We start from the raw sequence: 57,671 nt of genomic DNA on the forward strand, positions 1-57,671 counted from the left end.
TCTTTCGCTTCATGCTGATATTATCAGATGTAATCTAGTATCTGAAACAAACTTCTACGGAGGTTTCTTGTGTCGACAATGTCAATAACCTATATCAGGTGGTTATTGCAGTGGGGTCCCACCTCTTCCCATTCCGAACAGAGAAGTTAAGCCCACCTGCGCCGATGGTACTGCAATGCAATGCGGGAGAGTAGGAAGCCGCCGTCTTTTTATAGCGAGAGCCCTGGAGATACACATCTCTGGGGCTTTTTCATTTTCAGAATTCTAACAAATACAAAACACTAACAAACTCATGATGAGAATTAAAGCATTAACTGCCGTGCTCATGCTCGCTATGGCCAGCTACGCACAGAACTACAAAACCGAGAGTAATATCAGTTATACTACGAAAACTGATGCTTATTCCAAGGAAAGACTGAAATTAGACGTGTATTACCCCGAAAACATGAAGGATTGCCCTGTTGTGGTGTGGTTTCATGGCGGTGGACTGGAAGCCGGTCAGAAAGAGATTCCCCAGCGCCTGAAAAACAAAGGTTATGTGGTGATAGGCGCCAATTATCGCCTGTTGCCCAAGGTTACGGTCGATAAAACCATCGACGACGCTGCTGAAGCTGTGGCCTGGGCATTTAAGAATGTTAAGAAATATGGTGGCGATCCCCGTAAGATTGTGGTGAGTGGTCATTCGGCAGGCGGCTATCTCTCTATGATGCTCTGTTTGAACAAAGCCTGGTTGAAGCATTATCAGATTGATGCCGACAGCGTGTGGCAGTATATCCCCTTCAGTGGTCAGGCCATCACCCACTATAATGTGCGCAAGATGCAGGGCATCGACGCCCTTCAGCCCACTATCGACCAGTATGCGCCCCTCTACTGGGTGCGTAAGGACTGTCCGCCATTGGTGCTCATCTGTGGCGATCGCGAGCTGGAGCTCTATGGCCGTTTCGACGAGAATCAGTACCTCGCCCGCATGATGAAGCTCGTAGGCCACAAGCACACCTACCTGTACGAGATTGATGGTCACGGACATGGCGCCATGGTCGATCCAAGCTTCCACATCCTCGATACCCATATCCGCCAGGCACAGGGCCTACCCGTTAACCCCTAATCATTGGGGACGGTTGAACAAATAACCCTCAGGCTTCGCTTTTTGAAACCTGAGGGTGAATTTTTTTTACCAAGCGCCTACGCAGCTTGTGGCTCCCAGTGCCGTTACGATGGCCGTTGCGATGGATGCAATCAGCTGCACGATAAACTTAATGCTTTCTTTCTTACTCATAGCTTTGAACTTTTAATGGTTAATCTTCCGTGCTTCCGTCGGGGTTAGGCTCACCGCCGCCACCGCCGTTTCCACCAGTGTTACCGCCCTGGCCGCCGCCAGTGTTTCCACCACCGCTGTTGTCACCCTGGTTGGCAGAACCGCCACTGTTACTTGGCTCGTCCTCGGTCAGCTGTCCTGCGAGTGTCTCGGCATTCACAAACTGAGCCCTCTTGATAAACTCCCTGCTCGAGATGTTCGTCTCAGCCTCCTGGTCGGGTAGGAATCGGATGTGCAGGGCTTTCAGGTTTTTGGCTGGCGAGAAATCCTCTCTGTTCAGAGCGCCGCCCGGCTCGTTCTCGATGGTGGTGAAGAAGATGCCCAGCCCGTCGATTTTCACACGCTTCGACTCCAGTAGCATCTCCAGCAGACAGCTTCTGAATTTCTCCAGCACGCCGAATACCACGTCGGGGGTGTAGATGCTTCCGTGTTCCGCGATGTGGTTGGCCATCTTTCGGGTGTTGAGTGTTTCGATGGTTTTTCCGCGGGCGAACCACTTACCGTAAATCTTTGAGTTCTTGATGTTGTTCTGTTTCAGTAGATAGAAAATCTTTGCCATAATGTTTTGTGTTTTGATTTTAAAATGGTTATATAGGCGCCTTATTCCTCTTTCTTAATTCCTCTGCAAAGATACAAAAAAAATATCAAACTACCAAATATTTTTGCTACTTTTTTAATTAAAAAGCAAAAATATTTTGGTCATATGCTTTACGCCCTAAATAACGTAATTTTTCCGCCTCAAAATTTACGTTTTCTGCTCAAATAAGTACACCTTCATCTCATGAACCACCTTCTCACCGCACGCCGCACGCCGCAACTTTTCCGTATTCCACACTTACATATCCTTGCATTACCTTGTCTTTAGAATATTATATATTATATATATATTATAATATATATATAATATATAATATTTTATAATATCAAAACATCTACCTCCGACATCACACCCACACCACCGCAAAACCAAAAAGTTGCGGCGTGCGGCGTGCGCTGTGAATCCACCACCATTACATGCATCTTTATCGGAGCCATACTTGATACAAATGTTTGACTTTTTGGTAGTACCTATTGATTCCCCTCCTTAAAGAGTAAGTCTTGGCGTAAAATTAATGATGTTGGCATGCATTTTAATGGAGTTTGCAGGCCCGATAAATATTTTATTTTGATTTTTCTTTGCAAAATTTGGCAGAACCAAGGATTTATGTTATCTTTGCAGGGTAATTAATAATTAGACCACAATGACAATTTTATGCACTGCTTGTACAATTGAAATAAGGCAATGAAGGAAATCGAAGATAAAAAGCAAATAGTCTCATCACTGACGGGACAATCTCTGATACAGGATTTGCGTCAGATTATTGAGCAGGCGCGTGGACAGGTAGCTGCTACGGCCAACTATGCCCAGACCATGATGTACTGGCATATTGGCGAGCGCATTAATCGTGAGGTGCTTGGAAATCAGCGCGCTGAGTACGGAAAGCAAATTGTCGCGACAGTGGCGCGACAATTACAAGAAGAATTTGGCCAGAAAGGATTTGATGAGAAAAGTATTCGTAGGATGATGCAATTTGCTACGCTTTTTCCCGATTCTCAAATTGTCGCACCACTGGCGCGACAATTGTGGTGGTCTCATTTTGTGGAAGTTATGCCACTAAAGGATGAGATGCAACGTGAGTTCTATCTGACGATGGCAGCATCGGAAAGATGGAGTAAAAGAACCCTTCAGGCAAAGATAGACAGTATGCTCTTTGAACGTACAGCTATCAGCGGCAAACCTGACGAGTTTATCAAGAAAGAGCTTTCCGCATTGCGTGATGACAATGTGATGTCGCCCGACTTGGTTTTCAAAAGCCCTTATTTCCTGGAATTTACAGGCCTTAAAGGCTTTTATAGCGAAAAGAGTCTGGAGGATTGCTTGGTGGCTCATTTAGAGCAGTTCATCATCGAGTTGGGCAATGGCTTTAGTTTTGTAGCCCGTCAGAAGCGCATGATTATCGATGGCGAGGACTTTTATCTTGATCTGTTATTCTATCATCGTCGTTTGCATCGCCTGATTGCTATCGACCTGAAGAAGGGCCGATTCAAGGCTGAGTACAAAGGCCAGATGGAGCTCTATCTGCGCTGGCTTGAGGCTAACGAAATGGAACCGGGCGAGGAGCCACCACTTGGATTGCTGCTCTGCACAGAGGGTAGTGAGGAGCAAATTGAGTTGCTTCAACTCGACAAAGCTGGTATTAAAGTAGCGAAATATCTTACCGAACTGCCTCCACGTCATGTGCTGGTGCATCAGATTCAGAAATCGTTAGAGGTAGCGAAAGCGCGACTCGATATTTATGGCGAATTCGCCACAAATAAAGAAGAATAGGATTTATAAGTAATAACGAAAACATTATAATTAAGTAGTGCAAAATTTGCGGGATTCGCGATTTTGTACTATTTTTGTGGGCGTTTTTTTAATACTAACGAGATATGTATAACTTCAGCTATTTTAAATGCCGGTTCGCCAGATGCGAACTGGGCATTGGAGGGATGCCCTCATTACAAGGTAAGGGAGCACTGGTTGATATCCTCGACGCAGACTCCCGTGAAATTAAATTTTTTATTCTGGCACATATGCAAAAGCAACTGCTCTATTATCACGAGTATGCTATGCCGCCCCAAAACGATTTGTTTGTGGTGAGGGCTGCTAACAACAGGATAAGGGAGTATGTTGGCGACCACTTTGAGGTGATTACCAAGGCCGACCATCCGTATGTGTATGTGGTGATCGACATGGGGCCTGATGAGCCTCTTATCGCGATTGAAAACTGCCGGCTCTGCAAAAGGGCGAAGGACGAGGTGGCGCAGGTGCTTGAATACTCGCTTTGCAGAGACCTGGGGGCCGTGGGCTGGAAGGTGAAGCTGGTGCCCTATGCTCCAAGGCCTGAGGAGACGGGCAGGATAACGAAGGTGATGGCGGGGATTAACGACCCGCAGAATGCCGAACGTACACTTGAGAAGAGGTATGGCATCAAGAAAACCGACTTCGTGATGCGAAAATGCCTGCATCAAAAAGCCCAACAGATGGAGATGCGCAAATCGGATGAGTTGCGGGATTATGTATTGATAAACAATGCCGAGCTGGTGATCGAACTGCTGGATGGGGTACTTAGAAAACTAAAGGGCTCGAAGAATATCTCGCGCCCAATCAGATTCCTTCAAGATCATAATATCATAGCTCGACCAACCTATGATGCATTGATAAAGTGCTATCCATACCTGAAAGACAAAGTGTCGGAATCGCGATTCAACGATTATACCAACCCCTTTAAAGAACATTTTTCAAACGATAAACTATACGACAAATACCACGAAACATTTTCTACTATACTGAAAGATATAACTGAGTAAGAACTTATTTCAGATAACCGATTCTGGGTATTATTGGGTTGAACTGGTTTCGCTCATTAATACCCATTTTTTTATGTCCGCAAATTCACAGAAATACCTTATATTTGCCCCCGGATTTCCAACCATAATAAATAAATGTCTAACCTGAAACAAGTATGGGCCCATTCTGTTTAGCAGACGTGAAGCAAGAATGATACAGATTCTGATTGAGATTGAGAATGAGGCTTACGAGCCTTTTATGGGGATGATGCGCCTTTGCCCTGCAGTAAGGGTGGTGAGTAGCAGTATGGCGGTTGAAGCACGTAGTGTGGTGGACCGATGCGTGGCTATGGCTATCAGACAACTGCGAGATGATAAGGTGTTTAAGCGCCCTGGCGACTATACCTATATAATGAAGGGGGCTAACGAGGGGGTGATAAAGGATATGGGCTTTTTTTATTATCCATCGGAGTTCCTGGCCTATTTAAGAGAGATTGGTATAGATGAGCTGCCTGGGCGTAATACGCTGTACGATGGTATGACCCGCACTTTTGGCAAATACCCTGATTGGACGTTTAGCGATCATCCTACACCTGCTGAAGTGTTACGCCGGAAAAACGTGCTAAAACGATTTTTGAGTGCCTATACCAAGATGAAATTGAGCGTTTCGGACGCTTCGTCGGACTATTGAGGATGTTTCGGACTGTGTTTCGGACGCTACGTTTTGAAGCGCTGGCTACACCAGAAAGTATGCCTATCTTTGCAACGTCGAAAAGAAAAAAACGACAGTGATCTTTGACTTATTGATACAAAGAACCTTCAGGAAGGCCTGAAGAAAAATGGAGAAAAAGAAGCGTAACAAACAACCCAGTAAAAGGTCGCTTAAAGGAGGCGACGTTAAACCTAAAAAAATGAAACTAACAGTAACATGCGAAGATGATCTGCTGAATGCGGTAGAGCAGATTATTGCCAGTAAGATGGCCTTCGAGAACAGAATAACCGCAGGGTGTTGCACCATCTCCGAGATAGCAAAGGCACACCACATGACAGCCGCTGATATGAACTCGTTTCTCTGTGATGTACATATTCTACAGAAGAAGGGGCGGCGCTACCTGCTGGCACCCAAATACCGCAACGGGGGCTATGCCGTGGAGTATCGTAAACCCCACATCTCGTATCACGGACAGCTGAAGTACAAGGTGAAACTGCTATGGACGGAGAAGGGGAGAGAGATGATAGAGCAACTGATTAAACTTTGAACATTGAACATTGAACTTTGAACTTTGAAGATGAAAAGGAATGATAGAAGAACGATGCGGCATATTGCCGAGGGCGACCGCATCTACAAGGAGATGAAACAGGCGATGCTATCGGTGCGACCTACGATAGGTTGTGCGGTGGCGATGAACTATGCACTGAGCAAGCTGATAGCCAATTACAAACTGGCCATGCTTAAACTGGATATCGACATCGATACGTTTATGCGCGACATGGTGAAATTCTGGGAACAGCAGTTGGAGCGTGGCGATGACGACGACCAGCTTGACTTTGACGCCTTTGCCTATACCGTGGAGCGATTAACCGAAACCCAGGGGTGATGGTAAACATAAAAATGGAACTTAAAAAAGAAAACTGAATGAAAAAGAAATTTATTAACATCTTGAATATCATTGAAGTCATGAACCGCCTGGAGAAAGGGCTGACTATAGAGGGTGCGCTGTTTATCGACAGCGATACACACCAACTCTCGTTTAAACCTTACAAGATGGCCAAGTACCAGCCAGGCTATAACAAACGACCTAAACCTAAGCTGATTAAGAAACTGCCATGGGGATGGCTGAAACAGAGTGTTTGCAATAACATCCTTCGAGTGAGTGTACCCCAGGATATGGGAACAGCGCAAACCATAGCCATTTTTAACCAGCATGTGGCAGAGGCCAACAATGCGCTGATTGATATGGAACTGAAAGAGTTCTGTTAACATTGAACTTTGAGATTTGAACTTTAAACTTTAATTTATGGGATTTTGTTACCAGAAAAACTTTAGTAATCCTACATTGCCAGTTGACGAGGCCCGGTTTTGGGCGCTCGTCAGAGCAGGGAAGTGGAACGAGAACATTGATCAATATCGTAAAACGGGCGATGCGGCACTCAAGCGAAAATTGCCAGCCTTTATCTTCCAGGCCACGTTTGACGAGACGACATCGAAGGCCGGTAAAAAAGGCGCCTGGCGCAAACAGGCTGCCACCCGGCTAACAGGACTCGTGGTGATGGATGTGGATCACATCGAAGATCCTCGCGGGGTGTTTGTGAAGTGGAATGGAGAGTCCCTGCGGGATTGGGGCATTGTGCTTATCTACATCACCCCCAGCGGCAAGGGGCTGAAGATAGTCTTTAAAGCCCGGTTGGAGTGGGGTAACCTCATCGACAACCAGCACCAGATGGCGCAACTGTTGGGCGTCGAGGTCGACGAGAGCTGTAAGGACGCCAGTCGCATGAGTTTTGTATGTAAAGAATCTGACATTTTGTATCTGGATAAAGAACTGTTTACCTATGAGAACCAGGCATTTAGTGAGCGATATACAGCTCTATATCGCGACGGTCATAGCCAGGCTACGAGAGATCATTCAGCAACGGAAATCAGGACTGATTCTGCTACTGAAAAAGTCCTTAAGTCCTGTAGTCCGCTGCAAGAAGAATTCAACGGCATGCCTGTGAGCGAGATTATCGACAAGTGGATGCAAGGCGTAAACCTGGCAAACAACCGTCACAACACCTTGGTCGATCTGGCCAGTCATCTGCGCTACGTAATTGGTAAGAACCCTACCAGGATTACCGAGGCGGTGATGACACTACCATGGGTGCAGGACCTGGCGAATGAGGGCGAGGATGTGGTTGGCACGGTGCGCTCGGTGATGGACTTCAAGTACCATGAGCACATGCCCAAGAAACTGCGAGAGGCAGTGGCTACTACCTCGCAGCTGGAGAACGACAACATGGCCCAGCAGCTATGGACGTGGGGCGAGGAGATCGAGGCGCTGAGCGACGACTTCCCGATACTGCGCGATGTGTGCAAGGGGTTGAAACGCAACCAGTATGCCTCGGCCCTGTTTGTGAGTGGCGGGTTTATGATGACGCTGATGACGCGATGCCGCTACCGTTTCTATCATCGTCCGGAGGAATTGCGACGCCTGAACTGTGAGGTGATGGTGATTGGCGATCCTGCCAGTGGTAAGAGCTTTGCCACCCGATTGTACAAGCTGCTGATAGCTCCGATTATAGCCGCCGACCGCATTGGCAAGGATGCCATCAACGCCTATCGTGAGCAGATGAAGACCAAAGGCGCCAACAAGGAGAAACCAAAGAAACCTAAGGTCGTCGTACGTGTACACCCAGCCCGCACCAGTAACGCCCAGTTCATACAGGACATGGTGAATGCGGTAGAAGAGGTGGATGGCGAGCCCATGCAGTTGCATATGCTTACCTTCGACACCGAACTGGATAACACCCTCTCCATACAGAAAGGCGGCTCGTGGATCGACAAACAATCATTAGAGCTGAAGGCCTTCCATAACGAGGAGGATGGTCAGGCTTACTCGAACATGGACTCGGTAATCGAGAACTTCTGCGTAACCTGGAACTTTATCTATACCGGTACGCCATTAGCCTTAAAGGCTAAGATTAACGAGCGCAACTTCGGTAGTGGACTGGCCACCCGACTGACCTGCATCCCCCTGCCACCCACCAACTTTGAGATGATGAGTCGTGAGAGTGTGGTCGACTGTGAGAGCGATAAGCGTCTGAAGGAGTGGGGCGAGAAGCTTGACCGTATGAAGGGGGTGCTGAGTGTAGAGAAGATAGTGGATGAGCTGTACGACTGGACGGCACGTCGCATGGCCGATGCCAAGGAGAACAACAGCAAAGCCGAGGAGATGCTGCTGAAGCGTTGTGCCTACCACGGACTGAACTTTGCCGCGCCGTTTATTGTGATGCGTCACTGGGACCAGATGCATCACGATGGTGCCTACTACTGCGGCGAGTTTGAAACCGATGAGGTGGATTGGAAACTAGTCGAGCTAATCGTCAACATCCAGTACGCCTGTCAGCGCCATTACTTCTTAGCTATGGCTGAGAAGTACTTCGACGATCAGATGCGCGATTATGCAGCCAATGTGCGTCATAGCAGCAAGGTTGTGGAGTGTTTTAACCGTTTGCCTGATGAGTTCTCGGTTGAGGATATGATGCAGTGTTTTTCGATTGCCAAGGCTAATGTGGCAAGAGCGCGTATCAGCCGTCTGGTGAAGGATCACTATGCGGAGAAAGTGGGCGACTATGTCGAGAATGGTACTACCAAGGCGGTTTATCAGAAAACAGGTAAGGCCATGTGTTAGCACGCAGCACGCAGCAACTTTTTTTGAAAAGGTAAAAAAGTAAAAAGGTAAAAAAGTAAAAATGGAAAAAGTACAGTTATCGCCACACTTTATCATAGAAGAGATGTGTAAGACGAACGTAAAGTTAAACAACGTGCCCAACGAGGCACAAGTAGCTAACCTGAAGCGCCTCTGCGGGTGGTTGGAGATGCTTCGCAGTGAGTGGAACAGCCGTTATGGCGGGGGCAACGACCCCATCATCATCAACTCTGCCTTTCGCTCGCCCCAGGTCAACAAGGCCGTAGGCGGTGTCGCCACCAGCAATCACCTGTCAGGCTGTGCGGCTGATATCAAGGTGAAGGATATCCGTCAGCTCATCCGCTACGCCGTCATCCTGCTCGACATCAGCGAGGAGAGTGGCGAAGCCTTCGACGAGCTGCTGATAGAGCGCTCATCCAGCGGCGCCATCTGGCTCCACTTCGCCGTGCGTCCCACAGGCAATCGCCGCAAGATCAAGTTCATGCAAACGTAGTTAGTTTTCCGTACATGATAAAATTTAGTTGCATAAGTTGTAGAGAGGTGCCGCTGCGAAGCTCCACCTCTCTTTTTGTTTTTGAAAGAGAGGTATACGCTGTTATTGACACCAATCCTCATGGCTGCTGAAGACATAAAAAAGAGGAATGAGCATCGCTGCTGATTCCTCTATAATTTTTTGTCATAATTAGTAAACCTCCTCGCATCACTGCGAACAATGTCTGAATAAAAAATAATGTATAATTTTGCTATTCTGACGCTGCAAAGATAAAAAGAATTTGTAACACTACCAAAAGAAATGGTTATTATATTTTGTGGTGTGCGAAAAATTTTGTACTTTTGCACCATGGATATCAACCAGAATATATGATATAAGAGGATATATTAAAAGAGCCACTCATTAGAGTAGCTCTTTTTAAAATGGAGTAGTGTCGATCAAGTCTTGCTCCCTCGCGGGAAACTTACCCGGATAGTCAAAAGTAATCTTTTGACGCTGCAAAGATAAGAATTATTCTGATACGTTCCAAACAATTGAAAGAAAAACTTCATTTTTCAAACCTCATCAAGGCTAACTACCTCAAATTCTTTCAGATTGATATATGCCTCGATATCTTCGTTCTCATCATCCCATTCTTCGATAGCGGCGTAAACAGCCTCCTTGCTGGGCTCGATGCGGCGCCCGATATAATTGCCAACGAGTTCTGCCACCTCTTCGATGGTGTCATAATAGTCGTTTTCTGGAGGCATATCAAGTTCGAATTTGCTGGTAAAGAAGCGTCCTTCCGCATCGTTCGTTAGATAGAAGTCCCAACCTTCACCTTCTGCTGAGAAATATATCTCAAGTCCAGGATATACTTTCTTGATGAGACGTAATATCTCGAATGGCGCATTCCAAGCTGACTCTGTGAAGAAATATAGTCTTTTGCTATTGAGGCTGAGGTCGTCCCATGTCCCACGGCAATACACCTCTTTGTAGTCGCCTCCAAGTCGTGCCACCAAGTTGCCTAACCAGCGTTTAGGATAATAGAAACCATTCTCAATCAATGACTTCTTACGATTCTGTAGTCTGAGCATCTTTTGATACAGCGAGCTCATTTGTCGCCTATCACCCACGATGCATACAGACATAAAAGCAGGATTACTCATTTTTTGCCGCAAAGGTAGAAGATCCAGCTGACACAACGAAACAAATTAGATCTGTTTAGATCGAATTTTGATAGTTTAGATCAAATTTTTCTTTCTAAATTTGCAAAGATCAAATTAATGCGCTATCTTTGCACCAAGTAAAAACAAAATTATGAGACGGCTATTCCTTTATTTCTCATTTCTAATTACCATATCGATCCACGCTAAAGATGTGGTTAAACCGATTATGCTTGATAATCAAGAAGGGTGGGAGTGGATATATACCGAAGAACATATATCCCACAACGATTCTTATCCTATTAAGTTTTCGTATAGTACATTTACGAGCCATCCACAATACAAGGTGGTGATTAGCGATGATGGGGTGATTGATGGTTCCCAGCCCTATTATATGGTTTTTACACGCAGTGGTGAACTTGTCAGAGTTGGTATGCCAATTGGTAATGAAGCTAAAGACATGTATATGGTTACCCAAGATATAATAGCGAAACTAGAGAACCATGTCTACATTCAAGATTATCATGACAATAAATATGGTTTCAATAAAGAGGATGATGAGGCTCATAACTATGTTAAGAATGAGTTGAAACTACCACCATTCGATGTGGCTCGCCCCAAAATTAGCGCAGGATATAGCGAAATCGGCTACAGATATCTCGAGCAATTAAAAGAAGACCATAAGAATGATTTTATTATACCTCTCAAGTGCGAACGATTAAACGATAAGTCGTTCAAGTTGACCTTTGGTAACAATATTTTGGAGGCGATTCATACATATATTGTGACATATATTGGTAAGGGTACGTATAATTATGATGTTACTATTACTGACGTGCCTGTAGAAAATGTCGACAAGGTAGAACTAATAGCACTGGCGAAAAAAGATCAGGCAGCAAAGGTGTACGATGTAGTAGAAGAGATGCCCCAGTTCCCTGGTGGTTCTGCTGCTCTTTTCGAGTATTTGGATAAATCAAAGCAATACCCTGAAGCTGCTAGAACTAACGGAATTCAAGGGCGTGTAATATGCTCATTTATTGTAGAGCAAGATGGTTCTATTTCTGATGTTAAGGTGTTTAGGGGAGTTGATCCGTCATTAGATAGAGAGGCTCAGCGCGTTATCCTTTCTATGCCACGCTGGATTTCAGGCAAACAAAATGGAGAAGTTGTTAGAGTAAAGTATACACTCCCCGTAACGTTTAGATTGCAGTAATCAACCAGAATATATGATACAAGAGGATATTGCAGAATACGATAATTTTGAAGAGTTTTCCTCTTCAAAGTGGATCGCTTCCGAGCAGCCAACAAGGGATCTTAATACCTTGCTGGAGGACTTGCACACGTTGCGAGGTCCTGCATTTGTGGCCCAACTAAAGTATATCGCAACTCATAGAGCATTTACACCGATTAATGGCGAAATGGGCATATATAGCGTAGGAGGCGAACATGATGCTGATTTCGAAAACCTGCTTAATGCCGCCCGTAAAGCTGTAGAACATGGTTATCGTGTGTTCATACTTCCTAACCCCAAAGGCATCAGAACTGCCGATTTTATCTTCGAACGGAAGGGAGTTTTCAAGATGTTCGACCTGAAAACCATATTTGGAAAGAATTCGGTTGGAAATCGTCTTTTTGAATCGATCGGACAAACTAATCGCGTTCTTTTAAACATGGCAGTAGATTATAACCCTGTAGCTTTGGCGCGTAACATTAAGTTATATTTCGAAAAGAATCCAAATGCGATTGAAGTGTTAGTGTTTAAAGGACGTAAGTCTATTTCTGTTATACGGGAAGATGCAGAGAATAGAATATTCCACAAAATATTTATTGCTAAATACATAAAATAAAAAGAGCTACCGAAGTAACTCTTTTTAAAATGGGCAGTATCGATAAAGCCTTACCCTCACGCGGGAAACTTACCCGGATAGCCAAAAGTAACCTTTTGACGCTGCAAAGATAAGAATTATTCTGATACGTTCCAAACAATTGAAAGAAAAAACTTCATTTTTCTTTGATTTTAATAGGAATTTCCAATTTATTTTGTACTTTTGCGACTTCTAAATCTCAATATGGCTATTGGGGTTTATGAGATTTTGCAAGAACGAAAGAATGCACCCTTGACGAGGCTTTAAAGATTCTTGATGAAATATGGTAGAAATATATAATATTCTGTTTATATTAATTGCAGCCACTATTATTATCTTATTCATCCGTAGAGGGTGGATTAACACTGCCACATACAAAGGACATGTAGGGGAGGATAGGGTACACAATATCTTGATGCAGCTACCTGATGAGTATTATGTTTTTAAGGATGTGATGCTTAAAACTAAGAAAGGCACCACACAGATAGATCATATCGTTGTTTCCAGATATGGTGTGTTTGCTATCGAAACCAAAAACTATCGAGGCGAGATTTATGGTGACGATAATCGCAGGTATTGGACGCAGATGATTATTACGGATGTTACTTACGAAAAGAAATGGTGGAAAACATATACATACGTTAAGAAGAGCCGCTTTTATAATCCTGTTAAACAATCCCTCGCTCATTCTTATACGCTTAAAAACTATTTAAAAGATTGGAAGTATTTGCCCATTGTTCCCATAGTCGTATTTTGTGGCAATGCAGTTTTAGCTAATGTGGAATCAAGTATTCCTGTGGTTTACGATTATAACCTTTTGGATTTGATACGAAGTTATACCACAAGCTATCTAAGTGAAACTGAATTACATGATGTAGTCATCCGTTTGGATGTAGAAGACCTAAGAGAAATCGTTGATAATAAAACCCATGTGCGGAATCTGAGGGCAGCTATCAAGGAAGAAAATCATAAGATTGCTACAGGTGTCTGTCCCAGATGTGGAGGAACGTTAGTATTACGACATGGTAAGTACGGTAGTTTTTATGGGTGCTCCAACTATCCAAAATGTAAATATACGCTTAATTAGATAATCTTTTTGGTTCATTTTCTGTGTTTCCAGAAAAATGTTATTATCTTTGCAGACAATAAATATCATACGATATGATAGAACTTGGTTTATACGAGCAAATCATCAATAAGTTATTCGAGGTAAAACTCGATGGGGTAGATAAACATGAATTCTATATAGGTAAACAGCCAATGACTAAAGACAATGTGGCTAGTTATCTATCAAGATACCTTTATGGCTTGTTTGTCGATGTTTTTTCACAGTTCAATCAGGATGAAGAAAGTGTAAATAAGGCAGTAAACCTGGCTAATGATATTATAAAACATTTAGCTCAGAAATTCTATATAGAAGATACAAACCTTCTGTCTGCAAAGGCAGAGATTTTAACAGCAGTAGTAGATAGGACAAAATGCGAATTTCCAAATATTGCAGAGTATATTTGTGATATAACGCCAATAACATCGCTTGTTCGTAGTACATTATTTACAGGCTCTAGTAAACAAGTATCTTTAGAAAGCGAGTTGAAACGCGAGATACAATCTGCAGATGAAATATGTTTGTTAGTGTCGTTTATTAGGAGCACAGGATTAAATTTGATATTTAATCAGCTAAAAGATTATACACAGAGTGGAAAGAAACTGCGCGTTATAACTACGACCTATATAGGTGCTACAGATTATAATGCAATCAAGAAGTTAGCTACACTTCCTAATACAGAAATTAAAATCTCTTATAATTCTGCGATTGATAGGCTTCATGCGAAATCTTACCTTTTCCTTAGGAAAACAGGATTCCATACTGCTTATGTTGGTTCATCGAATTTGTCGGAGGCTGCTTTAACAGAAGGTCTCGAGTGGAATGTAAAGGTAACGCAACAAGAGCTTCCACACATCATTAAGGAGATTCGCCACACTTTTGACTCGTATTGGGGAAATTCCCTGTTTGAAACATATGTTTCAGGAAGAGATGATGAGCGATTGAAAGAGGCGCTTTCAGGAGTGAAGTCAGAAACGATAGATTACAGTGTGCTTGATTTGATAAAAGCACACGACTATCAAGGCGAAATCTTGGAGAAGCTAAAGCTGGAAAGAGAAATATTTGGTCATTATCGGAATTTGGTGGTAGCAGCAACTGGTACGGGTAAAACGGTTATTGCTGCATTCGATTATAAGAACTTTAGAGATAATAATCCACGTGCTAACTTCTTATTTATTGCACATCGTGAGGAGATTTTAAAACAGTCCTGTCGCACATTCAGAACGGTATTACAGGATGAGAATTTTGGCGATTTGTGGTATGGCGATGTAGTGCCTCAGGCTTACACACATTTGTTCGCATCGAAAGACATGTTGAATAATCATTTGGAGGAGTTGGATTTAGCTGACGATTTTTTTGATTATATCATTTTTGATGAGGTACACCATATAGCAGCCGATTCTTATAGAAAGATACTTAGTAGGTTTAAGTCAAAGATTTTGTTGGGTCTAACTGCAACACCAGAGCGTATGGACGGCGAAGATATTACTAAAGATTTTGATGGAAAGATATCTGCTGAAATACGACTTGATGACGCATTGAATAATCGACTACTAGCGCCATTCAATTATTATGGAATTACTGATGGGGTTGACTTAACAACAGTAACTTGGCGAGGTGGAAGATATGTGATATCTGAACTCTCGAAAGTTTATACGGAAAATGACCTGCGTACAGGATTGATTCTTAGAAAAATTGAAGAATATCTTCCTAATTTTCATGATGTACGTGCACTTTGTTTCTGTGTAGATGTTGAGCATGCAAAGAATATGGCTGCAAAGTTCCAGCTGGCAGGATTAAAATCTGCTTATCTTGTTAGTGACAATGGAGCTGAGCGTGTAAAGTGGAGCAGACAGCTAAAAGAAAAGAAGATTAACTATCTGTTTGTTGTAGATATGTTTAACGAGGGTGTGGATATCCCAGAGGTTGATACGATATTGTTTTTACGTCCAACTGAGAGTTTAACTGTGTTTTTGCAGCAATTTGGGCGTGGACTTCGTAAAGCTGAAGGCAAAGATTATGTTACCATACTCGACTTTGTTGGCCATTGCAACAAGGAGTTCAACTATACTGACAGATTCAGAAGGCTTATTGGACGAACATCCATGAGTGTTGCTGAAGAGTTAGAAAAAGATTTTCCTCATTTGCCATTAGGCTGCCATATTACACTCGAAGCCAAAGCTAAAGAGTATATTCTTGAAAACATAAGGGCTGCAATAGGCTCTTTCCGTAAAAATAGAGTTATTACATGGATTCAGTCGTATGGAAGTGAAACTGACAGGCCGCTTACCCTAGCAAACTTTATTAATTTGCATCAGATTCCACTTGAGAAATTCTATAAGAACTTTACATGGCAGGGACTGCTTAACTTGGCGGGAAAAACATATCGTAGTTCTCGATTTGAAAATGAATTAAAGCGTGCTGTGTATAAGAAGTGGCTGTCAACGGATTCGTATACATATTTTTCGTTCTTAGAAAAACTTGCCTCTCGCAACTTCAATGTGAGAGTGGATGAAATGAATTTCATCGAGCAGAAGATGGCTTTGATGTTCTATTACGATATGTTCCAAGAGGCAGGAAAATACTTGAACTTGCAGGGCATGTTTAACGACCTTTCGTTGGATGAACTCTTTTGCGAGGAAATGAAAGAACTTATAGTGTTGCTTAAAAATAGATGTGAAGCTTATGAGATGGAAGATAATTCTTCAATCATGAATTTCCCACTAAAGCTTCATGGTGTTTACACCAAGGATCAGATATTTGTTGCAATTGAGACTTCATCTATAGAAAAGAAATCTTCCTGTCGTGAAGGATGTGAAAGAAACAAACGGTTGAATGTTGAGGCCATGTTTGTTGATATTATTAAGGATAGAGAAGAAGGCTCAAATACCAACTATAACGATTTTGCTATCAATGAGTTGTTGTTTAACTGGGAAACTCAAAATAAAGTAAGTCCTTCATCACAAGCTGGTAAAAATTATATAAACCAAACCCAAACTATGCTTCTTTTTGTACGTCAGCAGAATAGTTATCCAGAAGCTCCAGATAGAACTATGGCTTTTACGTATCTTGGAGAAGTGAAATTAGTAAAGTGGCAAGGTGCAAAACCCATGGAGATTGTTTGGCGTCTTAAAACACCTATGCCAGCATCAATGTTGAATATCGCAAAACATAGAGCAGTAGTATAATGAAACAAATTGAAGTTGTAGCGGCGGTGATACGCAAGGGTGATAAACTATTTGCCACACAGCGGGGATATGGTGAGTGGAAGGACTGGTGGGAGTTTCCTGGCGGAAAAATGGAACCCGGGGAAACACCAGAAGAGGCGCTCGTGAGGGAGATACGGGAGGAACTGTCGGCTGAGATCAGCGTGGATAAATATATCTGTACGGTGGAGTATGATTACCCGAAGTTTCATCTCACTATGCATTGTTATTGGTGCTCGTTGAAGGATGAGGCTATGCACCTGAACGAGCATGAGGCTGCACGATGGTTGAGACAGGGTGAGCTGGACAGCGTGAAGTGGTTGCCTGCGGATGTGATGGTGATAGAGGCGATGTGTTCAGTGGACTGAACAAATTTGTATGAAAAGTGTTCAATAGACTGAACAAATCAGGGCGAAAAAGCGCTGTTTTTATGTTAAATGTTCAGTGGACTGAACAAATTTGCATGAAAAGTGTTCAATAGACTGAACACTTTTTTTAAAAAAGGAATGAGCATCGCTGCTGATTCCTCTATAATTACTTAACAACTACGTCTTTCTTGCATCACTGCGAAGAAAAGACTAACCTAAATTATGATTTACTTTTTTATGTTGCAAAAAAAAAGAATTATTCTGATATGTACCAAATATTTTTGGATAATATTTGTTTTTATTGAAAAATGTGCTACTTTTGTGGCGGAATAGATAAAATTAAACTGATATGTGGTGGATTCTTGTTCTCTTGACTGGCAGCTTAGGGCTGTATCTGGTTATCATACTGATTGTGGCGCTGTTTATATGGGCATCGCCATGGCAGGCTTTGGCTACAATAGGAGGCTACTTGCTACTCTACTGGCTTATCGGCAGGAATTCGGGAGGGGGCTTCAGAGAACGAAGAAGGAAAAAGAAAGCGAGAGAGAAAGAGAGAAAACGCCTGGCCATGGAGGCTGAGGAAAAACGGCTGCGCGATATGAATCATATACATGTGGTGGCGGCGGTGATACATGACAACAAGGACCGCATATTCGTGACGCAGCGTGGATACGGCGATATGAAGGGAAAATGGGAGTTTCCCGGGGGAAAGATTGAGCCGGACGAGACGCACGAGGAGGCGCTGAAGCGTGAGATACGCGAGGAACTGGCTGCGGAAATAACCATAGAGCGCTATCTGGAAAAGATAGAATGGGATTACCCTAAGTTCCGCATGACGATGTACTGCTATCTGTGCCACTTGGATAGTGGCTATACGCTGAAGGAACACTCAGCAGCGCGATGGCTGAAGCGGAATGAGAGGTTCACCGTGGACTGGCTTCTGGCCGACAGGACGCTGTTTCTGAAAGCGATGTTCTGAAATATGTATAGATGAGCTTAGTTACTACTTGCGCTGGAGGGTGAGGGTTTTGGGGAGCTTGAGCCACTTGCCCTTGCTGGGCACCTTGAGCGGACTGCCTGACTCCTGCTTCAATACGTAGATGGAATCGTTCTTGCGGGTGAGGGTGGCGGTGAGGTCCTCGCTGCCATAATCGTTGACGAGCTGCAGGGTGGCCTTGTGCCCCTTCACTTCGGCCGAGGTGATGAGCCACGCAAAGGGATTGTGGTTCTTGCCTAAATAGCCGGGCAGCTGGCCCAAAAGCTCCTGGCCAGGCACCGTGACGTCTTGTTCATAAAAATTGATATGAAGGAAGATGTCGAACTCTTTATTTATAAGGTACGCGCGAAAGGGCTCTGACGGATTCTGAGCGAAGGCTCCTAACGACACCATACAGCCCACGGCGAAGGCTATTAACTTGTTCATAATCAATACTTATGCGAAAAACGCAGGCAAAGATAACTAATCTAAATCATTATTTAAACGTTTACGGGAAAAAATTTAGAAGAAAACTTGCATATTTTAGAAATTTTAATGTATCTTTGCAGCAAAAGATAATATAACATGGCAAATAAGCGATTAACACCGGACTTCATCTTCGAGTCAAGTTGGGAGGTCTGTAATAAAGTTGGTGGAATCTATACCGTCCTTTCTACCCGTGCTAAAACACTGCAAGAGGCTCTTCGGGATAAAATCATCTTCATTGGTCCTGATTTTTGGAAAGAACAAGAGAGCCCTTATTTCAGAGAGGAGACTTCCCTCTTTGCCGATTGGCAATGGGAAGCGAAAGAGCAGGGACTGAAGGTGAGAGTGGGCCGATGGACTGTGCCTGGTGAGCCTATTGCTATACTGGTTGACTTTAATCCTTACTTCGAAAAGAAGAATGAGATATACGGCTGGCTGTGGGAGAACTACGGCGTGGATTCGTTGCACGCTTATGGCGACTATGACGAGGCGTCGATGTTCTCGTATGCGGCTGCACTGGTGGTAGAGAGTTTCTACCAGTGGAAGAAGGAGAACGGCGAATGGACGGAGAAGGGTACAAAGGTGATCTATCACGCCAACGAATGGATGTGCGGACTGGGCGCCTTGTATCTGAACAACCATCTGCCCCAGATCGGTACTATCTTCACCACCCACGCCACCAGTATCGGACGCTCGATAGCCGGCAACCAGAAGCCGCTCTACGACTACCTGTTTGCCTATAACGGCGACCAGATGGCGGGCGAGCTGAACATGCAGAGCAAACACTCGATTGAGAAGCAGACGGCCCACTATGTGGACTGCTTTACCACTGTGAGCGACATCACCGCCAAGGAGTGCGTGGAACTGCTGGATAAGCCCGTGGATGTGGTGCTGCCCAATGGTTTCGACAACAGCTTTGTGCCCAGTGCGGCTAAGTTTGCACGCAAGCGCAAGGCGGCACGACGCAAGATGCTGGATATAGCCAACGCGCTGCTGGGCGAGGACCTGGACGACGACACACTGCTGATTTCGACATCGGGGCGCTATGAGTTCCGCAATAAGGGTATCGACGTGTTTGTGGAGGCGATGAACCGACTGCTGCGCGATCGCGACCTGAAGAAGAAGGTGGTGGCTTTTATCGAGGTGCCCGGATGGGTGGGAGAGCCACGCAAGGACCTGCAGGAGCGACTGGCTCAAAGTTCAAAGTTCAAAGCTCAAAGTTCAAAGTTCAATGAGCCCTTGGATGTGCCACAGCTGACACACTGGCTGCACAATATGAGTCACGACAACGTGCTGGGCATGATGAAATACTACGATATGCACAACCGTAAGGATGAGAACGTGAAGGTGATATTCCTGCCTTGCTATCTGGACGGTAACGATGGTATCGTGAACATGACCTACTACGACATCGTGCTGGGTAACGACCTGTGTATCTACCCATCGTACTATGAGCCATGGGGCTACACACCGCTGGAGGCCATCGCCTTCAAGGTGCCTTGTATCACCACCGATCTGGCTGGTTTCGGACTTTGGGCCAACACCGTGTTCGGCCATGAGGGACAGCTGGAGGATGGTGTGAAGGTGATTCATCGCACAGACTACAACTACAGCGAGGTGGCTGATGCCATCAAGGACACTGTGGCCGACTTCTCGAACATGACGCAAAAGCAGATCGAGACGTGCCGCAAGCATGCTGAGGCCTTATCGAAAAAGGCACTCTGGAGTGAATTTATCGAATACTATTACGAGGCGTATGATATTGCCCTGAGAAAGGCGAAAGCCAGAATTGAGAAATAAATTATAAATTGTACATTGTTAAATTGTAAATATTATGGTGAAAATTAAAGCTGATTATGCAAATGCTCCAATGTGGAAGGAGCTGACCGTGAAGTCAAGTCTTCCTGAAGAACTGAAGTGTTTGGACGAGATTGCCCACAACATGTGGTGGGTATGGAACTACGAGGCACGTGACTTGTTCCGCGACCTTGACCCTGAGCTTTATCACGAGGTGAAACACAATCCGGTGATGCTGCTGGAGCGCCTGAGTTTCGCCCGAAAAGAGAAGATTGTTAAGGACAAGGCGTTGATGAAACGTATCAAGAGCGTCTATAAATTATTCCACGAATATATTGATGTAGAGCCCGACAAGAAGCGCCCATCAGTGGCTTACTTCTGTATGGAGTACGGTATCCACTCGGCTCTGAAAATCTATTCAGGCGGTCTGGGTATGCTGGCCGGCGACTACGTGAAGGAGGCTTCCGACTCGAACGTCGATATGTGTGCCGTGGGTTTCCTGTATCGTTTCGGATACTTCACACAGAGCCTCTCGATGGAGGGACAGCAGGTGGCTAACTACGAGAGCCAGAACTTCGGCAACCTGCCTATCGAGCGCCAGCTCGACCAGGATGGCAATCCCATGGTGATCGATGTGCCTTACACCAACTACCAGGTGCACGCTTATGTGTGGCGTGTGAACGTGGGTCGTGTAAAGCTGTACCTGCTGGATACCGACAACGATATGAACTCGGAGTTCGACAAGCCTATCACCCACAGCCTGTATGGTGGCGACTGGGAGAACCGCCTGAAGCAGGAGATACTGCTGGGTATCGGTGGTATGTTGCTGCTCAAGAAGCTGGGCATCAAGAAGGATATCTACCACTGTAACGAGGGACACGCAGCACTCTGCAACCTGCAGCGCCTGTGCGACTATATCGACGAGGGTCTGACCTTCAACCAGGCTATGGAGCTGGTGCGCGCCTCTTCGCTCTATACGGTTCACACACCTGTACCAGCTGGTCACGACTACTTCGACGAGGGTCTGTTCGGCAAGTACATGGGTGGTTACCCACAGAAGTTAGGTATCTCGTGGGATGAGTTCATCGGCATGGGTCGTACCAATCCTGATGACCACGGCGAGCGCTTCTGTATGAGTACATTCGCCTGCAACACCTGTCAGGAGGTGAACGGTGTATCCAAGCTGCACGGCTGGGTTAGCCAGAAGATGTTTGCCCCCATCTGGGCAGGCTACTATCCTGAGGAGAACCACGTGGGCTACGTGACCAACGGTGTGCACTTCCCAACATGGTGTGCTACCGAGTGGCGCAAGGTGTATGCCAAGTACTTCGATGCCAAGCACATGAGCGATCAGAGCAACGAGGAGATATGGCACGGCATCTACAACTGTCCCGACGAGGAGATCTGGGAGACACGTATGGCGCTGAAGAACAAGCTGTTCGACTATATCAAGGAGCAGTTCCGCGAGAAGTGGCTCAAGAACCAGGGCGATCCTTCGCGTGTGGTTTCGCTGCTTGAGAGCATGAATCCTAACGCTCTGGTAATCGGTTTCTGCCGTCGTTTCGCTACTTACAAGCGCGCACACCTGCTGTTCACCAACCTGGAGCGTCTGTCGAAGATTGTGAACGATCCTGAGCACCCAGTTATCTTCCTGTTCGCAGGTAAGGCTCACCCCGCCGACGGTGCCGGTCAGGGTCTGATACAGCGTATCTACGAAATCTCGCAGCGTCCTGAGTTCCTGGGTAAGATCATCTTCCTGGAGGACTACGACTTCCTGCTGGCTCGTCGATTGGTATCGGGTGTTGACATCTGGATGAACACACCTACACGTCCACTCGAGGCTTCGGGTACATCGGGCGAGAAGGCCGAGATGAACGGTGTGGTAAACCTGAGTGTAAAGGACGGATGGTGGCTTGAGGGCTATCGCGAGGGTGCCGGATGGGCGCTCACCGAGAAGCGTACCTACCAGGCACAGGGCTACCAGGACAACCTGGATGCCGCTACCATCTACGGACTGCTGGAGAACGAGATCGTACCGCTTTATTATAATAAGAACAAGAAGGGTATCAGCGAGGGATGGATCAAGGTGATCAAGAACTCGATTGCCCAGATTGCGCCTCACTACACCATGAAGCGCCAGCTGGACGACTACTACGAGAAGTTCTACAACAAGCAGGCTAAGCGCTTCAAGGAGCTCTCGAAGGACAACAACCGTCTGGCCAAGGAGATTGCTCAGTGGAAGGAGGCTGTGGCCGAGCGCTGGGATGCCATCAACGTGGTATCGTGCACTTGGGACTATCCTGTAGCTGGCATTGAGACTGCCCAGAAGTACACCGTGCGCTACGTGATCAACGAGCAGGGACTGGACGACGCTGTGGCCCTGGAGAAGGTGAACGTGTATATCAACAAGGAGGGCGAGGAGCGCATCTTCTCGATCGAGCCTCTGAAGATGGTTGGTCATGAGGGTAATAACTATATCTTCGAGGCTACACTGTCGCCACAGCAGGCTGGTCAGTACAAGAGTGCTGTGCGCATGTATCCTAAGCACAAGAACCTGCCTCACCGTCAGGACTTCTGCTACATCAAGTGGTTGGAACTTCCTAACTACAATGCATAATAAGAAAAGAACCCGGGTTCATTTGAACTCGGGTTCTTTGTAATTCTGTCGGATATATTTTCCTAATACATTATCCTGGTTGCGCCGGGCTGTGTTGATAATGCAGCCTGACAGGGCGCGATGCAGACTGTCGATACGCTGCTGTAGCTGCGGCCGATTTCCGGCATCGGGCGTGGCAGAGCGTTCTGCCAGGCGTATCAGCTGGTCGCCCAATAGCTGGACGGAGTCGTTGAGCTGCTGCCACTGGTTGTTGAGAACCGTGCCCGAAACACGCGATGGTTTGGGGTAGGGGTGCAACTCGATGGTGATGCTGCCTGGCTCAAGGAAGAAGCTGATGGCGGTGAGGGGCTGGCTGTTCTGGTAGGCACGACAGAACACGGTGGTATCGGTAGTGCCCGAGAAACTGAACTTACCCTCGGCAACAAGCGTCTGGCCCAGTATCTGCTGGCTATCCTCCAGCTGGAGCGTGATGGTATCGCCATCCTGCAGCTGGCGTGCGTAACCTTTTATCTGATACGAATCAGACTGGCATGCGCAGGCAATGATTCCCGTCGCAGCCAGTCCGATGATGGTTCTGATCTTCATTAATATTATACAATGTACAGGTCGCTAATGCTCTTGTTGTCGATAACTCGACGGATGGCCTCAGCAAACATGTCGGCTACCGACAGCTGCTTAACCTTAGCGCAACGCTGTGTGTAAGGGATGGAATCGGTGAATACAATCTCCTCGAGGGCCGACTCCTGTACACGATCGCTGGCAGGACCACTCATCACGCAGTGGCTGGCGCAAGCGCGAACAGTAAGGGCGCCGTGCTCCTTCATCAGGTCGGCTGCCTTGGTGATGGTGCCGGCGGTGTCAACCATATCGTCGATAATCACCACGTTCTTGCCTTCTACCTCACCAATGATCTGCATGGTGGCTACCACATTGGCGCGCGCACGGGTCTTGTTGCACAGTACCAGGGGGCATCCCAGATACTTGGCGTAGGTGCTGGCACGCTTAGAACCACCTACATCGGGAGAGGCTATCACCAGCTCGTCGAGGTTCAGCTGCTGGAGATAGGGCAGGATGACGTTGGAACCATACAGATGATCAACGGGCACATTGAAGAATCCCTGGATCTGATCGGCATGGAGGTCCATCGTGATCACACGGTTCACACCAGCTGCACTCAGCAGGTCGGCAACCAGCTTGGCACCGATGCTGACACGTGGCTTATCCTTGCGGTCCTGACGTGCCCATCCGAAGTAGGGGATGACGGCGTTGATGGTGCGGGCCGAAGCACGCTTGGCTGCATCGATCATCAGCAGCAACTCCATCAGATTGTCGGAATTGGGGAATGTGCTTTGTACCAGGAAGACGTCGCGTCCACGAATACTTTCCTCGTAAGAAACGGCAAACTCTCCATCTGAGAATTTGGTGATTTGCAACTGGCCTAATGGGCAACCCAGACTTTGACAGATTCTTTCTGCCAGGTATCTCGTTGCTGTGCCTGAGAATACCATGTAAGAGCTTTTTTCACTCATGATTTAAATACCTATTTTTTTGAAGTTAGTTCATTTTTCCCTATTCTATGGTTTTGCGCAGCTTCTCGAAGTGAGTGAGCAGCGCCTTGTAGTCAATCTCGTTGTGGATGTTGAATCGGTTCCACAGGTCACCACATATCACGAGGCCGCCAAAGCCCAGATCCTTGATCTCCTTCACGCGGTCGAGATTCATGCCGCCAAGGGCATAGACCTTCTTGTCGATGAGGCCCTGCTTCGAGGCCTCGCGCAGCTCGTCCATCGTGAACGACTGCTTCTCGTTGGCATTGGTCTGGCTGTCAAAGATAGAGTGCAGGAACACGTAGTTCGATTTCTTCTTCGTGTCCTTCAGCTCGTCGATTGCGTGGCACGTACGGCTGATATTCCCCTTATAGCCTATTGGGGGCTCGGTGTGCGCATCGTCTATATGAATACCACGCAGGTGATATTCCTCTTTCAGATAGAAGTGTCCGTGAACGGTTATCTTGTTGTGATAATCTTCGCCAAGAAGGGTAAGCAAGCGCTCAGAATACATTGGTGAGGCGCCTGGCTTATAGAGGTGAAGATTCTCCAATCCCTCTTCGAAGAGGTCTGCTAGTATCTTGTCCTCTTCGACGAAGAATGTGGGTTTCGTCATTACAATTAACTTCATTTTTGCCATCTATTCTCTTTCTAAGTGCAAAATTACACAGATTTTTCGATATTATGACCACTTTCTTTAAAAAAATGGCGCTCGAGGTGCATTTTTCAGAAAGTTTTAGTAATTTTGCATCCTGAAAGAACCAAAATGGCACAAATATCCAAATTGGAAATAAATTGTAAATCGTAAATAATAAAATTGTAAATTAAAAGATGAAAGCATTTGTTTTTCCCGGACAGGGAGCACAGTTTGTAGGAATGGGTAAGGATCTCTACGATACCAACCCACTGGCAAAGGAACTTTTTGAGAAAGCAAACGACATTCTCGGATATCGCATCACCGACATTATGTTCGCTGGAACTGATGAGGAACTCAAGCAGACCAAGGTTACTCAGCCTGCCGTATTCCTGCACAGCGTGATTTCAGCACTCTGCATGGGTGAGGCTTTCGATCCTAAGATGGCTGCTGGCCACTCACTGGGCGAGTTCTCTGCTCTGACTGCTGCTGGTGCTTTGAGCTTCGAGGATGGACTGAAGCTGGTTTATGCACGTGCTATGGCTATGCAGAAGGCCTGCGAGGCTCAGCCTTCAACTATGGCTGCTATCATCGCTCTGCCTGATGAGAAGGTTGAGGAGGTTTGCGCCGAGGTGAGCAAGATGGGCAAGGGTGTAGTAGTAGCTGCTAACTATAACTGCCCTGGACAGCTGGTTATCAGTGGTAATGTAGAGGCTATCGAGGAGGCTTGCGAGCAGCTCAAGGCTGCTGGTGCTAAGCGCGCACTCGTGCTCAAGGTGGGTGGTGCTTTCCACTCTCCACTTATGCAGCCTGCTAAGGACGAGCTCCAGGCTGCTATCGAGGCTACTGAGATCAAGACGCCTAAGTGCCCTGTTTATCAGAATGTTGACGCTAAGCCTCATACCGATCCCGCTGAGATCAAGGCTAACCTCATTGCGCAGCTCACCAGCTCGGTTCGCTGGACTCAGAGCGTGCAGAATATGATTGCCGACGGTGCCGACGACTTCACTGAGTGTGGTCCTGGTAAGGCCCTCCAAGGCATGATCGTTAAGATCAACCGCGACGTCAATGCTCACGGCATTGACTAACGTTGAACATTGAGCTTTGAACATTGAACTTTAGGAAATGTTGAAAGGCAGTGTTGAGAACGATATCTATATAATAGCGCGCAATTTCGCATTGCGCGTTATTAAATTATATGAATTCCTTAAAACAGAAAAGAAGGAGTTTATAATGTCTAAACAGATATTCAGATCTGGTACAAGTATTGGAGCAAATGTGTTTGAAGGAAAGAATGCTCAAAGTAGAGCTGATTTTTCAAGCAAAATGAATATCGCTCTTAAGGAAGCAACCGAAACAGGATATTGGTTAGATTTGCTACATGAGGCAAATTGTCTTGATGATAATCTGTTTGAATCTCTAAATGATGAATGCAGTAAGATTATTGCTATTCTAACTAAAATTGTAAAAGCAACAAAAGAATAACTAATCATAAAGTTCAATGCTCAAAGCTCAAAGTTCAAAGACTATAATCTATCAAGTTTTTACGCGCCTGTATGGCAATAGGAATACCACGCGGAAAGCGCATGGTACACTGGCTGAGAACGGTTGCGGAAAACTGAACGACTTCACGCCCACTGTCCTGAAAAAAATCAGGGCGATGGGCGTGAGTCATATCTGGTACACTGGTGTTATCCGTCATGCTTCGCAAACGGATTACTCTCAATATGGCATTCCACGTCAGCATCCGGCTGTGGTGAAGGGTAAGGCGGGCTCGCCTTACGCCATCACGGATTACTATGATATCGATCCCGATCTGGCTGTGGATGTGGACCTGCGCATGCAGGAGTTCGAGGCACTGGTGGCGCGTAGCCATCAAGCCGGACTGAAGGTGATCATCGACTTTGTGCCTAATCATGTGGCACGTCAGTATCACTCTATCTGTAAGCCTGAGGGCGTGAAGGATCTGGGCGAGGAGGATAATCCGCAACTGGGATTCTCGCCGCAGAACAACTTCTACTATTGTCCAGGACAGTGTTTCCATCCTTACTTCGACCTGTATCATGGCGAGAACGAGCCTTATACCGAGGAGCCTGCCAAGGCCACGGGTAACGACTGTTTCAACAATGCGCCGGGCCAGAACGACTGGTATGAGACGGTGAAGCTGAACTACGGTCTTGATTACTATGCCGGCAGAGTGGGGCACTTTTCGCCTATCCCCAATACGTGGGATAAGATGACGGATATCCTGCTGTTCTGGGCTGCCAAGGGTGTGGACGGATTCCGTTGCGACATGGCAGAGATGGTGCCAACGGCTTTCTGGCAGTGGGCTACCGACAAGGTGAAGTACCGCTATCCGGAGATCATCTTTATCGGCGAGGTGTATAACCCGGCTGAATATCGCAACTATCTGGGCGCTGGCTTCGACTATCTCTATGATAAGGTGGGTATGTACGACACGCTGCGCGATGTGATGTGCGGCCGACAGTCGGCTCACGCCATCACGGGCGCCTGGCAGCAGACTGACGATATCCGTCAGCACATGCTCTACTTCCTGGAGAATCACGACGAGCAGCGCATAGCCAGCGACTTCTTTGCAGGCGACGGGCTGAAGGGTGTGCCGGCGCTGGCTGTATCGGCGCTGTTGTACCAGAATCCGCTCATGATCTACTTCGGACAGGAGTATGGCGAGCGTGGTATGGATGCCGAGGGATTCAGCGGACAGGATGGGCGCACTACCATCTTCGATTACTGGAGCGTTGACACCATGGTGCGTGCGGCTAACCGCAAATACACCATCCGTGAGAAATATCTCCACGATATCTATGTGAAGCTGATGAACATCGCTAAGAACGAGAAGGCGGTTACGGAGGGTGCTTCGTTCGATCTGATGTATGTGAACGGGCATCTGCAGCGTCAGTATGCGTTCCTGCGTAAGGCGGGCAGTGAGACATTACTGGTGGTGGTGAATTTCGACGAGCTGCCGGTAACCGTGAATATCACGATCCCCGATCATGCTTTCGCCTATCTGAGGCTGAAAGAGAAGGGGGCTACAGCCACCGATCTGCTTTCGGGCCATAAGCTGAAGCTGACGTTGAAGCGCGATGGCGCTGTGGCATTGGAGATGAAACCACACAGCGCTATGGTGCTGAAGTTCAGAGCATAAATAAAGGGCGGCCATCGTGGTCGCCCTAATTTATGGCTTGCTGTTTGCAGCTTTGTTCTTACATTTCGCTGATGCTGCCAACGCCTGAGCGGTGATTGTCGGTCTGCTTGGGGTTGCCTGCATATTTCAGTGAGCCAACGCCTGATACTCTGCCTTCAATCTTCTCGGAGGCATAGCAGGTGATGCTGCCTACACCTGATACGGTGGCTTTGACGTTGAGCGCTTTCAGATCCTGAGCGTCGATGCTGCCCACACCGCTGTTGGTCATCTCCACATTGTCGGCAATACCTGCAATCTTGATGCTGCCCACGCCGCTGTTGATAATCGTGAGCTGGTCGGTATCCAGCTTTTCCATGTTAATGCTCGAAGCACCGCCATTCTTCAGCTTGATGAGGTCGGCGGTATAAACCTTGATATCGACGTGCTTGGTATTCAGGTTGATATTGTTCTTGGTGAAGCCGATAGACAGCTTACTGTCTTTGCTCTCAAACTTGTACAGCTCGACATAGTTATCGGGGGCGGTCAGCTCGATGGTGCCGCTTTTCTTCTCATCCTGTATCAGTTCGATATGTCCCACGCCGCTCATGTAAACCTCGTCGAAGGCATCAAGTTGGTAGGTCTTGGTGACAATCTCGTCGCTTGGCTTGATTTGGTTAGCACCCCAGTTGGCTAAATCGACTTTGCATGATGTAAGTGCCAGAACGCTTACCATCAGAAACAATACTTTTTTCATACTTTCTACTATTTTAATTGGTTTATTTTATAGGTTTGACGCACAAAGGTAGGAAAAAGTTGCAAGAAACTTGTTTTTTTTAGTCAAAATTCGTATTTTTGCGCCAAATTTTTAATGTTATGGCTGATTATATACTCAATGAGCACAATAAGGAGGAGTTTCCGCCAGCCCACACGGCTGAGCATTTGTTGAATCAGACAATGATCCGTATGTTTGATTGCGGGCGCTCGTTCAATGCCCATGTGGAGCGCAAGAAGAGCAAGATGAGTTTCCATCTCGAGCAGAAGCCTTCGCGCGTTGAGGAGCGTGAGATTGAGCGACGGATGAACGAACTGATAGAAGAGGACCTGCCTGTGACTTTCGAATTCGTTACGCGCGACAATCTGCCTGATGACGTATCGCTCGACCGACTGCCCGACGATGCCTCGGAGACTATCCGACTGGTGCGTATAGGCGATTATGATGTGTGCCCCTGTATCGGCAAGCATGTGCGCTCCACCTCGCAGATAGGACGCTTCGAACTGTTGGGCACCAACTGGGACGAACAAGAGCATTCGTTCAGGGTAAGGTTCAAGATTGTGTGACTCTGTAAAGCAAAAAAAATCCCGCGTGTAGCGGGATTCTTTATTTCTGCTGATTGAGTGCTATCTTCATAAACACGGGGTTGTGGTCGGAGTAGCTGAGCTCACGCTTGTAGTAGGTGATGCCCTCCATGCCCTTGTCGTGGAAGATGTAGTCGATGCGGACCTTCTTGTTGCCACCACGGAAGGTGTACATAAATCCGCTACCGCACTCCTTGAAACCATCAACTTTGTCGCCAAGCATGGTGTTATAGACGTAAGAGTAGGGCACATCGTTGAAGTCGCCGCATACAATGATGGGGGCTTCGCACTCGCGCATGTCCATCGACAGAATGTTGGCCTGGCCCGAACGGGCTATCATGCCCAGTGTATAGTTGCCATAGAAGGCGCGTATCAGCGCGTTGCTCTCAATATCCATTCCCTGATTAATCAGTTTACTGGCTCTGTGGAGGGTGGAGTTGATACCAGTGGTCTCCAAGTGCGCATTATACACGCGCAGCACGGTGCCCTTCACGTTGATCTCGGCCCACATAGCACTGTTGTTGGTCATCTCGAAGTTAAGATTTTTCGATTTAGTGATGGGGTAGCGGCTATAGATCATCATATCGCTCTCGCCCTGTGCCATATAGGGGAAATAATCCTTGTAGGAATCGGAGTTCTTCTTGTCGCCACAGTGGTCGTTATACTCCTGGAAACAAACCACATCCACTTTCTGTTTCTTCATCTCAGAGAGAATGTCCTGAGCGATGAATCCTGAAGTCTCACGGCTGAACATGGCCACGTTGTAGGTGGCAATCTTGATGCCGGGCTTGGAATCGGCAGCAGGATCCAATGAGCCGAATTGATAGATGGTGCCAGCATATGGGATGCAGCAAAGGATGGCTATAAGCGGAATGATGGCCCAGTGCCATCGGCGCATGATAAGCCAGAAAACCAGCAATATCAAATTGGCTCCTATCAGTACCGGCAACGCATATACCAGCATGGCGCGTGCCGTGTTTCCTGCAGGCTGAACATCACCTCCGTAGAGACCTACGAGGGTGAAAATCATAACTAAGACTGTAAGAATAAGGATGGTGAATGAAAAGTACTTCTGTACAGCTAATTTTCCCATAATATGTGTAATGATTTTTAGTCGAGATATTTGCCAACCATCTCAATCAGGTTCTCAACCTTGAATGGCTTGGCCATAAACTCGTCGCAACCAGCGTTCTTGGCTTCGCGGATGTTCTCCTCGAAAGCATAGGCACTGAGGGCGATGACTGGTGTGTTCGAGTCTACCTCTTTGATGATACGGGTGGCATCGAGGCCGTTCATTTCGGGCATACGGATATCCATCAGTATCAGGTCGGGATGTTCCTCTTCGTTGAGTGTTACAGCCTCAATACCATTATGGGCGCGAATCAGGCGATAGCGCTTGTGGAGCACAATCTTTACCAGTTCGTAGTTGCTGTCCTCGTCTTCGGCCACTAGGATGCTCTTCTTATTCATGTTGTCGGGACGGCCGCTAACACGGATGGTGCGAACATTCGAAGTGGTGGTGTTGCGAACTGGCGACATGCCGCCGATGGTGCCCTCGAAAGGCAGAACGAATCGGAACAGTGAGCCTTCGCCCATCTTAGAGTCGACGTAAATCTTTCCACCCAGTTTCTCAACGATAATCTTGCAGAGTGCTAATCCTAAACCGTAACCATTGTTCTTGGTCTCGGCATCGCGCGAAACGTAGGTCTCAAACAAGTGGGGAATATCCTCGGGAGCGATACCGGAACCGGTATCCTGAACATAGAATTCGATGTGTGATCCCTCGTCGAGCATGCGATAGCCATAGGTGATGCTACCTGTGTGCGTATGCTTGAGGGCATTGCTGATAAGATTGGAGAAAACCTGGGTGATACGGTTGGCGTCGGTGACAAAGGTGACTGCCATGTTAGGCTTCTTCCATTCGAGTTTTAGCGTTTCTGGACAGCGGAACTTAAAGATATTGCGGATGCTCTCGCAAAGCTGGTTGAGGTCGGTGCTCGATTTCTTCATGACTATCTCGCCTGATTCTACACGCGACAAATCGAGAATCTCGTTAACAAGGCTCATCAGGCGGTTGTTGTTGCTCTCGATAATCTCGAAGAACTTCATGCGGTCTTCCTGTGAATCGGTCTCTACCAACACACGAGAGAAACCCTCAATGGCATTAAGGGGCGTACGGATTTCATGGCTCATATTAGCCAGGAAGAGCGATTTCATCTTGCTTGCCTTCTCTGCCTTCTGGGCTTTTTCCTCATATTCCTTGAGCTTCTGATTGGCAATAGCAAGCTGCTCTTGCGCAAGTGTTAACCTGCGGTTTGCATCTGCATATTTCTGTAGCAATATGTCTTTTTCGGTTCTGTCCATTCAACGAAAATACACTAATTCGGGACAAAGGTAATGCTTTTTTTTGTAATACAAAAGAAAAATAGGATTTTTTTCAACTTCTTTTAGCTTTTTCCCATGCACCACTGTTGTTATGCTTGCACAGATAGGCCATTCCGCGAAAAACATTGAGATTCATGAACACAAAATAGTAGGCCGTATAGAGCAACTTGTTCTTGGCGCCTCGTCGGCTGAGCTGCCATCCCAAGAAGGCTGTCAGATAGAAAATTATCTGGAGCGCAAGTGCAATATTGAAGAATAAACCTGCGTTTAGTGCTGTTAATAATACATTGATAACCAGTAGGATAACCATGGCAATTGGAGTAATACTCCATCTTAGGACGCGGTGGCTGATGTACTGGAAGGTTACTAATGGCTGGTGGAACGGATTGAGCAAACTGCGCAGCCACCAGATGCTTTGCAGACCACCTGCAGCAATGCGGCGTTTACGTTTGGATTCTTCGAACATATTGGCCGAGCCGTATTCCTGTGCGTAGGCGTCGGGAGTATAGGCGATTCGCTTGCCATCTTTTACGATGAACATTGACATCATGAAGTCGTCGAGCAGGGCTGAATCGGGTACCTCGTGTACCAGAGTGGGGTCGATGGCGTAGAGCTCGCCGGCAGCACCCATGGCTGAATAGAGTTCGCTGTCCCACTTCTTCAGGGTGCTTTCGTAACGCCAGTAAAGGCCTTCGCCTTCGGCTGCCATCTCGCCTTCCTTACGGGCTGCTACGCGCTTCTCGCCTGATACGCAGCCAATGGTGGGGTCCATGAACAGACGGGCAATCTCCTTCATGGCGCCTGGATTGATCATGGTGTTGGCATCGGTAAATGCCACGTAGCGCGTCTGGAGTTCCTGCAGGCCGTGTTTCAGGGCTGCTGTCTTGCCTTTGCGTTCGGGGCTGAATACCACGTCGACTTCGGGGTAGGCCTTCAGTAGCTCGTTGGTACGGTCGTTGCTGCCATCTGTCACCCACATGATGCGGAATTTGTCACGCGGATAGTCGATAGCCAGGGTGTTGGCCATCTTCTCGGCTACAACGTCTTCTTCGTTGTAGGCGCAAATCATGAGTGTCATGGTGGGTAGTTCGTCATCGCCAGGCGTTGCGACCTTGCGGGGAGTGCCCGCAAGGATTCGCTTTAGCCGGATGATGAGGTATAATAGAATTCCGTACCCGATGTAGGTATAGAATACAATGAGCAGCATGGCCCAAAAAAGAATTTTCAGTGTAATCATAGGTAGAGGATTGTTTGTTTTACTTTGTTTCGATTTCTTCTTTCATGTCTATAAACTGCTTGTTGGCATCATAGAACTCGTACTGAAGGAATGCCAGTTTCTGCGACGGGATCACGTGGATGCCGAATCCGTACTTGATCTGCCACCTGCGCTTCATGCTGATGAAGCCCTTGTTGATATAGGCGGCGATGTAGGGATGGACGTGCAGATAGAACTTGCGGACTCCGATCTTGTTGACCAGGGTATCGATCTTACTCTCGAGGGTGTCAGTGAACAGGATGCTCGACTTGATAGTTCCTTTTCCGAAACAGGTGGGGCAGGTTTCCTCCACGTTCACGCTCATGGCAGGGCGAACGCGCTGACGGGTAATCTGCATCAGGCCGAACTTAGAGAGAGGCAGGATGTTGTGCTTGGCTCTGTCCTTCTGCATGTTCTTGCACATGCGTTCGTAGAGCAACTGGCGATCCTCGGGCAGTTTCATGTCGATAAAGTCGACGATGATGATACCACCCATATCCCTGAGTCGCAGCTGGCGGGCCAGCTCATCGGCGGCTCCCAGATTGGTCTCGAGGGCGTTGGTCTCCTGATTGTTCTCTTTCTTAATGCGTGTACCGCTGTTCACATCAACTACATGCATGGCTTCTGTGTGTTCAATAATCAGATAGGCGCCATGTTTGTAATTGACCGTCTTTCCAAAGCCAGACTTCAGTTGCTTGGTTACATCGAAATTGTCGAAGATGGGGACTGTGCCGTTATAGAGCTTCACAATGTCCTCCTTCTCAGGTGCGATGAGTCCCAGGTAATTCTTGATTTCGCCGTAGATGTCGCTATCATTCACGTGGATGCCGTCGTAAGTGGGATTGAAGAGATCACGCAACAGTGCTACGGCCCTGCTTTCCTCCTCAAAGCAGAGTTGTGGACGCTCTGTGGTCTTCTGGACTTTGGTGATCACGTCTTCCCAACGCTTCAACAGAATCTTCAGCTCGGCATCAAGTTCAGCTGCTCGCTTGCCTTCGGCCACCGTACGTACGATGACACCGAAGTTCTTGGGCTTGATGCTCTGGATGAGTTGCTTCAGTCGGCTACGTTCTTCGCCTTTCTTGATTTTGGTGGAAACGGAAACACTGTCTTCGAATGGGATCAGCACCAGGTAGCGTCCGGCGAAGCTGAGTTCGCATGTAAGGCGCGGACCTTTGGTGTTGATAGGTTCTTTGACAATCTGTACCAGTATTTCCTGTCCAACCTTCAGGGTGTTGGCGATACTTCCATCCTTTTTCAGTTCAGGCTGAATGCTGGCTTTCTGGATGGGGTAGAGTTTCTTGCGGTCGCTTACTACCTGTTTCAGGTATTTCTCGTAAGAGTTGAATTGAGTTCCCAGGTCAAGGTAATGCAGGAATGCCACGCGTTCAGCTCCGACATCAACGAAACAAGCGTTGAGTCCTGGCATCAGTTTTTTGACTTTCGCCACATAAATGTTGCCCACCGAGAACGAAGCTGTGCGCTGCTCCTGCTGGTATTCTACCAGCTGTTTGTCTTCGAGCAGGGCTATAGAAATGTCCTTCGGCTGCACATCGATGATTACTTCACTTGTCATTGTCTTGCGTTACTTTTGTTGTTGACAGGGTTGTCGTTAGTACTAAAAAGGGTGTGTCGCTATCCTGGTAGGGATTAGCAGGCACACTCCTTTCATTTCTTTTTTATTGGTCACAGAGGATCAAGATTTACTTGCTCTTATGACGATTCTTGCGCAGTCTCTTCTTACGCTTGTGTGTAGCCATCTTGTGGCCCTTCTTTTTCTTTCCGTTTGGCATAATACTAATAATTTATAATGTTAATTACTTCATTTTTTCGATAAAGCTCTTTGATGGCTTGAAAGCGGGATAGTCGTGAGCCTCGATAACCAATGTGGTGTTCTTAGAGATGTTGCGGGCGGTCTTCTGGGCGCGACGCTTCACGATGAAGGTGCCAAAACCACGCAGATATACGTTCTCCTTGTCGTCTGCGAGACTCTCGCGGATAGTCTCCATGAAGGCTTCAACCGAGATGGCTACATCTTTCTTCGCCAGGCCTGTCTCTTCAGCAATCTTGTTGATGATTTCTGCCTTTGTCATTTCTTTATTCCTTATTCTTCTTTATATATTAATAATGTGTAAACTCGAAATTCTTCGATTTCGGACTGCAAAGTTACTAATTTTCAGCCGATTACGAAAATATTTATAGATTTTTTTTCAAAAAATGATGATTTTCGTCTCTTTTTGGTCGTTTTTTTGTACCTTTGCAGCACAAAATGAAGGAAAAATAACATGAAGCAGACAAAAATTGTAGCTAGCATTAGTGACAGAAGATGTGATCAGGATTTCATCCGTAGTCTTTTCGAGGCAGGTATGAATGTGGTGAGAATGAATACGGCTCATGCCGATGAGCAGGGTATCAAGAATATTATTAATAATGTACGTAGTGTGAGTCATCACATTGGTATATTGATTGATACCAAAGGCCCTGAGGTGCGTACCACAGGTTGTGCTGAGCCCATCTCCTACAAGACGGGAGATGTGGTGAAAATCTTCGGGCGCCCGGAGATGGATACTACCCACGACATTATCAATCTGTCGTATGCCGACTTTGCGGCCGATGTGCATGAGGGCTGCCACATCCTGTTCGATGATGGTGCGCTCGACATGGTGGTTATTGGTATCAACGGTCCGCAGGTCATTGCCCAGGTGCAGAACGATGGCGTGCTGGGTTCGCACAAGAGTGTGAACGTGCCAGGTGTACATATCGCCCTGCCTACACTGACAGAGAAGGACCGTAAGAACATCATGCTGGCCATCGATCAGGATATCGACTTTATTGCTCACTCGTTTGTGCGCTCGGCTGCCGACGTGCGTGCGGTACAGGCCATTCTCGATGCCTACAACTCTGACATCAAGATCATCTCTAAGATCGAGAATCAGGAGGGTGTGGATAATATCGACGAGATTATCGAGGCTTCGTATGGTATCATGATTGCACGTGGTGACTTGGGTATCGAGGTGCCCATTGAGCGTATTCCTGGTATCCAGCGTCAGATTATCCGTAAGTGCGTACGTGCCAAGAAGCCCGTTATCGTAGCTACTCAGATGCTTCATACAATGATTAGTAACCCACGTCCTACACGAGCAGAGGTGACGGATATTGCCAACGCTATCTACTATCGTACCGATGCGCTGATGTTGTCGGGAGAGACTGCCAGCGGAAAATATCCTGTAGAGGCAGTACGTACGATGGCGGCTATTGCCGAGCAGGCCGAGAAGGACAAGATGCGTGAGAATGATATCGAGGTGCCCCTGTCGCCCAACTGCGATATCCGTGAGTTTATGTCGCACTCTGCTATCGAGGCTACCGAGAAACTGGGTGTCAAGGGTATCATTACCGATGCCAGCTCTGGCGACACCGCACGCAACCTGGCTGCCTTCCGTGGTCCTAACCCCGTGCTGGCTATCTGCTACAATGACAAGCTGCAGCGTCTGCTCAATCTGTCGTATGGTGTGATACCTGTTTTCCAGAAGGAACATATCGACAACGAGGAGTTGTTCCACGCTGCTGTGCGTATGCTGCGCCAGAAGGGTTACGTGCAGGAGGAGGATAAGATTGCCTATCTGAGTGGAAACATCGGCGAGGGTGGTGGTACCAAGTTCCTGGAGATTAATACCGTCAAGGAAGTGCTCACCAACCAGTACAAGTTCCACTTGCCCCATTCCAAGAAATAATGACCAATCAATAAACGAATATGAAAGTAACAAAAACGCTCATGACTTTGAGTTTCGCAGCCATGATGCTGCCCACGTTTGCTGCCGACGGTCTGCCTCAGGGTGCACCCGACTTCAGCAGGATTAAGGAAACTGATTACCTGCCTGCCATCGAGAAGGCTATCAAACTGAAGCGTCAGGAAATCAATCAGATTGTGGCCAACAAGCAGAAGCCAACTTTCAAGAATACCATTCTGGCCTTGGAGAAGAGTGGACTGGAACTCGACAAATGGTTGAACGTGGCTGAGGGGCTGGCCAGTGCGCATAAGACACCAGCCATCGCCGAGACCGAGAAGAAAATCACGCCACTGCTTACAGAGCTTGAAAACGAGATTACCTTTAATAAGGCGCTCTTTAAGAAGGTTAAATATGTTTACGACCATGAGTTCAAGACCCTGAAAGGCGAAGACCAGCGACTCACGGAGGTGGTTTATAAGGACTTTGTACGTTCGGGCGCATTGCTCAGTGATGAGAAGATGGCACGTATGATGCAGATCAATATGCGCATCTCTGAGCTACAGCAGCAGTGGGGCGACCTGTTGCCTGCTGCCACCAATAATGCGGTGGTATGGGTGAACACCAAGGAGGAACTGGCAGGTCTGAGCGAGGCTGATATCGCCCAGTGCAAGAAGGATGCCGAGAGCCGTGGTGGTAAGGCGCCTTACGCTATTGTCATTGTCAATACTACCCAGCAGGCTATCCTGGCCAGCCTGGATAATCGCGACCTGCGTCGCCGCGTGTTTGATGCTTCTCGCCGTCGTGCTGATGGTGGTGGCACGTACAACACATTCCCCATTGTTGTTGAGATTGCCAAGCTACGTGCAGAGAAGGGTGAGCTGATGGGCTATCAGAACTATGCCTCTTATTCACTCGAGCGTACGATGGCTAAAAACTCTGACAATGTGTATAACTTCCTCAAGCAGCTGATTGCTGAATATACCCCTAAGGCTCAGGCTGAGACCAAGGCTATCGAGGACTATGCCAAGAAGCAGATGGGACCTCACTTCAAGCTGCAGCCTTACGACCGTTTCTACTATTCGGCTAAGATGAAGAAGGAACTGCTCGACCTGAGCGACGACGAGGTGAAACCCTATTTCAATATCGACAGTGTGATTGTGAATGGTGTGTTCTACGCCGCTCATCGTGTTTACGGTTTGAATTTCGTGCAGCGTAAGGACATCCCTACCTATCATCCTGATATGAAGGTGTTTGAGGTGCGCGACAAGAATGGTAAGATGCTGGCGCTGTTCTATAGCGATCCCTATCGCCGTCCTACCAAGCGTGGCGGTGCCTGGATGAGCGCTTTTGCCAAGCAGAGCCGCTTCCGCCATCAGCTACCTATTATTTATAATGTCACCAACTATGCCAAGGCGCCTGAGGGACAGCCCACGCTCATCACCTGGGACGAGGTGACCACCCTGTTCCACGAGTTCGGTCATGCGCTGCACGGCATGCTCTCAAACTGCAACTACAATACCTTGAGCGGTACAGCTGTGGCACGCGACTTTGTGGAGATGCCTTCGCAGTTCAACGAGACATTCGCCTCTATCCCTGAGATCTTCGACCACTACGCCAAACATGCTGTTACGGGTGAGCCTATGCCTGCCGACATGAAGGAGAAGATGCTGAAGAGCATCAACTTCCAGACAGCCTACGCACTGGGTGAGAATCTGGCAGCTACCTGCCTTGATCTGGCTTGGCATCATCTGTCGTCAAACGAGATACCTACTGCCGATGAGGCAGAGCAGTTCGAGATCGATGCTCTGAAGAAGATCGGCATCTACGATACTCAGATACCTCCTCGTTACAGCACCTCTTACTTCAACCACGTTTGGGGTGGAGGCTATGCCGCTGGCTACTACAGCTATCTGTGGACCGAGGTACTGGCCTGCAATGTGGCCGATACCTTCCAGAAGCTTGGTGTGCTGAAGCCCGAGACAGGTCAGGCATTCCGCTCGAAGATTCTGAGCCGTGGAAATACCAAGGACCAGATGGAGATGTTTACCGACTTTACAGGCATGAAGACTCCCGATGCCTCAGGATTCCTGAAGTATCGTGGTCTGTAAGTCCGTTGGTTGGTTAATAATTCCTAAATGATAAGCCGTAACAAGGCAAATATCAAATAATTCGAGTAATTTTGTAGGTCAAAAAGAAGGAAATATCAAGTTGTTTAACATTTAAATGTTTTATTATCAATGATTTATTCAAAAGAAGTGGAGAACATGTGTAGCGTTTGTAAGGGCGCTTACCATGGACCTGCACCTATCCCCGAGGAGGGCAAATGGGTAGCAGTAAAGGAAATCAAGGAAATTTCTGGTTACACCCACGGTATTGGCTGGTGCGCACCTCAGCAGGGTGCCTGCAAGCTGAGCCTGAACGTGAAGGACGGTGTGATCCAGGAGGCTCTTGTTGAGACCATCGGATGTACTGGTATGACTCACTCAGCTGCTATGGCTTCTGAGATTCTGCCTGGTAAGACCATCCTCGAGGCCCTGAATACCGACCTTGTTTGCGATGCTATCAACACCGCTATGCGCGAGCTCTTCCTGCAGATTGTTTACGGACGTACACAGAGTGCTTTCTCTGAGGGCGGTCTGGCTATCGGTGCTGGTCTTGAGGACCTGGGTAAGGGTCTGCGTTCACAGACTGGTACTCTCTATGGTACTGTTGCCAAGGGTACACGTTACCTCGAGCTCACTGAGGGTTACATCACAAAGCAGTACCTCGATGCTAACAACGAGGTTTGCGGTTATGAGTATGTACACCTCGGCAAGATGATGGAGGCCATCAAGAACGGTATGGACGCCAACGAGGCTATGAAGAAGTTCACTGGTTCTTACGGTCGTACAACCGAGGAGCAGGGTGCAGTTAAGGCTATTGATCCACGTAAAGAATAATAGGAGGATACGACAATGATTAGAAAAGTACAGTTTGAGAGTCAGGAGCGCCGTATCAACCAGGTTCTTGCTGCTCTGAAGGAGAATGGCATCAACTCTATCGAGGAGGCCAATGAGATTTGTGAAAAGGCTGGTATCGATCCATATCAGATGTGTGAGGACACACAGCTGATCTGCTTCGAGAACGCTAAATGGGCATATGTTTGTGGTGCTGCTATCGCCATCAAGAAGGGTGTTAAGACAGCTGCCGAGGCTGCTGAGGCCATCGGTATCGGTCTGCAGAGCTTCTGTATCCCCGGATCAGTAGCCGACGATCGTAAGGTAGGTATCGGTCACGGTAACCTCGCCGCTCGTCTGCTCCGCGAGGAGACTGAGTGCTTCGCATTCCTCGCTGGTCACGAGAGCTTCGCTGCTGCTGAGGGTGCTATCAAGATTGCTGAGATGGCTAACAAGGTTCGTAAGAATCCTCTGCGCGTTATCCTGAATGGTCTTGGTAAGGACGCTGCTCAGATCATCAGCCGTATCAACGGCTTCACCTACGTACAGACCAAGTTCGATTACTTCACTGGTGATCTGAACGTGGTTAAGGAGGTTCCTTATGGTAACAACCCTAGCCGTCTGAAGGTTAAGTGCTATGGCGCTGACGACGTACGTGAGGGTGTAGCTATCCTGTGGAAGGAGAACGTTGACGTTTCTATCACAGGTAACTCTACCAACCCAACACGTTTCCAGCACCCAGTAGCTGGTACTTACAAGAAGGAGCGCGTACTCGCTGGTAAGCCTTACTTCTCAGTAGCTTCTGGTGGTGGTACTGGTCGTACTCTGCACCCAGATAACATGGCTGCTGGTCCTGCTTCTTATGGTATGACAGACACCATGGGTCGTATGCACTCTGACGCTCAGTTTGCTGGTTCTTCTTCAGTTCCTGCTCACGTTGAGATGATGGGCTTCCTGGGTATGGGTAACAACCCAATGGTAGGTGCAACAGTTTCTGTAGCCGTTGCTATCGACCTCGCCCTGAACAAGAAGTAATTCGCAGTGCGATTAAATAATTTAAGCCTCGCCAATCAGCGGGGCTTTTTTTTTGTTATCTACAAATATCTCTAACTACTTTTCAATTGCGATATTCTCCATACGTTAATGAGATAATCTTAACGTCTTATTCAGATAATCCCTTATGGGGCATAAAGATTATCTGAACACCTCAAAGAAACTATCTGAACGCAGTGATGCAATTATCCGAATGTTGGGAATGCATTTGCCAGTACTCTCCCCATTTGGCAAACGCCGTAGATGTTGCAAAAATACAAAATCCAGAATGTAAATTGTCAGTTATGTCAGTTTAGTGTCTATACTTTAATATAACAGTTTTAAATAAAAAAAGCAGTGCTTGCAGGCACCGCTTTTTATTTAGATCTCGAAATCAAGACAGCTACGCTGAACGGTGTAGGGGCGAACCTTGCCGTTGGCTACTGCTACATGTTCTGGATGAACAGCGTAGCCTTTCAAAGCATCCTCGCTTTCGAGTGTGCTGTCGAGCATCACGTCGGCATTTGATGAGGCCAGACGGCCATCAATATGAACCTTGACATCGAGCAGTCCGGGAACTTTTCCTACCAATCCCTCAAGACCTGCCTTGATGCCGGCTTTAACTGTCTGCTTCTCTTCTTCAGAGAGTTCTGGATTCAGTGTCCAGAGAATAATATGCTTTACCATAAACAATAAATAATTTGTGTTTGTAAGTTGCAAAAATAGGAAAAATATTCTGTTTGACAAAGAAAAACACCTTAAAACACCTGTTTGTTGAGGATTTTTTTGTATATTTGCACAAATAAATACAAAAGAATCATAATATGGCTACAACTCCAACGCCTCATATCGGGGCAAAGCTTGGCGAAATTGCTGAGACCGTAATTATGGCGGGCGATCCGCTACGTGTGAAACTGATGGCCGAGATGTTTCTCGAGAATGCCGTACTATTTAATAATGTGCGTGGTATGCTGGGCTATACCGGCACCTATAAGGGAAAGCGTGTGAGCGTGATGGGACACGGTATGGGTATGCCCTCGATGGGTATCTATTCGTACGAGTTGTTTAATTTCTATGGTGTCAAGACCATTATCCGTGTTGGTTCGGCTGGTGCTATTCAGGGGAGTCTGCATGTGGGCGATCTGGTCATCGCACAGGGCGCATGCACCAATTCGAACTATGCTGCCAGTTACGAACTGCCAGGCACCTTCGCACCGATTGCCAATTTCGACCTGGTGCGCAGGGCTGCCGATAGCTGCGATCGTCTGGGATTCAAATACAGCGTGGGTAATGTATTGACGTCGGATGTGTTCTATAATGAGAACTCACACGTGGATAAGTGGACAAACATGGGTGTGCTGGCCATCGAGATGGAGATTGCCGCACTTTATATGAATGCAGCCCGTTCGGGTAATCGCGCATTGGCCATCTGTACTATTTCCGACCATGTGCTGACAGGCGAGGAGACCACTGCCGAAGAGCGACAGAACACATTTACCAAGATGATGGAAGTAGCATTCTCATTGATTTAATTTTAAAGCATATATATGGCAACAGTTGACGATAAGAAGATTATCTTCTCGATGGTAGGCGTGAGCAAGACCATCCAGCAGAACCAGAAACAAGTACTGAAAAACATCTACCTGAGCTTTTTCTATGGTGCCAAGATCGGTATCATCGGATTGAACGGTGCAGGTAAGTCAACCCTGATGAAGATTATCGCTGGTCTGGATCAGCAGTATCAGGGCAATGTGGTGTGGAGCCCTGGCTATAGCGTGGGCTATCTGCCGCAGGAACCACCATTGAATGAGGAGAAGACGGTGAAGGAGAATGTGATGGAGGGTGTGCAGCACGTGTACGATGCGCTGGCTGAATACGACGAGATCAACGTGAAGTTCGGTCTGCCCGAATACTACGAGGATCCTGATAAGATGGACAAGCTGATGCAACGACAGGCTGAACTTCAGGATATTATCGACGCCACAGATGCGTGGAACATGGACTCGAAACTAGACCGTGCTATGGCTGCGCTGAACTGTCCTCCTGGCGATTGGAGTGTGAAGAACCTCTCGGGTGGTGAGCGTCGCCGTGTAGCGCTATGCCGCTTGTTGCTACAGAAGCCCGATGTGTTACTGCTCGATGAGCCTACCAACCACCTGGATGCTGAGAGTATCGACTGGCTGGAGCAGCACTTGCAGCAGTACGAGGGTACAGTGATTGCCGTAACGCACGACCGTTACTTCTTGGACGATGTGGCTGAGTGGATTCTGGAGCTGGACCGTGGCGAGGGTATCCCCTGGAAAGGTAACTACTCGAGCTGGCTGGAGCAGAAGAGTCAGCGACTGGCTCAGGAGGAGAAGTCGGCCTCGAAGCGCCGTAAGACATTGGAGCGCGAGCTGGAGTGGGTACGTATGGCCCCCAAGGCCCGTCATGCCAAGGGTAAGGCCCGACTGAACTCGTACGAGATGATGCTGAACGAGGAACAGAAACAGAAGGAAGAGAAACTGGAGATATTTATTCCTAACGGACCACGTTTGGGTAATAAGGTGATCGAGGCCGAGCATGTGGCTAAGTCGTTCCCTGAGAAGACGCTGTTCACCGATTTGAACTTCAACCTGCCACCCAACGGTATCGTGGGTGTGATTGGTCCTAACGGTGCGGGTAAGACCACGCTGTTCCGTCTCATTATGGGATTGGATAAGCCTGATGCCGGACAGTTCGCCGTGGGCGAGACCGTGAAGTTGAGTTATGTGGATCAGCAGCATAAGGATATCGACCCCACGAAATCGGTATATGAGGTGGTGAGTCAGGGCAATGAAACTATCCGCATGGGCGGCAAGGATATCAACGTGCGTGCTTATCTCTCACGTTTCAACTTCAGTGGTGCCGATCAGGAGAAGAAGTGTGGCGTGCTGTCGGGTGGTGAGCGTAACCGCCTGCATCTGGCCATCGCCCTGAAACAGGAAGGAAATGTGTTGTTACTCGACGAGCCTACTAACGATATCGACGTAAACACCCTGCGTGCGCTGGAGGAAGGTCTTGAGGCTTTTGCCGGTTGCGCGGTTATCATCAGTCACGATCGTTGGTTCCTGGATCGTATCTGTACGCACATCCTGGCTTTCGAAGGCGAGGGAAATGTGTTCTACTTCGAGGGTAACTACAGCGAGTACGAGAGCAACAAGGCGCAGCGCTTAGGCTTAGAGGAGCCCAAGCGTGCCCGTTACCGTAAATTGATGGAGGAATAACTTTTTAATCACATGAATCAGATAGTAGAAAAAGAAGGCATCACCGATGCCAGAGAACTGGGCATGCCAAAGTATGTCATTTTGGGTGTCCAACATTTGTTCGCTATGTTTGGTGCCACTGTGTTGGTACCTGTGTTAACAGGCCTTTCTGTGTCGTCAACCCTGTTGTTTGCAGGTATCGGCACATTGGTCTTCCATTGTGTCAGCAAGTTTAAGGTGCCTGCCTTCCTGGGCTCCTCGTTTGCTTTCTTAGGCGGCTATATGTCGGTAAAAGCGCTGGGCATAGAGCAGGGAATGAGCGAGACGTTGGCTCTGGACTATGCGTGTATCGGCGTGTTCTTTGCCGGCTTGTGCTATTTCGTGATGGCCGGCCTTATCAAGTCGTACGGCATTGAGCGAATGCTGCACTTCTTTCCACCTTTGGTCACAGGTCCTATGATTATAGCCATCGGATTGGTGCTCTCGGGTAGCGCTATCCAGAACTGTGCCACCAACTGGCCTTTGGCTCTTGTGGCGCTGGTCACGGTGATTCTCTCCAGTGTGTATGGTAAGGGTATCATCAGGATTATCCCTATCCTGCTGGGTGTAGTGGTGAGCTATGCGTTGGCCGTGGTGATGGGCGAGGTGGATTTCACGTCGCTGAGTGAGGCCGCTTGGATTGGATTGCCATTCAGCAGAGAGCAGACCGTGCTGGCTGTTCTTGACCATATGGATACCACATTCCTCATCTCAACCATCATTGCAATCATGCCTATCGCCGTTGCTACTATCATGGAGCATATCGGTGATATGTGTGCCATCTCGTCGACAGTAGGCAAGGACTTCCTGAAGGAGCCAGGTCTGCATCGCACCCTGATGGGCGACGGACTGGCCACTGCTTTGGCATCGCTCTTCGGCGCACCTGCTAACACCACATATGGCGAGAATACTGGCGTGTTGAACCTTACCAAGGTGTTTGATCCAGCCGTGATTCGTCTGGCTGCCTGCTTTGCCATTCTGTTGTCGTTCTGTCCTAAATTCGCCTGCTTGATAGGCTTGATGCCAGCAGCTACGATTGGTGGTGTGAGTCTGATTCTCTACGGAATGATCTCGGCTGTGGGTGTGCGTAATCTGGTAGAGGACAGCGTTGACTTCAACTCTTCACGCAATGTGTTTGTGGCAGCCCTGATCCTAGTGATTGCCATCGGTGTGAAATACGGAGCCAATGACGAAGTAAGCATCGGCCCCATTCACTTCTCAGGTCTGGCACTCTCGGCCATCGTTGGTGTGACGCTCAATGCCATCCTGCCTGGTAGGTTAGGCATGAAGATCAAGAGCGTACACGGCAAGGATAAGCCCCACAATTAGAAATTGTATTTCAGCTTGAACCAGAGTTCAGAATTGTTATCGTAGGTTGCGAACATTCCCCTGTCAGCATGGAAAAGGTCGTAACCTACGATTGCATGTAACTGGTCGTTCAGGGCATAGTCGGCACTCAGGCGATTGAAGAGTACTGATTTTCGGGTTTCTTGATAATCCGTTCCACCTCCTGGCCCGTGATGATGTCGGGGGATACGATGATTATTCGAAACCAACAATACCTAAAACTTGCTATTTTAATCAGGAGATAGTTTCATCTCACTGGTTCACCATCACCTTTGAGTACATCGGCAAACGCCTGCGGCTTGATGATGACTGGGCCGCGCATAAACTCTGGGATATTATAACACCTCATGAACTGACGGTGGTAGTCAGGATCGGCACAGGGCAATTCGAAAGGCTTGGTGCCGATGCCTTTCTGGTCGATATGGGCGAAGAACGGACGGGTATAGGTGCCATCGTCGCGGCGGCTGCTGAATACAACCCATCTGCCGTTGCTCGACCAGGAGTGGTAGCTCTCTGTGTCGGGCGAGTTGAGCTCCTTGAGCGGACGGGGATTGCTGTGACCATCCTGTGAGTCCACGGGAACTTGTAGGTCGAGCAGCCATAGGTCGGCATCATGGTGCCAGATGTGGAATACACCATACTGGGCCATGGCGAACATCAGGTAGCGCCCATCGGGCGAGATGCGGGGCAGCGTAGCACTTTTGTTGAGGCTGTCGGCAGCAAATACGAGCTCGCGGGGACCGAAGGTCTTCGTCTCCGGATCGAAAGGCTTGCGATAGATGTTGTATCTGATGTCCTGAGAGCGCTTGATGATTTCGTCTATGGGGTTCAGGGTAGAGTCTTTCCACTCGAAGTGTGCGCTGCAGTAATAGAGCGCTTTGCCATCGGGTGCCCAGGTGGGGAACACCTCCAGCTCGTTGGGGTCGTTCTCGATGTTGGTGACTTGGTTTTTGTCGAGATCGTAGACGATGAGGTCGCTTTGCGAATCAAACACCTCAATCTTATTGCGATGGGTGGTATGGAAACTCTGTGCTGTCAGGTTGGTGGAGTAGGCTATGAGTTTCAGCCAGGGGTGCCAGGCAGGATAGACGCCCGCCGAGAGGATGGAGTCGTGCTTCATGTCGATCTTCTTGATGGTTCCGTCGTAGGCTATGACGGTTCCGCCATTCTGCTGACGGGCGTGGAACTGCATGCGTTCAGGGTTGTACTGCTGGTAGCTGTGGCAGTTAATGCACTGGCCGTCCTTCTCGAAACTGCAGAGCATATTATCGTAGATGACACTCTCGTTGTAATTCTCTAAACATCGCTGGTTGATGGTAAGCGCTTCGTAATTAACGAATGAAGGATGAATCAGACGATAGCTCAGGTAGCTGTCGATACTGTCGGGCGATACAAAGATACTGAATGGCTTATAGTGGGTCCACTGGTCGGCCTTACGGACATAGACATCCACGCTGATAGCGCCACCTTTGGCTTTCTCAGTCAGTTGGTGCCAGTCGTCCATGGAGGGCTGTGCTTGATTGGCAAACACCAGCTCTTCGTTGCCTACGGCTAAACGGGCAATCATCTCGTCGGCTGGCTCATCGAGTTCAAAGGTGAGCGGGGCGATATTGATGGGGATGGTCACGTTGGTATAGTCGGGATAGATATTGGGCAAGGTCTTTGATTCGGTGAAGACCTCTGGTACCGAAGGACCTGCACAGCCCATCATAGCCAGTGTCAATCCTATATATGCTATATTTCTGATGTTCATATTCTTGTTGATTTAGTATTCTGCTAATGGCTTCATCACGTAGAAATCGTAATAATAGCTGTCGCCGAAGAGGGGGTAGAGGCCTCGACGTACCTCCTCCAGATCCTGATTGTTATAGTTGGATGCGGCAGTGATGAAGCGCATGAAGGTTTCTTTGACGGTAGGATTGAATGGCATATTCTCCACTTCCTGCCGCTTTTCTATCTTACCATATAGATAGGCGGCTTCCTGATAGTAACGCGGCATGGGACCTTGCGGGTGCAGACGTGTGTAGTCCTTGAAATGATACCAGAACTGATTGATGTCCTGGGTCCAGAAGGTGGCCAGCAGCGTTTGCTCCTGAAAGATGGGGTCGCCGGTATAAGTGTTTGTTGCCAACTGGTTCATGAGGGTACGTTCTGTGAAGCCGTCGTCGCCACCGAGCATGTTCTTGTAGTGGAGCATATGGGTGATGGGCTCGCGTTCCGCATCCTGGGCCAACTGTTCTGGGTGGTCGATAAGTACTTCGGTCTGCTCGGCCCAGTTGCGATGGAACAGGGTCTGTTTCAGGATATGGAGATACTTACGGGCCAGTGGCTTGTCGCCGTCGAGTAAGGCGCAGTTGGCTAATAGCCGATAGTCCTCTGTACGGAAATCGAGTTCTACGCCCAGTTCCATACACAGTCGGTTGCAGTAGTTCAGCATACCGTACTGGTAGTACATCAGCGGGCCTACAACCAGCATCAGGCGCATGCCAAAGGGAGCAGCGTAGGCCTTGGAACCATTCTTGTAGCGGAACATGTCGTCGCCTTGACGACCAATACGTGAGAGGGCGAGGTTACGCATCATGACGATGGCGCGAGTGGGCTCATCCTTCTGGGTGGCTGCCTCGTCCAGCACGCCTTGCCAGTCATGGTTGGCGATACGATGCTGCATGGTCAGCTCGTGGTGGAAGTTCTCATCCTTCATCCAGAAGTGGTAGACACTACCCAGTAGCAGGAATCCGATGGCGGCCTGGCATAGCAGATAAGTGCGTGGCTTCATGGGCTTGACTGACTGACGGTTGTCGCGATAGGTGACTGCTAACAGTGCAAAGAACAACGCTAACAGCCCATAAGTGATATAATAGTTAGAATACGCCTCGGTGGTATAGAAGAGTGGCAGTTCTGCCCAGTAGATATCAGCCAGATTGGTCTGGTAGTAGATAAGGCGGTAACAGAGTAGGGGAACTGCCACCGTGCTGAGGATGGCTGCTGCACTTTGGACGATAGCCTCTGTACGATGTGGTGTTAACCGCCACGACCAGATACCCATGAGTAAGGCGGCTGCCAGCGCGTAGATGCCCATGAGCGGATAGCCTATCGCTGCTGTGAGGACGATGGCGATGGGACGTAGATAATGTCTGGCGGGTATGCTCCGGAAGCCCCACAGCAGGGCTGCAATGGCTGTGGTACCAATGGTAGATACAAAGAAATGCCCTTTCAGCTTCAGGATGTAAATCCAGTAGCCCATAGCCATATTGGTGAGCAGTAGGAGGGCGATGGGTATCAGCATCAGTATAGCCCAGCGGTCAGGAATACGGAAGGCTCGTTTAATGATGAACATCAGTAGCCCCCACCAGAGGCAGAGTAGCAATACGCCTAACCATGGATGGTACAGGAACTGCGTGAACCACGTGCCCACCCACGTGAGCATTCCACCAGGAACTACCAACTGCTCTTTTAGAAATAATGTGGAAAAGAGGAAAATATTCTTCTGCTCAATCTTCCAGAGTTGGTCACTTTCAAAGATGAGTAAACAGCAGGCTATTGCTATCAGAGCAACCAGCCAACTGCCTAAAGTCAAATGTTTATGATAAATACTCATAACTTTATTTTTTATTTATCCAGGTTAGTTCTCGCCAGAGTCCCTCTAACGGTCCGCGTGGATGATTGCTGAACCAATAACGGGCAAAGAGGTATTGTACGATGACCATTCCGCATCCCACCATGACGGCGTAGGTGACGCCCAGCAGATGATAGCAGGCCAGTCCATAGCCGCAGAAAATGGCGCAGCCGATGATGGACTGAAGCAGATAGTTAGTCAGACTCATACGACCGAAGATGCAGAGATGGTGGAGCACTCGGCGCACACCCTCGAAGGCATACCAGGCAGAGACAGTTGCCGACACAATCAGCAATAGGATGATGAGGTTGCAGATGGGTTTCAGCCATGATTCCAGTTCGCCGAAATCTGGATTAATCAGTGCACCAAGGCCGAGGACCGATGTGACGAGAAGGCTATGCCATATCTGTAAGTGGCGCCCCTCGTTGTAGAACATTCGCTGGCGACCTAACTGCATGCCGAGGATAAACAGGCAGAGCAACTGCGTCAGTCGTCCGCTGAAGATGTTGAATCGGAAGTTTACCTCAAAGCCATATCGTAGGTTGGTGATGGCGTTTTCCAGGAAAGTGCCATGCTCGTGTGTGCTATTGATTTTGCTATACAGTTCCCACATGGTGCTGTGGTCGATGGTGGTACCAGTCAGCAGACAGAACAGTTCTACGGGTTGGATGGCTAATAGGATAATTATGGTCCACACCCATTTCGACGGCAGATAACTAATAGGGATGAGTAGCAGACCATAGCACGCATAAAGCATCAATATGTCGCCATCGTAGAAGGCCACGTTGACGATACCGAACATAAACAACAGACACATGCGCCAGGCAAAGCGGGCAGAGAAGTTCTTGCCCTTCTGCTGCTGGTTATCGTTCATGATGAAGAAACTCAGTCCGAACAGCATGGCAAAGATGCCATACATTTTACCCGATAGCAGCCAGGCCAGCACATTGGCCACTCCTTGGTCGCTCGGCAACGTATGCACGATAGGCTCTTGGGTGAAGATGTTAAAGTGCTCAACAGAGTGATACAGGATGATGCCAGCCACAGCGATGCCTCTCAGTGCATCGGCCACATCAATACGCGTGTTCGCGAGATTGCGGGTTTTGTAGAATTCCATTTCTATCTAAGATTTTGTTATTTAGTTCGTAATCGTCATTTTTTGTTTGACGCTGCAAAAATACAGATTGTTGCGGAATCTACCAACTATTTGGGATAATTTGTTCATTTTTGTGACGAATGGTTTGGTTATTTGAAGGAAAAATGCTACTTTTGCGCAGAATCATGCTACAATCAGGCATGTAGTGACAATCAAAACAGAGTAAAAAATGAGATACGGAATCATCGGCACAGGTGCCATTGGTGGATATTATGGAGCTAAATTGGCTCATGCAGGACAGGAAGTACATTTCCTGCTGCACAGCGACTATGAGTATGTGAAACAACACGGCCTGCAGGTTGACTCCTGCGACGGCTCGTTCCATCTGGCAGATGTCAATGTCTATCGGCATTCGGAAGACATGCCGTCGTGCGACGTGGTGCTTGTGGGGTTGAAGTCTGTCAATAATGACAAACTGCAGTCGTTGCTGCCACCATTACTCCATGCCCACACGCTGGTGGTGCTTATTCAGAACGGTATGGGGGTTGAGGAGGATGTACAGAGAATGTTTCCCGATGTGCAACTGGCTGCCGGACTGGCCTTTATCTGTTCTGCCAAGACGGAGCCGGGACTTGTCAGTCACCAGTGTTATGGCAGCATCAACCTGGCCAACTATTCCTGCAAGGACGAAGCGCTGATGCAGTCAGTGGTCAACGAGTTCCGCCAGGCTGGCATCGAGACAGGATTGGTGGAATATCATGAGGCACGATGGAAGAAGGCCGTATGGAACATGCCATTCAATGGCATGACCGTGGCACTGCACACGCAGACTGACCAGTTGCTGAAGCATAAATCGACCCGCCAGTTGATTCGCGAACAGATGATGGAGGTAGTCAGTGCAGCCCGGCACTTGGGGGTGAAGAATCTGGATGCCGCGTTTGTAGATAAGATGATAGAGACTACTGATGCGATGACACCCTATTCGCCATCTATGCGATTGGACTACGACTTCCACCGTCCCATGGAGATATACTATCTCTACACGCGTCCCTTGGAGATAGCCCGCGAGGCAGGCTGTCCTATGCCGAAACTGGAGATGCTGGAGGCAGAGCTTCGGTTTCTGGAATCCAAGTGATATCTGAGAACATTATTATAAAAAAACTCAGCCTATGGCAAAGCTAATCCTTCTTATTGTGCTTCTGATGTCTGGCTTGTCCCCGACGTGGGTACAGCCGGCTGCTGCCGATGATATCGTACAACTGCAGAAACAGATGTACCAGCTCTACAATAAAAACGACGAGACGGCTTTCATTGATATTACCAACCAGCTGAAGGAAGCGGCCCAGAAGGCTGGCGACGAGCGTACCTACTATAAGGCCTGGGCCAATCAGGCACTTTATTTTGCCAATCACCAACAGCGCAACAAGGGGCAGCTCATTGCCAAGGATATGCAGCAGTATGCCCTGAACCACGACCACAAGTATGGCATCTATACGGGTACCCATGTGATGGGCACCATACAGAGCATGATGGGTGACTATCAGGAGGGTATCCAGAACTTCAAGAAAGCCATCAGCTATCTGCACGAGAACTTCCCCAACGAGAGTGCGGCAGCCTCGTGGATAGAACTGGCCAGAATCAGCCTGACCAACAGAAAAATCTATCAGGCTATCCTCGATGCCGAACAAGCCCTGAAGGAACCTCATATCAGCGCCATGCACAGGCTGAACGCATGGTCGGTCATCTGTCTGAGTAAGGTCGACACTGCTTTTTATCACGTCAAGGATGCGGCTGAATATCAGAAGGAGTTCGACTACGTATGGGGTGAACGCGAGAAAGCCAAGAAGGCATACGGGCACGATGACAGTAGCGGTGCCGTGATTGCTGTGTGGCGAAAAATCAACGACCATCAGTACGACGAAGCCATCGCTCTCTGCGATAAACTGAGGTCGCCGCTCTTTAGGAATGACCTGCTCAGCCTCATACATAAGCGCAAGGGCGATTACCGGAATGCTTACTTCACGCAACAGAGATACTGGGAGATGCGCGACTCTATCAATAGCAAGCGTAACAACCACCTGCTGATGGAGATGACTGCCGCTATGGATCTGGGACGCGTGGAACTCGAAGCCAAGGAGTTGAAGCTGCGCAACCAACAAATGCGACTCGACATGGCGGCCGACGAGCTTGCACACAAGCAACTGGAGGAAGAGGCACTGATGCTCACACTTAAGAACCGTGAAGCCGAACTGGCCAACGCTAACATGCAGCTGGAGAACGACAGCCTTGAAGCCCACAACAAGAATCTGCAACTGAGCGAATACCAGTCGAAGATCGATGCCCAAGAGCAGAAGGAGCATGCCCATCATATTCTGATAGCTGCTGCAGGTGCCTTAGCGCTGCTTGTCATCTGCTTCCTTAGCTTCTACCTATACCGCCGTCAACTGTCAGCACGCCGACTGAAACATGCCTACCACCAGCTGGCGGTTGCCTACGACCAGCTTGAGGAGACTACAACTGCTAAGGAGCGTATTGAGAGTGAACTGCGCATTGCCCGCGATATTCAGATGTCGATGGTGCCACAGGCTTTCCCAGAGCGCAGCGATCTCGATCTCTATGGACTGATGTCGCCTGCGAAGGAAGTGGGTGGCGACCTCTTCGACTTCGAAATCATCGACAATCAGCTCTACTTTTGTCTGGGCGATGTCAGCGGCAAGGGTGTTCCTGCCTCGCTGTTCATGGCACAGGCCATCCGCCTTTTCCGCGCTATGGCCAAGCAGCGGCGTAAACCCTGCGATATTGCCAACCGCCTGAACAATGAGCTGTCGGAGAACAACGATAACGGCATGTTCGTCACCATGTTTATAGGCGAAGCCGACCTCACCACCGGCCATCTATACTACTGTAATGCCGGACATAATCCACCACTGCTCGATGGCGAGTTTATCGAAGTAGAATCGAATGCCCCAATCGGGTTGTGGCCTGAACTTGAATTTGAGGGTGAGGAGCTTGACAGTATCAGCGGCAAGCTGCTCTTTATCTATACCGATGGTCTGAACGAGGCAGAGAACCAAGCACAGGAGCAGTATGGCGAGGATCAATTACAACAGATGCTTCAACAAATGAAATCCAATACAGCCAAGCAGGTGATCGACGCGTTCTGCCAGTCGGTGGAAGCTCATCGCAATGGTGCCGCGCCTAATGACGACCTGACCATGCTCGCTATCAGGTGCCATTAGTTATTAAGGATTATACGATGCTCAAGAGCTCAATTTCAAAGATAAGTGTCGAGCCGCCAGGTATTGTTTCAGGCCTTTCCTTTGAACGTATATCCGATACCCTCGACAGCTTTACGGATAGACTCTTCTGTGGCAGGGCCTTTGATGGTGAGGGTGCTGGCAGAGGCACTGGCCTTTGCTTTCTCTACGCCTGGCACTTCCTCGACGGCACGGACTACAGCAGCCTCGCAATGGCTGCAATGCATGTCCTCGACACGATAGACGGTCACGTCGGGCTCTAAAGGCTTTTGGGCTCTATAATCTACTTCTTATTTCGTTTGATGGTGCAAACGTGGCGGATAGTATTTTGCTGAATAATTCGCCCGCTTCGCAGAATAATTTTGGCCGAAATCTGCATTATTACTACCTTCGCAGCAAAATTTTAAATAGCAAGATGAAAAAAGTGATGATTTTAATGCTGAGCTTGATGATGTTATCTGGCTCAGCAATGGCACAAATGACGGAGCAACGAGAGCTATCATTGAGACCCAAGAGGGTCAGAATGACGCAGGAGCAGATGACAGAGAAAATGATCAGTGAGCTGAAACTCGACGAGAAACAGGCCAAGAAGGTGACGAAGTTGAACAAGAAGTTTAAGACACTTATCGAAGGAGAGCAACAGGATAACATGAAAGGGCAACGTCCTCCTATGGGACAAGGCAGACCTGACGGAAACCGTGGAGGTGGCAGACCCAGCGGAGGATTCGGCGGTGGTATGCCAGGTGGTGGTATGGGAGGACCTGGTGGCGCTGGTGGTTTCGGCGGCGGCATGCAAGGCGGACCTCGTGGAGGAATGCCTCCTGGTGGCAGCGATTCACAGCAAGCCAGCTATGACTACGACAAACAGCAAACGAAATACGATAACCAGATGCGTAAAATGCTCTCTGACGAACAGTACGAGGGCTATCTGAAATTGAAGCCTCAGTTCTACTCCCAGCGCAGGGTTCGTGAGTTCCTGATGGGTGGCAATAATATGAACGGTGAGATGGGTATGCCTCCCGGTGGATTTGGCGGTGGCCCCGGCTCTCGGCAAAAGGACATTAAATACACGGGAGCGACGAGCCTGACAGCTGCAACGATAGAGACTGGCAAAACCTATGAGAGCAGTAAGACCGACGAGTGTGCGCTGCTGATTTCAACCAAGGAGGCGCTGACTATTTCACAACCCAACATCAACAAGACCGGCGACTCTGATGGCGGTGACAACTGTAGCTTCTACGGCGTGAATGCCGCGCTGCTGGTAAAAGGCGGCAGTACCACGACTATCAAGGGCGGCACTATATCCAGTAGCGCAATGGGGGCCAATGGTGTGTTCTCCTACGGCGGTAACGGCGGCAGAAACGGTGCTGAAGGTGACGGAACAACGGTTATCATCGAGGACACCAAGATTACTACCACTGGCAATGGCTCTGGTGGTATCATGACCACTGGCGGTGGTGTGACGAAGGCCAAGAACCTGACGGTGAATACCAGTGGTCGCTCGTCGGCTCCGATACGTAGTGATCGCGGTGGTGGCATCGTGACCGTCGAGGGCGGCTGCTATACCAGCAGTGGCCAGGGGTCACCCGTCATCTATTCTACGGCTGATATCACCGTGAGCAATGCCGTGCTCACATCGACGATGTCTGAGGGCGCAGTCATCGAAGGCAAGAACAGTATTACGCTGAACAACTGCCAGATGACCGTCAGCAACACGCGACGTAACAGTCATGCCCAGTTCTTCGACGGCATCATGCTGTTCCAGTCGTTTTCGGGTGACGCTGCTACAGGAAACTCGCATTTCACTATGAATGGCGGTACATTGAAGAATCAACAGGGCCACCTCTTTCATGTCACCAATACCAACGCCATCATCACCCTCAACGGCGTTAAGCTAGTGAATGAAGACCCCGCTATGGTACTTCTTTCCGTATGTGCCGACGGGTGGCAGGGAGCTGGCAACAAGGCTACGCTCAATGCCGTCAGCCAGCAGTTAGATGGCAATATCCTTGTAGGTAGCGACTCCGAACTGACACTGACGCTCACCGACGGTTCCTCCTTTACTGGCAGCATCGGTGGTAATATCACCAATGCCGCAGGTAACATCGTTTCGACTGAGACGGGCAAGGTGGATGTTACGCTGGACGAAGGCTGCACTTGGAATCTCACAGCAGACACCTATATCACATCATTTACAGGCGATGCCTCGCACATCAAGTCCAATGGCCACTGCCTATATGTGAATGGTAAGGAGTTGAAGACTAAGGAGTAAAAAGTATTTTCTTTACTCTGTTATATATTCAAACCAATCAAAATCTGCATATCCATCATCACCCTGGGCAAACAAGCCAAGCATCACGCCTGTGAACCCACCTATCACCTCGGTGGATAGGTAGCGGTAGTCCATCTTGCTAAGTGTGATGAATGATTTGCCATCGGCAGAAATTTGCATATAGTAATAGTCCTTGTCGGAACTGATGCGTATGTAAGCCTGAGAATTTTTCAGTTCAACGGGTTGGCCGTCATGGCTGAGTGCTCCCACACGGATATTTGACTTAGCCAAAAGCATTCCGTCCTTTCGTTCTATTATCACATCATAATGGTTCAGGGGTGCTGCATAGGCCGTGATTCCTGCCTGAGAGCCTTCTGCCAGATGGGATGCGTCAATGAGTGCGGTGGCGTTGAAACGTAGTTCAGTCTGACGTCTTGCCACGAAAGTGGGCGACGTGGCTGCATCGAGAGGCGTAGAAGTGGGACGCAGACGCAACCAGCCCTCCCGCTCAGTAAGAGAGTAGCGGGAATAATCGGGATTACCGATACTCATCCATCCCCAAGGCAATCCAATATTGCTGTAGCTGTCGGCTGGTACATCGCGCTTGACGAATTTGAACTCTTCGCGAACAGGGTCAAGGGGCATTGGAACTAGAGGTAAGGTCTGACATTTCATATTGATGGCCAAAGTGCCGTCACCATTGACCACAGGCCAAGCATTCTTGTCCCAACGTACAGGTACAAGCATCGTCTCGCGCCCCATCACATGCAGGAGGTAACCGCTTGTGCGATAACCCAGGCAAATTATCCACCATGAGGAGTCGGGTGCTTGTATGAGGTCAGCATGTCCGAGCCCTTGAATATTGCTGTTCTGCATCTTCATGCTGAAATGCGTGAGAATGGGGTTGGCAGGATTCGATTCATACGGCCCGAACAGAGAACGGCTTCGCAAGATGTTGACGTGGTGACCATGTTCCGTACCCCCTTCGGCAAGCATCATGTAATAATAGCCGTCTTTCTTGTATATGTGTGGACCTTCAGGATAACGTCCGCCGAGTCCCGTTCCCAAGTGATGAACATCGCCTATACGCCGACCAGTATGAATGTCAATCTCGCAGATGTTGATTTCACCCGGCTTGATTCCTGGGCGTGTTTCGTCTGCTGCTGCTTTCCATAAGAAATAGCACTTTCCTTCGTCCCAAAAGAGGGTGGGGTCGCAACTGCCGATGGCAAAGTCAATGAATATGGGGTCGGACCATTCTTTAGATGGGTCGTCTGTCCAGACGTAGAAATGGCGACGTGATGGGAAAATGGTGGTCACCATGTAATAGCGCCCCTCATGATAGCGGATGGTTGGAGCATAGATGCCTGCATTAGTCCAACCCAGTTCCGGCTGGTTTTGTGTGTAAAGCCCCGAGAGGTCAAGCTGCGACTTGCGCGAGAGGCAATTACCTACCTGTTCCCAATGTATCAAGTCTTTGCTGTGAAACACAGGTACTCCTGGAAAATACTGGAACGTGCTGTTGACAAGGTAGAAGTCCTTTCCGTTTGTACACACACTTGGGTCGGCATGAAAGCCGGGAAGCACAGGGTTGCGATAGCCTTGGGCCAGGATGTTCAAAGAAGCTATAACAGCGATAGAGATTGTG

The 57,671-nt window shown here is 48.1% G+C and carries 49 protein-coding genes, 1 rRNA gene and 2 pseudogenes (1 of these 52 running past the window's edge); 32 read left to right on the forward strand and 20 right to left on the reverse strand.

Features of this window, described 5'->3' with window-relative positions; all coding sequences use genetic code 11:
- The first annotated feature begins 94 nt into the window (after positions 1 to 94).
- Positions 95 to 207: ribosomal RNA gene (gene rrf / locus T491_RS0112545) — 5S ribosomal RNA — on the forward strand.
- Between the two features lie 88 nt (positions 208 to 295).
- Entirely contained in the window at positions 296 to 1,105 is an 810-nt protein-coding gene (locus tag T491_RS0112550; RefSeq protein ID WP_231480254.1) for an alpha/beta hydrolase, read from the forward strand.
- 66 nt (positions 1,106 to 1,171) lie between these two features.
- On the opposite strand, the gene T491_RS17715 is transcribed toward T491_RS0112550, so the two are convergent.
- A complete protein-coding gene (locus T491_RS17715; RefSeq protein ID WP_155950134.1) occupies positions 1,172 to 1,276 on the reverse strand; it encodes a smalltalk protein in 105 nt (34 codons plus the stop codon).
- Between the two features lie 19 nt (positions 1,277 to 1,295).
- A complete protein-coding gene (locus T491_RS17205) occupies positions 1,296 to 1,874 on the reverse strand; it encodes a hypothetical protein (RefSeq protein ID WP_051523151.1) in 579 nt (192 codons plus the stop codon).
- A gap of 723 nt (positions 1,875 to 2,597) precedes the next feature.
- Here T491_RS17205 and T491_RS0112560 point away from each other — a divergent pair.
- From T491_RS0112560 to T491_RS16550, 8 genes are all read left to right on the forward strand, one after another.
- Positions 2,598 to 3,683, forward strand: coding sequence for a YhcG family protein (locus T491_RS0112560; RefSeq protein WP_051523152.1), 1,086 nt, complete (start codon positions 2,598 to 2,600; stop codon positions 3,681 to 3,683).
- 248 nt (positions 3,684 to 3,931) lie between these two features.
- Positions 3,932 to 4,708, forward strand: a complete 777-nt coding sequence (locus T491_RS0112565; RefSeq protein WP_155950135.1) for a hypothetical protein — start codon at positions 3,932 to 3,934, stop codon at positions 4,706 to 4,708.
- 190 nt (positions 4,709 to 4,898) lie between these two features.
- Positions 4,899 to 5,378, forward strand: a complete 480-nt coding sequence (locus T491_RS0112570; RefSeq protein ID WP_028904204.1) for a hypothetical protein — start codon at positions 4,899 to 4,901, stop codon at positions 5,376 to 5,378.
- Positions 5,379 to 5,598: 220 nt separating this feature from the next.
- A complete protein-coding gene (locus T491_RS0112575) occupies positions 5,599 to 5,946 on the forward strand; it encodes a phage antirepressor KilAC domain-containing protein (RefSeq protein WP_197018875.1) in 348 nt (115 codons plus the stop codon).
- A gap of 30 nt (positions 5,947 to 5,976) precedes the next feature.
- Positions 5,977 to 6,285 (forward strand): hypothetical protein, encoded by a 309-nt coding sequence (locus T491_RS0112580; RefSeq protein ID WP_155950136.1) that lies wholly within the window; start codon positions 5,977 to 5,979, stop codon positions 6,283 to 6,285.
- Between the two features lie 38 nt (positions 6,286 to 6,323).
- Positions 6,324 to 6,668, forward strand: a complete 345-nt coding sequence (locus T491_RS0112585; RefSeq protein ID WP_028904207.1) for a hypothetical protein — start codon at positions 6,324 to 6,326, stop codon at positions 6,666 to 6,668.
- A 37-nt stretch (positions 6,669 to 6,705) separates the two neighbouring features.
- Positions 6,706 to 9,078 (forward strand): BT4734/BF3469 family protein, encoded by a 2,373-nt coding sequence (locus T491_RS0112590; protein WP_028904208.1) that lies wholly within the window; start codon positions 6,706 to 6,708, stop codon positions 9,076 to 9,078.
- A gap of 61 nt (positions 9,079 to 9,139) precedes the next feature.
- Positions 9,140 to 9,589, forward strand: a complete 450-nt coding sequence (locus T491_RS16550) for a D-Ala-D-Ala carboxypeptidase family metallohydrolase (protein WP_051523153.1) — start codon at positions 9,140 to 9,142, stop codon at positions 9,587 to 9,589.
- Between the two features lie 554 nt (positions 9,590 to 10,143).
- Here the strand turns inward: T491_RS16550 and T491_RS0112600 are convergent.
- The gene (locus T491_RS0112600) at positions 10,144 to 10,737 is read right to left on the reverse strand and encodes a hypothetical protein (RefSeq protein WP_028904209.1); all 594 of its coding nucleotides are present in this window, start codon (positions 10,735 to 10,737) and stop codon (positions 10,144 to 10,146) included.
- Between the two features lie 151 nt (positions 10,738 to 10,888).
- Between T491_RS0112600 and T491_RS17490 the strand changes: the two genes are divergently transcribed.
- From T491_RS17490 to T491_RS0112630, 6 genes are all read left to right on the forward strand, one after another.
- Complete coding sequence (locus T491_RS17490; protein ID WP_231480251.1) at positions 10,889 to 11,947, forward strand: energy transducer TonB; 1,059 nt, start codon at positions 10,889 to 10,891, stop codon at positions 11,945 to 11,947.
- 13 nt (positions 11,948 to 11,960) lie between these two features.
- Positions 11,961 to 12,581 carry a hypothetical protein gene (locus tag T491_RS0112610; RefSeq protein WP_028904210.1) on the forward strand — a complete coding sequence of 207 codons (621 nt, stop codon included), beginning with the start codon at positions 11,961 to 11,963 and terminating at the stop codon, positions 12,579 to 12,581.
- A gap of 301 nt (positions 12,582 to 12,882) precedes the next feature.
- Positions 12,883 to 13,686, forward strand: a complete 804-nt coding sequence (locus tag T491_RS0112615; protein WP_028904211.1) for an NERD domain-containing protein — start codon at positions 12,883 to 12,885, stop codon at positions 13,684 to 13,686.
- A 74-nt stretch (positions 13,687 to 13,760) separates the two neighbouring features.
- Positions 13,761 to 16,892 carry a DEAD/DEAH box helicase gene (locus tag T491_RS0112620; RefSeq protein ID WP_028904212.1) on the forward strand — a complete coding sequence of 1,044 codons (3,132 nt, stop codon included), beginning with the start codon at positions 13,761 to 13,763 and terminating at the stop codon, positions 16,890 to 16,892.
- Complete coding sequence (locus tag T491_RS0112625) at positions 16,892 to 17,278, forward strand: (deoxy)nucleoside triphosphate pyrophosphohydrolase (RefSeq protein WP_028904213.1); 387 nt, start codon at positions 16,892 to 16,894, stop codon at positions 17,276 to 17,278. Before T491_RS0112620 ends, T491_RS0112625 begins: the two co-directional genes overlap by 1 nt.
- 598 nt (positions 17,279 to 17,876) lie before the next feature.
- Entirely contained in the window at positions 17,877 to 18,257 is a 381-nt protein-coding gene (locus tag T491_RS0112630) for a (deoxy)nucleoside triphosphate pyrophosphohydrolase (protein WP_028904214.1), read from the forward strand.
- Positions 18,258 to 18,281: 24 nt separating this feature from the next.
- On the opposite strand, the gene T491_RS0112635 is transcribed toward T491_RS0112630, so the two are convergent.
- Entirely contained in the window at positions 18,282 to 18,701 is a 420-nt protein-coding gene (locus T491_RS0112635) for a hypothetical protein (RefSeq protein ID WP_028904215.1), read from the reverse strand.
- Between the two features lie 138 nt (positions 18,702 to 18,839).
- Between T491_RS0112635 and T491_RS0112640 the strand changes: the two genes are divergently transcribed.
- Both T491_RS0112640 and glgP read left to right on the forward strand, forming a co-directional pair.
- The gene (locus T491_RS0112640; protein ID WP_028904216.1) at positions 18,840 to 20,540 is read left to right on the forward strand and encodes a glycogen/starch synthase; all 1,701 of its coding nucleotides are present in this window, start codon (positions 18,840 to 18,842) and stop codon (positions 20,538 to 20,540) included.
- Between the two features lie 37 nt (positions 20,541 to 20,577).
- A complete protein-coding gene (gene glgP, locus T491_RS0112645) occupies positions 20,578 to 23,154 on the forward strand; it encodes an alpha-glucan family phosphorylase (protein WP_028904217.1) in 2,577 nt (858 codons plus the stop codon).
- Between the two features lie 18 nt (positions 23,155 to 23,172).
- Here the strand turns inward: glgP and T491_RS0112650 are convergent, their stop codons facing one another.
- From T491_RS0112650 to T491_RS0112660, 3 genes are read right to left on the reverse strand one after another with little or no spacing between them, the layout of a single operon-like run.
- Positions 23,173 to 23,739: a DUF4369 domain-containing protein gene (locus T491_RS0112650; protein WP_028904218.1), complete on the reverse strand. Its 567-nt coding sequence runs from the start codon at positions 23,737 to 23,739 to the stop codon at positions 23,173 to 23,175.
- A 5-nt stretch (positions 23,740 to 23,744) separates the two neighbouring features.
- Entirely contained in the window at positions 23,745 to 24,683 is a 939-nt protein-coding gene (locus tag T491_RS0112655) for a ribose-phosphate pyrophosphokinase (protein WP_028904219.1), read from the reverse strand.
- A gap of 40 nt (positions 24,684 to 24,723) precedes the next feature.
- Complete coding sequence (locus T491_RS0112660; protein ID WP_028904220.1) at positions 24,724 to 25,332, reverse strand: thiamine phosphate synthase; 609 nt, start codon at positions 25,330 to 25,332, stop codon at positions 24,724 to 24,726.
- A gap of 200 nt (positions 25,333 to 25,532) precedes the next feature.
- Between T491_RS0112660 and fabD the strand changes: the two genes are divergently transcribed.
- From fabD to T491_RS0112675, 3 genes and pseudogenes are all read left to right on the forward strand, one after another.
- On the forward strand, positions 25,533 to 26,423 hold the full coding sequence (fabD, locus tag T491_RS0112665) for an ACP S-malonyltransferase (protein WP_028904221.1): 891 nt from the start codon (positions 25,533 to 25,535) through the stop codon (positions 26,421 to 26,423).
- 37 nt (positions 26,424 to 26,460) lie between these two features.
- Positions 26,461 to 26,820 (forward strand): four helix bundle protein, encoded by a 360-nt coding sequence (locus T491_RS0112670; RefSeq protein WP_028904222.1) that lies wholly within the window; start codon positions 26,461 to 26,463, stop codon positions 26,818 to 26,820.
- A 16-nt stretch (positions 26,821 to 26,836) separates the two neighbouring features.
- Positions 26,837 to 28,492, forward strand: a pseudogene (locus T491_RS0112675) (alpha-amylase family glycosyl hydrolase); the annotation flags it as partial.
- Positions 28,493 to 28,559: 67 nt separating this feature from the next.
- On the opposite strand, the gene T491_RS17210 reads toward T491_RS0112675, so the two are convergent.
- A complete protein-coding gene (locus T491_RS17210; RefSeq protein ID WP_081773382.1) occupies positions 28,560 to 29,234 on the reverse strand; it encodes a head GIN domain-containing protein in 675 nt (224 codons plus the stop codon).
- 125 nt (positions 29,235 to 29,359) lie between these two features.
- Between T491_RS17210 and T491_RS0112685 the strand changes: the two are divergent.
- A pseudogene (locus tag T491_RS0112685) lies at positions 29,360 to 29,818 on the forward strand (hypothetical protein); the annotation flags it as partial.
- 40 nt (positions 29,819 to 29,858) lie between these two features.
- Here the strand turns inward: T491_RS0112685 and T491_RS0112690 are convergent.
- The 5 genes from T491_RS0112690 to T491_RS0112715 form a co-directional block, all read right to left on the reverse strand.
- Positions 29,859 to 30,929, reverse strand: coding sequence for an endonuclease/exonuclease/phosphatase family protein (locus T491_RS0112690; protein WP_081773383.1), 1,071 nt, complete (start codon positions 30,927 to 30,929; stop codon positions 29,859 to 29,861).
- 17 nt (positions 30,930 to 30,946) lie between these two features.
- Positions 30,947 to 32,200, reverse strand: a complete 1,254-nt coding sequence (locus tag T491_RS16565; protein ID WP_051523156.1) for an ATP-binding protein — start codon at positions 32,198 to 32,200, stop codon at positions 30,947 to 30,949.
- 73 nt (positions 32,201 to 32,273) lie between these two features.
- Positions 32,274 to 33,458: a glycosyltransferase family 2 protein gene (locus T491_RS0112700; RefSeq protein WP_028904226.1), complete on the reverse strand. Its 1,185-nt coding sequence runs from the start codon at positions 33,456 to 33,458 to the stop codon at positions 32,274 to 32,276.
- A gap of 19 nt (positions 33,459 to 33,477) precedes the next feature.
- Positions 33,478 to 35,052 carry an Rne/Rng family ribonuclease gene (locus T491_RS0112705; protein WP_028904227.1) on the reverse strand — a complete coding sequence of 525 codons (1,575 nt, stop codon included), beginning with the start codon at positions 35,050 to 35,052 and terminating at the stop codon, positions 33,478 to 33,480.
- 241 nt (positions 35,053 to 35,293) lie between these two features.
- Complete coding sequence (locus tag T491_RS0112715) at positions 35,294 to 35,569, reverse strand: HU family DNA-binding protein (RefSeq protein WP_028904228.1); 276 nt, start codon at positions 35,567 to 35,569, stop codon at positions 35,294 to 35,296.
- Positions 35,570 to 35,761: 192 nt separating this feature from the next.
- Here T491_RS0112715 and pyk point away from each other — a divergent pair, with 192 nt between their 5' ends.
- From pyk to T491_RS0112740, 4 genes are all read left to right on the forward strand, one after another.
- A complete protein-coding gene (gene pyk / locus T491_RS0112725; protein WP_028904229.1) occupies positions 35,762 to 37,207 on the forward strand; it encodes a pyruvate kinase in 1,446 nt (481 codons plus the stop codon).
- A gap of 62 nt (positions 37,208 to 37,269) precedes the next feature.
- Entirely contained in the window at positions 37,270 to 39,312 is a 2,043-nt protein-coding gene (locus T491_RS0112730) for a M3 family metallopeptidase (RefSeq protein ID WP_081773384.1), read from the forward strand.
- A 129-nt stretch (positions 39,313 to 39,441) separates the two neighbouring features.
- A complete protein-coding gene (locus tag T491_RS0112735) occupies positions 39,442 to 40,143 on the forward strand; it encodes an iron-sulfur cluster assembly scaffold protein (protein WP_013065322.1) in 702 nt (233 codons plus the stop codon).
- Between the two features lie 15 nt (positions 40,144 to 40,158).
- Entirely contained in the window at positions 40,159 to 41,175 is a 1,017-nt protein-coding gene (locus T491_RS0112740) for a GGGtGRT protein (RefSeq protein WP_013063070.1), read from the forward strand.
- Positions 41,176 to 41,553: 378 nt separating this feature from the next.
- On the opposite strand, the gene T491_RS0112745 is transcribed toward T491_RS0112740, so the two are convergent.
- The gene (locus T491_RS0112745) at positions 41,554 to 41,859 is read right to left on the reverse strand and encodes a Dabb family protein (RefSeq protein ID WP_028904231.1); all 306 of its coding nucleotides are present in this window, start codon (positions 41,857 to 41,859) and stop codon (positions 41,554 to 41,556) included.
- 137 nt (positions 41,860 to 41,996) lie between these two features.
- On the opposite strand from T491_RS0112745, the gene deoD reads away from it, so the two are divergent.
- Genes deoD through T491_RS16570 form a run of 3 tightly spaced genes read left to right on the forward strand, consistent with a single transcriptional unit; the run spans position 41,997 to position 45,764 of the window.
- Positions 41,997 to 42,704, forward strand: a complete 708-nt coding sequence (deoD, locus tag T491_RS0112750) for a purine-nucleoside phosphorylase (RefSeq protein ID WP_028904232.1) — start codon at positions 41,997 to 41,999, stop codon at positions 42,702 to 42,704.
- A gap of 15 nt (positions 42,705 to 42,719) precedes the next feature.
- Positions 42,720 to 44,417: an energy-dependent translational throttle protein EttA gene (ettA, locus tag T491_RS0112755; RefSeq protein WP_028904233.1), complete on the forward strand. Its 1,698-nt coding sequence runs from the start codon at positions 42,720 to 42,722 to the stop codon at positions 44,415 to 44,417.
- Positions 44,418 to 44,429: 12 nt separating this feature from the next.
- On the forward strand, positions 44,430 to 45,764 hold the full coding sequence (locus T491_RS16570; protein WP_231480252.1) for a uracil-xanthine permease family protein: 1,335 nt from the start codon (positions 44,430 to 44,432) through the stop codon (positions 45,762 to 45,764).
- Here the strand turns inward: T491_RS16570 and T491_RS17495 are convergent.
- From T491_RS17495 to T491_RS0112775, 4 genes are read right to left on the reverse strand one after another with little or no spacing between them, the layout of a single operon-like run.
- Positions 45,761 to 45,991 (reverse strand): hypothetical protein, encoded by a 231-nt coding sequence (locus T491_RS17495; protein ID WP_081773385.1) that lies wholly within the window; start codon positions 45,989 to 45,991, stop codon positions 45,761 to 45,763. The genes T491_RS16570 and T491_RS17495 overlap by 4 nt on opposite strands.
- A 38-nt stretch (positions 45,992 to 46,029) precedes the next feature.
- Positions 46,030 to 47,535, reverse strand: a complete 1,506-nt coding sequence (locus tag T491_RS0112765; protein ID WP_028904234.1) for a PD40 domain-containing protein — start codon at positions 47,533 to 47,535, stop codon at positions 46,030 to 46,032.
- A 12-nt stretch (positions 47,536 to 47,547) separates the two neighbouring features.
- Positions 47,548 to 49,380 carry a DUF6057 family protein gene (locus T491_RS0112770; protein ID WP_155950137.1) on the reverse strand — a complete coding sequence of 611 codons (1,833 nt, stop codon included), beginning with the start codon at positions 49,378 to 49,380 and terminating at the stop codon, positions 47,548 to 47,550.
- Positions 49,381 to 49,384: 4 nt separating this feature from the next.
- Positions 49,385 to 50,515 (reverse strand): DUF418 domain-containing protein, encoded by a 1,131-nt coding sequence (locus T491_RS0112775; RefSeq protein WP_028904236.1) that lies wholly within the window; start codon positions 50,513 to 50,515, stop codon positions 49,385 to 49,387.
- Between the two features lie 208 nt (positions 50,516 to 50,723).
- On the opposite strand from T491_RS0112775, the gene T491_RS0112780 reads away from it, so the two are divergent.
- Positions 50,724 to 51,629, forward strand: a complete 906-nt coding sequence (locus T491_RS0112780; RefSeq protein ID WP_028904237.1) for a putative 2-dehydropantoate 2-reductase — start codon at positions 50,724 to 50,726, stop codon at positions 51,627 to 51,629.
- A 34-nt stretch (positions 51,630 to 51,663) separates the two neighbouring features.
- Positions 51,664 to 53,733 carry a PP2C family protein-serine/threonine phosphatase gene (locus tag T491_RS17215; RefSeq protein ID WP_081773386.1) on the forward strand — a complete coding sequence of 690 codons (2,070 nt, stop codon included), beginning with the start codon at positions 51,664 to 51,666 and terminating at the stop codon, positions 53,731 to 53,733.
- A gap of 68 nt (positions 53,734 to 53,801) precedes the next feature.
- Here T491_RS17215 and T491_RS0112790 read toward each other — a convergent pair whose 3' ends face one another.
- Positions 53,802 to 54,002 carry a heavy-metal-associated domain-containing protein gene (locus tag T491_RS0112790; RefSeq protein ID WP_028904239.1) on the reverse strand — a complete coding sequence of 67 codons (201 nt, stop codon included), beginning with the start codon at positions 54,000 to 54,002 and terminating at the stop codon, positions 53,802 to 53,804.
- Between the two features lie 164 nt (positions 54,003 to 54,166).
- Between T491_RS0112790 and T491_RS16575 the strand changes: the two genes are divergently transcribed.
- On the forward strand, positions 54,167 to 56,023 hold the full coding sequence (locus T491_RS16575) for a hypothetical protein (protein WP_231480253.1): 1,857 nt from the start codon (positions 54,167 to 54,169) through the stop codon (positions 56,021 to 56,023).
- A gap of 12 nt (positions 56,024 to 56,035) precedes the next feature.
- Here the strand turns inward: T491_RS16575 and T491_RS0112800 are convergent, their stop codons facing one another.
- Positions 56,036 to 57,671, reverse strand: the 3' portion of a protein-coding gene (locus T491_RS0112800; RefSeq protein ID WP_028904240.1) for a glycoside hydrolase family 43 protein. 17 nt of this gene lie beyond the right edge of the window; only the last 1,636 of its 1,653 coding nucleotides appear in the window; its start codon lies off the right edge, out of view; the stop codon is at positions 56,036 to 56,038.

The sequence above is a fragment of the Prevotella sp. P6B4 genome, from assembly GCF_000619985.1.
In the GTDB taxonomy this organism is placed as follows: domain Bacteria; phylum Bacteroidota; class Bacteroidia; order Bacteroidales; family Bacteroidaceae; genus Prevotella.

Bases quoted from the DNA above. Each gene is read 5' to 3' on its own strand.
- T491_RS17215 (WP_081773386.1), top strand. From the start codon at position 51,664: ATGGCAAAGCTAATCCTTCTTATTGTGCTTCTGATGTCTGGCTTGTCC.
- T491_RS16550 (WP_051523153.1), top strand. From the start codon at position 9,140: ATGGAAAAAGTACAGTTATCGCCACACTTTATCATAGAAGAGATGTGT.
- T491_RS0112580 (WP_155950136.1), top strand. From the start codon at position 5,977: ATGAAAAGGAATGATAGAAGAACGATGCGGCATATTGCCGAGGGCGAC.
- T491_RS0112690 (WP_081773383.1), bottom strand. From the start codon at position 30,929: ATGGGAAAATTAGCTGTACAGAAGTACTTTTCATTCACCATCCTTATT.
- pyk (WP_028904229.1), top strand. From the start codon at position 35,762: ATGAAGCAGACAAAAATTGTAGCTAGCATTAGTGACAGAAGATGTGAT.
- T491_RS0112625 (WP_028904213.1), top strand. From the start codon at position 16,892: ATGAAACAAATTGAAGTTGTAGCGGCGGTGATACGCAAGGGTGATAAA.
- T491_RS0112730 (WP_081773384.1), top strand. From the start codon at position 37,270: ATGATGCTGCCCACGTTTGCTGCCGACGGTCTGCCTCAGGGTGCACCC.
- T491_RS0112585 (WP_028904207.1), top strand. From the start codon at position 6,324: ATGAAAAAGAAATTTATTAACATCTTGAATATCATTGAAGTCATGAAC.
- T491_RS0112615 (WP_028904211.1), top strand. From the start codon at position 12,883: ATGGTAGAAATATATAATATTCTGTTTATATTAATTGCAGCCACTATT.
- T491_RS0112550 (WP_231480254.1), top strand. From the start codon at position 296: ATGAGAATTAAAGCATTAACTGCCGTGCTCATGCTCGCTATGGCCAGC.
- T491_RS0112740 (WP_013063070.1), top strand. From the start codon at position 40,159: ATGATTAGAAAAGTACAGTTTGAGAGTCAGGAGCGCCGTATCAACCAG.
- T491_RS0112620 (WP_028904212.1), top strand. From the start codon at position 13,761: ATGATAGAACTTGGTTTATACGAGCAAATCATCAATAAGTTATTCGAG.
- fabD (WP_028904221.1), top strand. From the start codon at position 25,533: ATGAAAGCATTTGTTTTTCCCGGACAGGGAGCACAGTTTGTAGGAATG.
- T491_RS0112655 (WP_028904219.1), bottom strand. From the start codon at position 24,683: ATGAGTGAAAAAAGCTCTTACATGGTATTCTCAGGCACAGCAACGAGA.
- T491_RS0112565 (WP_155950135.1), top strand. From the start codon at position 3,932: ATGCAAAAGCAACTGCTCTATTATCACGAGTATGCTATGCCGCCCCAA.
- T491_RS17205 (WP_051523151.1), bottom strand. From the start codon at position 1,874: ATGGCAAAGATTTTCTATCTACTGAAACAGAACAACATCAAGAACTCA.
- T491_RS0112770 (WP_155950137.1), bottom strand. From the start codon at position 49,380: ATGAGTATTTATCATAAACATTTGACTTTAGGCAGTTGGCTGGTTGCT.
- T491_RS0112635 (WP_028904215.1), bottom strand. From the start codon at position 18,701: ATGAACAAGTTAATAGCCTTCGCCGTGGGCTGTATGGTGTCGTTAGGA.
- T491_RS0112735 (WP_013065322.1), top strand. From the start codon at position 39,442: ATGATTTATTCAAAAGAAGTGGAGAACATGTGTAGCGTTTGTAAGGGC.
- T491_RS0112610 (WP_028904210.1), top strand. From the start codon at position 11,961: ATGATACAAGAGGATATTGCAGAATACGATAATTTTGAAGAGTTTTCC.
- T491_RS0112715 (WP_028904228.1), bottom strand. From the start codon at position 35,569: ATGACAAAGGCAGAAATCATCAACAAGATTGCTGAAGAGACAGGCCTG.
- T491_RS0112775 (WP_028904236.1), bottom strand. From the start codon at position 50,515: ATGGAATTCTACAAAACCCGCAATCTCGCGAACACGCGTATTGATGTG.
- T491_RS0112700 (WP_028904226.1), bottom strand. From the start codon at position 33,458: ATGATTACACTGAAAATTCTTTTTTGGGCCATGCTGCTCATTGTATTC.
- T491_RS0112560 (WP_051523152.1), top strand. From the start codon at position 2,598: ATGAAGGAAATCGAAGATAAAAAGCAAATAGTCTCATCACTGACGGGA.
- ettA (WP_028904233.1), top strand. From the start codon at position 42,720: ATGGCAACAGTTGACGATAAGAAGATTATCTTCTCGATGGTAGGCGTG.
- T491_RS0112670 (WP_028904222.1), top strand. From the start codon at position 26,461: ATGTTGAAAGGCAGTGTTGAGAACGATATCTATATAATAGCGCGCAAT.
- T491_RS0112600 (WP_028904209.1), bottom strand. From the start codon at position 10,737: ATGAGTAATCCTGCTTTTATGTCTGTATGCATCGTGGGTGATAGGCGA.
- T491_RS17715 (WP_155950134.1), bottom strand. From the start codon at position 1,276: ATGAGTAAGAAAGAAAGCATTAAGTTTATCGTGCAGCTGATTGCATCC.
- T491_RS0112705 (WP_028904227.1), bottom strand. From the start codon at position 35,052: ATGACAAGTGAAGTAATCATCGATGTGCAGCCGAAGGACATTTCTATA.
- T491_RS0112570 (WP_028904204.1), top strand. From the start codon at position 4,899: ATGATACAGATTCTGATTGAGATTGAGAATGAGGCTTACGAGCCTTTT.
- T491_RS0112650 (WP_028904218.1), bottom strand. From the start codon at position 23,739: ATGAAGATCAGAACCATCATCGGACTGGCTGCGACGGGAATCATTGCC.
- T491_RS0112640 (WP_028904216.1), top strand. From the start codon at position 18,840: ATGGCAAATAAGCGATTAACACCGGACTTCATCTTCGAGTCAAGTTGG.
- T491_RS16575 (WP_231480253.1), top strand. From the start codon at position 54,167: ATGAAAAAAGTGATGATTTTAATGCTGAGCTTGATGATGTTATCTGGC.
- T491_RS16565 (WP_051523156.1), bottom strand. From the start codon at position 32,200: ATGGACAGAACCGAAAAAGACATATTGCTACAGAAATATGCAGATGCA.
- T491_RS0112575 (WP_197018875.1), top strand. From the start codon at position 5,599: ATGAAACTAACAGTAACATGCGAAGATGATCTGCTGAATGCGGTAGAG.
- T491_RS17210 (WP_081773382.1), bottom strand. From the start codon at position 29,234: ATGAAAAAAGTATTGTTTCTGATGGTAAGCGTTCTGGCACTTACATCA.
- T491_RS0112660 (WP_028904220.1), bottom strand. From the start codon at position 25,332: ATGAAGTTAATTGTAATGACGAAACCCACATTCTTCGTCGAAGAGGAC.
- T491_RS0112765 (WP_028904234.1), bottom strand. From the start codon at position 47,535: ATGAACATCAGAAATATAGCATATATAGGATTGACACTGGCTATGATG.
- T491_RS0112745 (WP_028904231.1), bottom strand. From the start codon at position 41,859: ATGGTAAAGCATATTATTCTCTGGACACTGAATCCAGAACTCTCTGAA.
- T491_RS0112780 (WP_028904237.1), top strand. From the start codon at position 50,724: ATGAGATACGGAATCATCGGCACAGGTGCCATTGGTGGATATTATGGA.
- T491_RS17490 (WP_231480251.1), top strand. From the start codon at position 10,889: ATGAGACGGCTATTCCTTTATTTCTCATTTCTAATTACCATATCGATC.
- deoD (WP_028904232.1), top strand. From the start codon at position 41,997: ATGGCTACAACTCCAACGCCTCATATCGGGGCAAAGCTTGGCGAAATT.
- T491_RS16570 (WP_231480252.1), top strand. From the start codon at position 44,430: ATGAATCAGATAGTAGAAAAAGAAGGCATCACCGATGCCAGAGAACTG.
- T491_RS0112630 (WP_028904214.1), top strand. From the start codon at position 17,877: ATGAATCATATACATGTGGTGGCGGCGGTGATACATGACAACAAGGAC.
- T491_RS0112590 (WP_028904208.1), top strand. From the start codon at position 6,706: ATGGGATTTTGTTACCAGAAAAACTTTAGTAATCCTACATTGCCAGTT.